Annotated in this window: 54 protein-coding genes, 1 tRNA gene and 3 pseudogenes (2 of these 58 cut by a window edge); 35 read left to right on the top strand and 23 right to left on the bottom strand. The window is 71.7% G+C overall.

The features are described from left to right. From LN042_RS15410 to LN042_RS15390, 5 genes are all read left to right on the top strand, one after another. Positions 1-293: the final stretch of a class II aldolase/adducin family protein gene (locus LN042_RS15410; RefSeq protein WP_230051771.1), read on the top strand. Its footprint begins 523 nt before the window's first position; only the last 293 of its 816 coding nucleotides appear in the window; its start codon lies beyond the left edge, outside the window; the stop codon is at positions 291-293. A gap of 36 nt (positions 294-329) precedes the next feature. After that, a complete protein-coding gene (locus tag LN042_RS15405) occupies positions 330-944 on the top strand; it encodes a TetR/AcrR family transcriptional regulator (RefSeq protein WP_230051770.1) in 615 nt (204 codons plus the stop codon). Continuing rightward, entirely contained in the window at positions 944-1,984 is a 1,041-nt protein-coding gene (locus LN042_RS15400) for a 2-dehydropantoate 2-reductase (RefSeq protein ID WP_230051769.1), read from the top strand. The genes LN042_RS15405 and LN042_RS15400 overlap by 1 nt, the downstream gene beginning before the upstream one ends. A gap of 32 nt (positions 1,985-2,016) precedes the next feature. Beyond that, positions 2,017-2,766, top strand: a complete 750-nt coding sequence (locus tag LN042_RS15395) for a thioesterase II family protein (RefSeq protein WP_230051768.1) — start codon at positions 2,017-2,019, stop codon at positions 2,764-2,766. 366 nt (positions 2,767-3,132) lie between these two features. Continuing rightward, a complete protein-coding gene (locus LN042_RS15390) occupies positions 3,133-5,043 on the top strand; it encodes a putative Ig domain-containing protein (RefSeq protein ID WP_230051767.1) in 1,911 nt (636 codons plus the stop codon). A gap of 243 nt (positions 5,044-5,286) precedes the next feature. Here the strand turns inward: LN042_RS15390 and LN042_RS15385 are convergent, their stop codons facing one another. The 4 genes from LN042_RS15385 to LN042_RS15370 form a co-directional block, all read right to left on the bottom strand. After that, a complete protein-coding gene (locus tag LN042_RS15385) occupies positions 5,287-7,932 on the bottom strand; it encodes a SpoIIE family protein phosphatase (protein WP_230051831.1) in 2,646 nt (881 codons plus the stop codon). A gap of 157 nt (positions 7,933-8,089) precedes the next feature. Continuing rightward, complete coding sequence (locus LN042_RS15380) at positions 8,090-8,800, bottom strand: NADPH-dependent F420 reductase (RefSeq protein ID WP_308191814.1); 711 nt, start codon at positions 8,798-8,800, stop codon at positions 8,090-8,092. A 169-nt stretch (positions 8,801-8,969) separates the two neighbouring features. Beyond that, a complete protein-coding gene (locus tag LN042_RS15375) occupies positions 8,970-9,713 on the bottom strand; it encodes a PIG-L deacetylase family protein (RefSeq protein WP_230051766.1) in 744 nt (247 codons plus the stop codon). Positions 9,714-9,782: 69 nt separating this feature from the next. Beyond that, positions 9,783-12,008, bottom strand: coding sequence for an MMPL family transporter (locus tag LN042_RS15370; protein ID WP_230051765.1), 2,226 nt, complete (start codon positions 12,006-12,008; stop codon positions 9,783-9,785). A gap of 119 nt (positions 12,009-12,127) precedes the next feature. Between LN042_RS15370 and LN042_RS15365 the strand changes: the two genes are divergently transcribed. The 3 genes from LN042_RS15365 to LN042_RS15355 all read left to right on the top strand — a co-directional run bounded on the left by LN042_RS15365 (position 12,128) and on the right by LN042_RS15355 (position 14,341). Further along, entirely contained in the window at positions 12,128-12,736 is a 609-nt protein-coding gene (locus LN042_RS15365; RefSeq protein WP_230051764.1) for a helix-turn-helix domain-containing protein, read from the top strand. A gap of 148 nt (positions 12,737-12,884) precedes the next feature. Next, positions 12,885-13,505 carry a cyclodeaminase/cyclohydrolase family protein gene (locus LN042_RS15360; RefSeq protein WP_230051763.1) on the top strand — a complete coding sequence of 207 codons (621 nt, stop codon included), beginning with the start codon at positions 12,885-12,887 and terminating at the stop codon, positions 13,503-13,505. After that, positions 13,502-14,341: a bifunctional 5,10-methylenetetrahydrofolate dehydrogenase/5,10-methenyltetrahydrofolate cyclohydrolase gene (locus LN042_RS15355; protein WP_230051762.1), complete on the top strand. Its 840-nt coding sequence runs from the start codon at positions 13,502-13,504 to the stop codon at positions 14,339-14,341. The genes LN042_RS15360 and LN042_RS15355 overlap by 4 nt, the downstream gene beginning before the upstream one ends. A gap of 28 nt (positions 14,342-14,369) precedes the next feature. On the opposite strand, the gene LN042_RS15350 is transcribed toward LN042_RS15355, so the two are convergent. Beyond that, a complete protein-coding gene (locus tag LN042_RS15350; RefSeq protein ID WP_230051761.1) occupies positions 14,370-15,110 on the bottom strand; it encodes a thioesterase II family protein in 741 nt (246 codons plus the stop codon). 151 nt (positions 15,111-15,261) lie between these two features. On the opposite strand from LN042_RS15350, the gene LN042_RS15345 reads away from it, so the two are divergent. Next, positions 15,262-15,337: transfer RNA gene (locus tag LN042_RS15345), tRNA-Leu, on the top strand. An 84-nt stretch (positions 15,338-15,421) separates the two neighbouring features. Further along, a complete protein-coding gene (locus LN042_RS15340; RefSeq protein ID WP_372495746.1) occupies positions 15,422-16,195 on the top strand; it encodes a metallophosphoesterase family protein in 774 nt (257 codons plus the stop codon). 69 nt (positions 16,196-16,264) lie between these two features. Here LN042_RS15340 and LN042_RS15335 read toward each other — a convergent pair whose 3' ends face one another. Further along, positions 16,265-17,245 (bottom strand): ParB/RepB/Spo0J family partition protein, encoded by a 981-nt coding sequence (locus tag LN042_RS15335; protein WP_230051760.1) that lies wholly within the window; start codon positions 17,243-17,245, stop codon positions 16,265-16,267. Positions 17,246-17,699: 454 nt separating this feature from the next. Between LN042_RS15335 and LN042_RS15330 the strand changes: the two genes are divergently transcribed. Further along, entirely contained in the window at positions 17,700-18,122 is a 423-nt protein-coding gene (locus LN042_RS15330) for a cold-shock protein (RefSeq protein WP_230051759.1), read from the top strand. An 83-nt stretch (positions 18,123-18,205) separates the two neighbouring features. Here the strand turns inward: LN042_RS15330 and LN042_RS15325 are convergent, their stop codons facing one another. From LN042_RS15325 to LN042_RS15315, 3 genes are all read right to left on the bottom strand, one after another. Then, positions 18,206-19,306, bottom strand: a complete 1,101-nt coding sequence (locus LN042_RS15325; protein WP_230051758.1) for a helix-turn-helix domain-containing protein — start codon at positions 19,304-19,306, stop codon at positions 18,206-18,208. Between the two features lie 316 nt (positions 19,307-19,622). Beyond that, positions 19,623-19,835, bottom strand: a complete 213-nt coding sequence (locus LN042_RS15320) for an MbtH family protein (RefSeq protein ID WP_249801072.1) — start codon at positions 19,833-19,835, stop codon at positions 19,623-19,625. A 309-nt stretch (positions 19,836-20,144) separates the two neighbouring features. Continuing rightward, entirely contained in the window at positions 20,145-21,296 is a 1,152-nt protein-coding gene (locus LN042_RS15315) for a glycosyltransferase family 4 protein (protein WP_230051756.1), read from the bottom strand. A gap of 386 nt (positions 21,297-21,682) precedes the next feature. On the opposite strand from LN042_RS15315, the gene LN042_RS15310 reads away from it, so the two are divergent. Further along, positions 21,683-21,967, top strand: coding sequence for a hypothetical protein (locus tag LN042_RS15310; protein WP_230051755.1), 285 nt, complete (start codon positions 21,683-21,685; stop codon positions 21,965-21,967). Next, the gene (locus LN042_RS15305; protein WP_230051754.1) at positions 21,949-22,362 is read left to right on the top strand and encodes a PIN domain-containing protein; all 414 of its coding nucleotides are present in this window, start codon (positions 21,949-21,951) and stop codon (positions 22,360-22,362) included. The genes LN042_RS15310 and LN042_RS15305 overlap by 19 nt, the downstream gene beginning before the upstream one ends. 731 nt (positions 22,363-23,093) lie before the next feature. Here the strand turns inward: LN042_RS15305 and LN042_RS15300 are convergent. Continuing rightward, a complete protein-coding gene (locus tag LN042_RS15300) occupies positions 23,094-23,597 on the bottom strand; it encodes a hypothetical protein (RefSeq protein WP_230051753.1) in 504 nt (167 codons plus the stop codon). Between the two features lie 73 nt (positions 23,598-23,670). Continuing rightward, entirely contained in the window at positions 23,671-24,987 is a 1,317-nt protein-coding gene (locus tag LN042_RS15295; protein WP_308191813.1) for a helix-turn-helix domain-containing protein, read from the bottom strand. A 219-nt stretch (positions 24,988-25,206) separates the two neighbouring features. On the opposite strand from LN042_RS15295, the pseudogene LN042_RS15290 reads away from it, so the two are divergent. The 5 genes and pseudogenes from LN042_RS15290 to LN042_RS15270 all read left to right on the top strand — a co-directional run bounded on the left by LN042_RS15290 (position 25,207) and on the right by LN042_RS15270 (position 28,387). Beyond that, positions 25,207-25,952: pseudogene (locus LN042_RS15290) on the top strand (hypothetical protein). A gap of 90 nt (positions 25,953-26,042) precedes the next feature. Further along, positions 26,043-26,957, top strand: a complete 915-nt coding sequence (locus LN042_RS15285) for a phosphotransferase family protein (RefSeq protein ID WP_230051752.1) — start codon at positions 26,043-26,045, stop codon at positions 26,955-26,957. Between the two features lie 77 nt (positions 26,958-27,034). Next, a complete protein-coding gene (locus LN042_RS15280) occupies positions 27,035-27,628 on the top strand; it encodes a class I SAM-dependent methyltransferase (RefSeq protein ID WP_230051751.1) in 594 nt (197 codons plus the stop codon). A gap of 19 nt (positions 27,629-27,647) precedes the next feature. Further along, a complete protein-coding gene (locus tag LN042_RS15275; RefSeq protein WP_230051750.1) occupies positions 27,648-28,193 on the top strand; it encodes an HAD domain-containing protein in 546 nt (181 codons plus the stop codon). A gap of 38 nt (positions 28,194-28,231) precedes the next feature. Continuing rightward, entirely contained in the window at positions 28,232-28,387 is a 156-nt protein-coding gene (locus LN042_RS15270; RefSeq protein ID WP_230051749.1) for a hypothetical protein, read from the top strand. Between the two features lie 490 nt (positions 28,388-28,877). Here the strand turns inward: LN042_RS15270 and LN042_RS15265 are convergent, their stop codons facing one another. Both LN042_RS15265 and LN042_RS15260 read right to left on the bottom strand, forming a co-directional pair. Next, on the bottom strand, positions 28,878-29,234 hold the full coding sequence (locus LN042_RS15265; RefSeq protein WP_230051748.1) for a hypothetical protein: 357 nt from the start codon (positions 29,232-29,234) through the stop codon (positions 28,878-28,880). Continuing rightward, the gene (locus tag LN042_RS15260) at positions 29,231-29,698 is read right to left on the bottom strand and encodes a prevent-host-death family protein (protein ID WP_230051747.1); all 468 of its coding nucleotides are present in this window, start codon (positions 29,696-29,698) and stop codon (positions 29,231-29,233) included. Before LN042_RS15260 ends, LN042_RS15265 begins: the two co-directional genes overlap by 4 nt. A gap of 489 nt (positions 29,699-30,187) precedes the next feature. Here LN042_RS15260 and LN042_RS15255 point away from each other — a divergent pair, with 489 nt between their 5' ends. From LN042_RS15255 to LN042_RS15235, 5 genes are all read left to right on the top strand, one after another. Continuing rightward, positions 30,188-30,673, top strand: coding sequence for a hypothetical protein (locus tag LN042_RS15255; RefSeq protein ID WP_230051746.1), 486 nt, complete (start codon positions 30,188-30,190; stop codon positions 30,671-30,673). An 85-nt stretch (positions 30,674-30,758) separates the two neighbouring features. After that, the gene (locus tag LN042_RS15250) at positions 30,759-32,420 is read left to right on the top strand and encodes a magnesium transporter MgtE N-terminal domain-containing protein (protein WP_230051745.1); all 1,662 of its coding nucleotides are present in this window, start codon (positions 30,759-30,761) and stop codon (positions 32,418-32,420) included. A 17-nt stretch (positions 32,421-32,437) separates the two neighbouring features. Then, on the top strand, positions 32,438-34,036 hold the full coding sequence (locus LN042_RS15245; protein ID WP_230051744.1) for an NRAMP family divalent metal transporter: 1,599 nt from the start codon (positions 32,438-32,440) through the stop codon (positions 34,034-34,036). Between the two features lie 102 nt (positions 34,037-34,138). Then, a complete protein-coding gene (locus LN042_RS15240; RefSeq protein ID WP_230051743.1) occupies positions 34,139-34,510 on the top strand; it encodes a hypothetical protein in 372 nt (123 codons plus the stop codon). Positions 34,511-34,612: 102 nt separating this feature from the next. Next, positions 34,613-35,761, top strand: a complete 1,149-nt coding sequence (locus LN042_RS15235) for a UDP-N-acetylglucosamine--N-acetylmuramyl-(pentapeptide) pyrophosphoryl-undecaprenol N-acetylglucosamine transferase (RefSeq protein WP_230051742.1) — start codon at positions 34,613-34,615, stop codon at positions 35,759-35,761. Between the two features lie 38 nt (positions 35,762-35,799). On the opposite strand, the gene LN042_RS15230 is transcribed toward LN042_RS15235, so the two are convergent. Beyond that, entirely contained in the window at positions 35,800-36,252 is a 453-nt protein-coding gene (locus tag LN042_RS15230) for a hypothetical protein (protein ID WP_230051832.1), read from the bottom strand. A 100-nt stretch (positions 36,253-36,352) separates the two neighbouring features. On the opposite strand from LN042_RS15230, the gene LN042_RS37300 reads away from it, so the two are divergent. Further along, a complete protein-coding gene (locus tag LN042_RS37300; RefSeq protein WP_283843748.1) occupies positions 36,353-36,487 on the top strand; it encodes a hypothetical protein in 135 nt (44 codons plus the stop codon). A gap of 20 nt (positions 36,488-36,507) precedes the next feature. After that, complete coding sequence (locus LN042_RS15225; protein ID WP_230051741.1) at positions 36,508-37,107, top strand: phosphoribosylanthranilate isomerase; 600 nt, start codon at positions 36,508-36,510, stop codon at positions 37,105-37,107. 130 nt (positions 37,108-37,237) lie between these two features. Here LN042_RS15225 and LN042_RS15220 read toward each other — a convergent pair whose 3' ends face one another. Together LN042_RS15220 and LN042_RS15215 are read right to left on the bottom strand one after the other, a co-directional pair. Then, on the bottom strand, positions 37,238-37,978 hold the full coding sequence (locus LN042_RS15220) for a polyprenol monophosphomannose synthase (protein WP_230051740.1): 741 nt from the start codon (positions 37,976-37,978) through the stop codon (positions 37,238-37,240). A 140-nt stretch (positions 37,979-38,118) separates the two neighbouring features. Beyond that, the gene (locus LN042_RS15215; protein WP_230051739.1) at positions 38,119-39,417 is read right to left on the bottom strand and encodes an MFS transporter; all 1,299 of its coding nucleotides are present in this window, start codon (positions 39,415-39,417) and stop codon (positions 38,119-38,121) included. Positions 39,418-39,649: 232 nt separating this feature from the next. Between LN042_RS15215 and LN042_RS15210 the strand changes: the two genes are divergently transcribed. After that, positions 39,650-39,874, top strand: coding sequence for a heavy-metal-associated domain-containing protein (locus LN042_RS15210; RefSeq protein ID WP_230051738.1), 225 nt, complete (start codon positions 39,650-39,652; stop codon positions 39,872-39,874). A gap of 118 nt (positions 39,875-39,992) precedes the next feature. Here the strand turns inward: LN042_RS15210 and LN042_RS15205 are convergent, their stop codons facing one another. Continuing rightward, a complete protein-coding gene (locus LN042_RS15205; RefSeq protein ID WP_230051737.1) occupies positions 39,993-40,580 on the bottom strand; it encodes a TIGR03086 family metal-binding protein in 588 nt (195 codons plus the stop codon). A gap of 141 nt (positions 40,581-40,721) precedes the next feature. Here LN042_RS15205 and LN042_RS15200 point away from each other — a divergent pair, with 141 nt between their 5' ends. Next, complete coding sequence (locus LN042_RS15200; protein ID WP_230051736.1) at positions 40,722-41,489, top strand: helix-turn-helix domain-containing protein; 768 nt, start codon at positions 40,722-40,724, stop codon at positions 41,487-41,489. 41 nt (positions 41,490-41,530) lie between these two features. Here LN042_RS15200 and LN042_RS15195 read toward each other — a convergent pair whose 3' ends face one another. Next, positions 41,531-42,967: a glyceraldehyde-3-phosphate dehydrogenase gene (locus LN042_RS15195; RefSeq protein WP_230051735.1), complete on the bottom strand. Its 1,437-nt coding sequence runs from the start codon at positions 42,965-42,967 to the stop codon at positions 41,531-41,533. Between the two features lie 186 nt (positions 42,968-43,153). On the opposite strand from LN042_RS15195, the pseudogene LN042_RS15190 reads away from it, so the two are divergent. From LN042_RS15190 to LN042_RS15180, 3 genes and pseudogenes are all read left to right on the top strand, one after another. Continuing rightward, positions 43,154-43,366 (top strand): annotated as a pseudogene (locus LN042_RS15190) (PhzF family phenazine biosynthesis protein); the annotation flags it as partial. 565 nt (positions 43,367-43,931) lie between these two features. Continuing rightward, positions 43,932-45,575 carry a TROVE domain-containing protein gene (locus tag LN042_RS15185; RefSeq protein WP_230051734.1) on the top strand — a complete coding sequence of 548 codons (1,644 nt, stop codon included), beginning with the start codon at positions 43,932-43,934 and terminating at the stop codon, positions 45,573-45,575. 152 nt (positions 45,576-45,727) lie between these two features. Continuing rightward, entirely contained in the window at positions 45,728-46,024 is a 297-nt protein-coding gene (locus tag LN042_RS15180; protein WP_230051733.1) for a muconolactone Delta-isomerase family protein, read from the top strand. Positions 46,025-46,250: 226 nt separating this feature from the next. Here the strand turns inward: LN042_RS15180 and LN042_RS15175 are convergent, their stop codons facing one another. Further along, a complete protein-coding gene (locus LN042_RS15175) occupies positions 46,251-46,817 on the bottom strand; it encodes a TIGR03086 family metal-binding protein (RefSeq protein WP_230051732.1) in 567 nt (188 codons plus the stop codon). Between the two features lie 104 nt (positions 46,818-46,921). Between LN042_RS15175 and LN042_RS15170 the strand changes: the two are divergent. Then, positions 46,922-47,880: pseudogene (locus LN042_RS15170) on the top strand (helix-turn-helix transcriptional regulator). A 13-nt stretch (positions 47,881-47,893) separates the two neighbouring features. Here the strand turns inward: LN042_RS15170 and LN042_RS15165 are convergent. The 3 genes from LN042_RS15165 to LN042_RS15155 all read right to left on the bottom strand — a co-directional run bounded on the left by LN042_RS15165 (position 47,894) and on the right by LN042_RS15155 (position 51,154). Next, complete coding sequence (locus tag LN042_RS15165; protein ID WP_230051731.1) at positions 47,894-49,120, bottom strand: cytochrome P450; 1,227 nt, start codon at positions 49,118-49,120, stop codon at positions 47,894-47,896. Between the two features lie 181 nt (positions 49,121-49,301). Further along, positions 49,302-49,961, bottom strand: coding sequence for a response regulator (locus tag LN042_RS15160; protein WP_230051730.1), 660 nt, complete (start codon positions 49,959-49,961; stop codon positions 49,302-49,304). Further along, positions 49,958-51,154, bottom strand: a complete 1,197-nt coding sequence (locus tag LN042_RS15155; protein WP_230051729.1) for a sensor histidine kinase — start codon at positions 51,152-51,154, stop codon at positions 49,958-49,960. Before LN042_RS15155 ends, LN042_RS15160 begins: the two co-directional genes overlap by 4 nt. Positions 51,155-51,286: 132 nt before the next feature. Here LN042_RS15155 and LN042_RS15150 point away from each other — a divergent pair, with 132 nt between their 5' ends. Genes LN042_RS15150 through LN042_RS15140 form a run of 3 tightly spaced genes read left to right on the top strand, consistent with a single transcriptional unit; the run spans position 51,287 to position 53,873 of the window. Beyond that, positions 51,287-52,216, top strand: a complete 930-nt coding sequence (locus LN042_RS15150; RefSeq protein WP_230051728.1) for an ABC transporter ATP-binding protein — start codon at positions 51,287-51,289, stop codon at positions 52,214-52,216. Further along, the gene (locus LN042_RS15145; protein ID WP_230051727.1) at positions 52,213-53,043 is read left to right on the top strand and encodes an ABC transporter permease; all 831 of its coding nucleotides are present in this window, start codon (positions 52,213-52,215) and stop codon (positions 53,041-53,043) included. The genes LN042_RS15150 and LN042_RS15145 overlap by 4 nt, the downstream gene beginning before the upstream one ends. Before the next feature lie 2 nt (positions 53,044-53,045). After that, positions 53,046-53,873 (top strand): hypothetical protein, encoded by an 828-nt coding sequence (locus LN042_RS15140; protein ID WP_230051726.1) that lies wholly within the window; start codon positions 53,046-53,048, stop codon positions 53,871-53,873. 76 nt (positions 53,874-53,949) lie between these two features. Here LN042_RS15140 and LN042_RS15135 read toward each other — a convergent pair whose 3' ends face one another. After that, complete coding sequence (locus LN042_RS15135) at positions 53,950-54,702, bottom strand: dienelactone hydrolase family protein (protein WP_230051725.1); 753 nt, start codon at positions 54,700-54,702, stop codon at positions 53,950-53,952. Between the two features lie 562 nt (positions 54,703-55,264). On the opposite strand from LN042_RS15135, the gene LN042_RS15130 reads away from it, so the two are divergent. Further along, positions 55,265-55,266: a 2-nt sliver of a YceI family protein gene (locus tag LN042_RS15130; protein WP_230051724.1), read on the top strand. 562 nt of this gene lie beyond the right edge of the window; just 2 of its 564 coding nucleotides fall inside the window; the start codon is cut by the window's right edge — 2 of its three bases fall inside, at positions 55,265-55,266; its stop codon lies off the right edge, out of view.

Here is a 55,266-nt window from a genome sequence, read left to right as displayed (position 1 = left end):
AGGAGGGCAAGAGGATCGGCGCGGCACTCGGCCCGCACAAGGCGGTGATCCTCGCCAACCACGGCCTGCTGACGGTGGGTTCGACGGTGGCCGAGGCGGTCTGGTGGTTCATCACCATGGAGCGGTCCTGCCAGGCGCAGCTGCTGGCGATGGCCGCCGGCGCGCCGCACCTGATCGACCACGAGACCGCGCTGCAGTCCCGGGAGCAGCTCGGCGGACCGCTGGCCGGCTGGTTCCAGGCCCAGCCGCTGTTCGACCAGATCCTGGCGTCGGACCCGGATCTGGTGAACTGAGCCGGCAGCAGGCCCCCGAAACCGAAGGACCCGAGCATGCCGAAGGGCACCACCAAGCGCCGCCCGCGCACCCGGGCGGCGCTGCTGGACGCCGCGCTGGCCGTCTTCGCCGAGCACGGTTTCCAGGCCGCGACCATCGAGCAGGTCTGCGCCGCCGCCGGCTTCACCCGGGGCGCGTTCTACTCCAACTTCAGCAGCAAGGAAGAGCTGTTCCTCGCGCTGTTCGACCAGCACAGCAAGCACATCCTGGAACGGCTGGACGCGGCGCTGGGTGCGGTGCCGGCCGGGGAGTTGACGCTGCCCCGGCTGGTCGAGCTGATCTCGGTGGTCGAACCGGCCGAGCGGGACTGGTACTTGGTGACCACCGAGTTCACCCTGCACGCGATCCGGGATCCGCAGGCGGCCTGGGTGCTGGCCCGGCACGACGCGAGCCTGCGCGAGGCACTGGCGCAGGGGCTGACGGCCTGCCTGGCGCGGGCCGGGCTGGCGCTGACCGTGCCGGCCGAGGAGGTCGCCCGGCTGCTGATCGCGTTGCGCGAGGGCGGGCTGGCGCAGAGCTACGTGGAGCCCGAGGAGCTGCCACCGGGCGCACTGGAGCGGCGGTTCCTGGCTCCGCTGCTGGCGGCGGTCACCGAGGAGAGGGCGCACTGATGGCACCACGGACGGCACCTCGCAGACCGAAGATCGCCGTCTTCGGCGCCGGGAGCGTGGGCTGCTACCTGGGCGGTCACCTCGCGGCGCACGCCGATGTCACGCTGATCGGCCGGCCGGCCGTGCTGGACGCGCTGGCCGACGGGCTCACCCTGTCCGATGGTGACCGACCGCCCCGGGTGGTGCCGCCCGGGGAGTTCATGGTGGCGACCGGTGCGGCGGCGGCCGCCGGGGCGGACTACGTGTTGGTCACGGTGAAGAGCGCCGCCACCGCGGCGGCCGCCGAGGAGTTGGCGCGGGCACTGGGCGGGCGGCCGACCGTGGTGGTCAGCTTCCAGAACGGCCTGCACAACCCCCAGGTGCTGCGGGCGGCGCTGCCGCGGCACACGGTCCTGGCGGGCATGGTGCCGTACAACGTGCTGCAGACCGCGCCGGGCACCTTCCACCGGGGCACGGCGGGAGCGTTGACGCTGGCGGACGAGCCGGCGGCGGGCGCCCTGGTGACCGTGCTGACGGCATCGGGGCTGGCGGCCCGGACGGCCGCGGACATCGGGGCGGTCCAGCGAGCCAAACTGCTGGTCAACCTCAACAACGCGATCAACGCGCTGTCCGGGCTGCCGCTCCGGGACCAGCTCGGGCAGCGGGCGTTCCGGCGCTGCCTGGCGCTCTGCCAGCTGGAGGGGCTGGCCGCGTTCCGGGCGGCGGGGCTGTCGGTGGCGCGGCTGGGGCCGTTCCCCGCGCCGGTCACGGCCCGGCTGCTCGGGCTGCCGGACCAAGTGTTCCGGCGGTTGGCGGCGGCGAGCCTGCGGGTGGACGCCCAGGCCCGCTCCTCGATGTGGGAGGACCTGCGGCGCGGGCGGCCCACCGAGATCGCCAGTCTGCAGGGCGAGATCGTCGCGCTGGCCGCCGAGCACGGTCTGACGGCTCCGGCCAACGCCCGCCTGCTGGAGCTGGTCCGGGAGGCGGAGCGCGCCGCACCGGGCCGGGCGCGGCCTTGGTCCGGGCCGGGGTTGCTCGCCGAGGTCCGCACGGTACGCTGACCCGGACAAGATCGACGGGGGAGTGGGCAGGCATGGGCAGCGCGACGGCCGAGCAGTGGTTCCGGTGCCTCACGCCGGCGACGGCCACTCCCCGGCTGCGGCTGCTCTGCTTCCCGCACGCGGGCGGCTCGGCCGGTTACTTCCGCCCGTGGGGCAAGGCCGTCCCGGCCGGCGTGGAGGTGCTCGCGGTGCGCTATCCGGGCCGGGAGGACCGGTTCCGGGAGCCGCTGGTCGGCTCGATCACCGGGCTGGCGGACCCGATCGCCGAGGCCTGCGCCACGCTCACCGGTGCCCCGCTGGCCTTCTTCGGCCACAGCATGGGCGCCATGGTGGCTTATGAGACGGCGCGCCGGCTGGCCGGTCACCCGGCGCTGCGGGCGGTGTTCCTCTCCAGCCGCCCGGCCCCCGGTCATGAGACCAAGCGCGGGCTGGCGAACGCCACCGACCGCGAGCTGATCGCCGATCTCACCGAACTCGGCGGCACCGACGCGGAGTTCCACAAGCACCCGGAACTGCTGGAACTGATCCTGCCGATCCTGCGGAACGACTACTCGGTGGTGGACGGCTACCAGCCGGAGCCGGGCGCCGCGCCCCTGGAGCTGCCGGTGGTCGGCTACCTGGGCGACGCCGAGCAGTACGTGGACGAGGCAGGCGTGGCGGCCTGGGCCGAGCGCACCAACGGCCCGTTCGCGCTGCGCTCCTTCACCGGCGGCCACTTCTATCTCGCGGACCACACCGAGGAGTTGCTGAGCGACCTGCTCGGCCGGCTGGAAATCCGGTAGCGGTCGGCTCCGCTACCGGCGATCATCGCGACCGATCGGTCGGTCGGGGCACGAATTTGGCGTTCGCCCCGTTGACCGCGACTTGCCAACTCTGCTTTGCTTCACGGCAGCGAACGGCGCACCAACTGCCTGGCGACTGACGACAGTTGCCGCAGCAGGCAAGTTTGACACTCCCCCACTCGCGCGGTGCGCACCCCCAACCAGCCGCGCCCCTAGGCTCAGTGCCATCCAGCACTCCAGGCCGGACCCGTGCGTCATGCCGGCCGGCTCCCCCAGTGCGCCTCTCGCAGCCCGACCCCACAGAGCCGACCGCCCGTGCCCACCAGGCACGTTGGCGGTGTGCAGGAGAGAGGACTCCCCCCACAGATGGGTACTCCCCAGATCCGCGGTGCCGCCAGAGCGGCCCTGACCGGTGTGGCAGCACTGTCGCTGATCACCGGTGTCGCCATGACCGCTGCCGCGTCTCCGGCCGGCGCCTCGCCGGCCACCGGCCAGTCGGCCGCGAACCCCTACAACCCGTCGTACGAGCACTCGTACCGGCACGGGGTGATCCCGACCATCCAGCAGAACGCCAAGATGAAGTCGTGGGACGCCGGCCACCCGACGCCCAACGTGGCCACGGGCCCCGAGACGCTGTCCTACGGCGGCGGCATCGACGGCGTCGGCGTCAACAGCGGCCACGCCAAGGTCTACCTGGTGTTCTACGGTTCCCAGTGGGGCACTCAGGGCACCGACGGCAACGGCAACGCGACCTTCTCCGGCGACCCGGACAGCGCGGCCTCGGCGGCCCAGCAGATGTTCAAGGGCATCGGCACCAACGGCGAGCTCTGGTCGGCCGACCTGACCCAGTGGTGTGACGGCCCCAACGTCTCGGCCGGCGCGACCAGTTGCCCGTCGAACGCCAACTTCATCCCGTACCAGACCGGCGGTGTGCTGTCCGGCGTCTGGGAGGACACCTCGGCCGCCTCGCCGAGCGCCGCGACCGGCAACCAACTGGGCCAGGAAGCCGTCAAGGCGGCGGCCCACTTCGGCAACACGGCGTCGGGCTCCAACCGCAACGCCTACTACGTGATCCTCTCCCCGCACGGCACCAACCCGGACAACTACCAGAACCAGTACTGCGCCTGGCACGACTACACCGGTGACTCCTCGCTCACCGGCGGCGCGGTCAACTCGCCCTACGGCGACATCGCGTTCAGCAACCAGCCCTACAACATGGACTCGGGTGCGGGCTGCGGCGTCGGTTTCGTCAACTCTCCTGGCACCCTTGACGGCTGGACCATCACCCTGGGCCACGAGTGGCACGAGATGATGTCCGACATGAACCCGGCCGGTGGTTGGACCAACCAGCAGAGCGGCAGCTCCTTCAACGGCCAGGAGAACTCCGACGAGTGCGCCTGGCTCTCCCCCGGCACGGCGGGCGGCGCGGCCAACGTCTCGTTCGGCTCCTTCGGCACCTACCCGGAGCAGGCCAGCTGGTCCAACGACACCAACGCCTGCGCCATCTCGCACCCGATCGTCAACGGTGGTGGCGGCGGCGGCAACACCGTCACGGTGACCAACCCGGGCAGCCAGAGCGGCACCGTGGGCACCGCGGTCAACCTGCAGCTGAGCGCGACCGACTCGGCCTCCGGCCAGACCCTGACCTACTCGGCCACCGGCCTGCCGGCCGGCCTGTCGATCAGCTCCTCCGGTGACATCACGGGCACCCCGACCACCGCGGGCACCTCCTCGGTGACCGTGACCGCCAAGGACAGCACCGGTGCCTCCGGTAGCGCGTCGTTCAGCTGGACCATCTCCGGCTCCGGCGGCGGTGGCGGCTGCACCGCCGGCCAGCTGATCGGCAACCCGGGCTTCGAGACCGGTAGCGCGTCGCCGTGGACCGCCACCGCCGGCGTGATCGACAACTCCAGCGGCGAGCCGGCCCACAGCGGCTCCTGGAAGGCCTGGCTGGACGGCTACGGCACCACCCACACCGACACCCTGTCGCAGACCGTCACCATCCCGGCCAGCTGCAAGAGCGCCAGCTTCAGCTTCTGGCTGCACATCGACACCGCCGAGAGCGGCAGCACCGCCTACGACAAGCTGACGGTCCAGGCCAACTCCACCAACCTGGCCACCTACTCCAACGTCAACGCCAACTCCGGCTACGTGCAGAAGACCTTCAACCTCTCCTCCTTCATCGGTCAGACCGTGACCCTGAAGTTCACCGGCACCGAGGACTCCTCGCTGCAGACCAGCTTCGTGATCGACGACACCGCGCTCAACGCCTCCTGACGCTCGATCGCCCAACCGGAGGGCCGTGGCAGCCGCCACGGCCCTCCGGCCTGTCCGGCGCCGGTCCCCCCGGCCACACTCCGCACCGCGAGTGCTCCCCCGGAGCGCCGCACCCGAGCGCTCCGGTCGCCCTTCCGGCCGCGGGCCGGCCGTGCGCTCACCCGGCCGCCCCGGGCGGCGCGGCGGCTGACCAAGCGCTCACTCAGCTACCCCGGGCGGCGCGCCGGCTGACCAAGCGCTCCCTCAGCTCACCTCCTGCTCGGCCCAGATCACCTTGCCGTTCGCGGTGTAGCGGGTGCCCCAGCGCTCGGCGAACTGGGCGACCAGGAAGAGGCCGCGACCGCCCTCGTCGGACTCGGCCGCGTAGCGCAGGTGCGGGGAGGTGCTGCTGCCGTCGGACACCTCGCAGGTCAGCAGCCGGTCGAAGAGCAGCCGCACGGTGATCGGCTCGACGCCGTAGCGGATCGCGTTGGTGAGCAGCTCGCTGAGGATCAGCTCGGTGGTGAACGCCTGCTCTTCCAGGCCCCAGGTGTCCAGTTGGCGGCTGACCCCGGCCCGCACCTCGCGCACCGCGGCCGGGTCGGAGGGCACCTGCCAGTGCGCCACCCGGTCGGCGGGCAGCACCCGGGTGCGGGCGACCAGCAGGGCGACGTCATCGTTGGGATGGGCGGGCAGCAGTTCGGCCAGCACCGTCTCGCAGGTCTGCTCCGGGTCCGGGCCGGAGCGCTGGAGGGCTTGGCGCAGCAGCTCCAGGCCGGTCTCCAGGTCGCGGCGGCGGTCCTCCAGCAGGCCGTCGGTGTAGAGCACCAGCCGGCTGCCCTCGGCCAGCTCCAGCTGGGCCGCCAGGAACGGCAGCCCGCCGACGCCGAGCGGCGGTCCGGCGGGGACCTCGGGGAACTCGACCGAGCCGTCCGGGTGCACCACCGCGGGCGGCGGGTGACCGGACCGGGCGACGGCGCACTGGCGGGTCACCGGGTCGTAGACGGCGAACAGGCAGCCCGCGCCGGTCACCGCGTCGCTGCCGCCGGGCTCCTGGCGCTGCTGCTGGTCGAGCCGGGAGACCAGCTCGTCCAGGTACGAGAGCAGCTCGTCGGGCGGCAGGTCGAGCATCGCGAAGTTGTACACCGCGGTGCGCAGCCGGCCCATGGTGGCGGCCGCGTGCAGGCCGTGGCCGACCACGTCGCCGACCACCAGCGCGACCCGGGCGCCGGGCAGCGGGATCAGGTCGAACCAGTCGCCGCCCACCCCGGCCTGCGCCGGCAGGTAGCGGGAGGCGACATCCAGGGCGGTCTGCTCGGGTAGGCCCCGGGGCAGCAGGCTGCGCTGCAGGGTCACCGCCATGCCGTGCTCGCGGGTGTAGCGGCGGGCGTTGTCGATGCAGACGGCGGCCCGGGCGCCGAGCTCCTCGGCCAGCGAGAGGTCGTCGGGTTCGTAGCGCGCCGACTCGCCCCCGCGCCAGAACTTGGCCATGCCCAGCTGCACCCCGCGTGCCCGCAGCGGCACCCTAATCACCGAGTGCGCCCCGGTGGCCAGCACGGCGGCGGACCGCCGCAGGTCCTGGGCCTGCCATTCGGGCGAGTTCGGCAGGTCGGTGTCGAGCACCGCGCGGCCGGTGCCCAGACTGCGGCCCTGCGGCGAGGCACGCCGCACGGTGATGGACTCGCCGACCGGGTAGTACGCCTGCGGGTCGTGCGGCGCGGTGCCGTGCAGCGCCACCCGCCGCATCCGCAGGCTGTCCTCGGGGACCGGCTCCTCACCGGACAGCACCGGCTCGGCCAGGTCCACGGTGACCACGTCGGCGAACCGCGGCACCGCCACCTCGGCCAGCTCCTCGGCGGTACGGGTGATGTCCAGGGTGGTGCCGATGGCCACCGAGGCGTCGTAGAGCAGGGTGAGGCGGCGGCCGGCGGCCTCGGCGCGGTCGGACGCGGTGTGCAGTTCCGTCGAGTCGCGCAGCGTGACCACGCTGCCGGGCGGGCCGCCGGCCTGGTCGGTGGTCCGGATGTTGACCACCAGCAGCCGGTCCTGGCTGACCAGCACCTCGTCGTTGACGGCACGCCCCGAGGTGAGCAGGTCGGTGGCGCGGCGGTCCAGCCCGAGGTCGGTGACCGCCCGGCCTTCGGCATCGACGGGCAGGCCGAGCAGCCGGCGGGCCTCGTCGTTGGCGAGCAGCAGGGTGTCGGGGCCGCGCCGGGCCGTGCTGATGATCAGCACGCCCTCGCGGACGGCGTGCAGCACGGCGTCGTGGTGCTCGTACATCCGCGTCATCTCGACCGGGCCGAGGCCGCGGGTCTGACGACGCAGCCGGCGGCTGGCCAGCGCGGTGCCGATGGTGGCCAGGACCAGCGCACCGCCCGCCGCGCCGAGCACCAACGGCAGCTGGTTGTCCACCACATTGGTGACCCTGCTGATGGTGATGCCGGCCGAGACCGCGCCGACCACCGTGCCGTTGTTGGCGTGCACCGGCACGATGGCCTGCTCCAGTCGGCCGATGGTGCCGTTGATCTGCTCGGTCACCACCTGGCCGTGCAGCGCCGGCTCGTAGTTGCCGACGAACTTCTTGCCGATCCGGTTGGGCAGCGGATGGGTGAGGCGGATGCCGTCGGTGTTGATCACCACGACGAAGTCGACGCCGGAGCCGACCCGGGCGGCCTCGGCCTTGGGCTGCAGGATCGCCGTGGGGTCGGGCGACTGGATCGCCGCGGCGGTGCCGGGCGCGTTGGCGAAGGTCTGGGCGACGGCGACCGAGCGGTTGCGCGCTTCGTCAGTGCTGTCGTAACTCGATTGCAGCACCAAGGCGGTCACTGCGGCCACGACCAGCAGCAACACCACCAGCACCTGGAGCGCGAACACCTGCCCGGCCAGGCTGCGCACCCGCGTCCGCTTCATCCGGGCCATGGGCCCATATCTACGCCGAATCGCGCGCCGGGGCCACCGGGACCGCCGGGGCGCGGCGGCGCCGAATCACCGCACCGGCTCGCCCACGAGGCCACCGGGGCCCGGGCCTCCCCCACGGAACGCCCGGACCCCGGGGCCCGTCTCCCGCTCAGGCGCGGAAGTCCGCCGGGCGTTCCGGGCTCGCCTCGGCCAGCGCCTTGGTGACCTCCGCGACGCCGGCCCGCATGCCGTAGGCCGGGGTGCCGGGCTGCTGGCGCCAGGACTCGTCGAGCCCGCCGGCGTCCACGGTGTCGAAGCCCATTTCCTCGATCAGGGCCCGCACCGTCCGCTTGGCCGCCGCGTCGTCACCGGCCACCGGCAGGGCCATCCGCTCCGGGTCGCCGGCCGGGCGCGGCCGCTCCAGCAGGTCCTGCGCATAGGTCTCGTTGAAGGCCTTGACCACCGGGTGGCCGAGCTGCCGCTCGGTCCAGCGGCTCTCGGTCAGGCCGTCGTCCTCGATCCCGGCGATCCGGCCGTCGCGCTGCGGGTAGTAGTTGCCGGTGTCGACGACGACCAGGCCGTCGGCCGCGCCCGCGAAGACGTCCTTGGGCAGCTTCGGCACGGCCTTCAGCGGGACGGTGACCACCACCAGTTCGGCGCCCTTGGCCACCTCGGTGATCGGCACCGGGGTGGCGCCGGTCTCGGCGGCGAGCTCGGTCAGGGTCTGCGGGCCGCGCGAGTTGGCCACCGCCACCTGGTGGCCGAGGGCGGTGAACCGCCGGGTGAGATTGCCGCCGATGTTTCCGGCGCCGATGATGCCGATCTTCATGGTCCGCTCCTCGGGTGCTGCGCGGCGGTTGCGGCCGCTCTGCTCGGTGATCGTCAACCGGCGCGCCCGGAAGGCTATTTCCGCCACGCCGCAGAAACCTCGAAGTCAGATTTTCAGGTCGGAACCTCAGGGGACCGAACGCCACCGTCCGTCACCGGGCAGCCTGTGCGTCAAGGCCGCATCACGGCCGCGTCACGACAGCATCACAGCAGCGTCACGGTCAGAACTTCAGCCGCAGCACCTCGAAGGAGGCCGCGAACCGGGTGCCCAGCCGGGAGCCGCTCTCCCGGCTCATCCCCTCCAGGAACTCCCGGGCATCACCCATCTGGCCGCTCAGCCCGGCCAGGTAGGCGGCGTGCGCCTCCAGCGAGGCGACGCCGGCCTCGAAGTGGTCGGTGGTGTCCACCCCGTGCTCGCCGAGCGGGGAGCCGGCCGCCCAGAGCTGGCGCACGCCGTCCCAGGGCTGGTGGCCCTCCGCCAGCAGCTCGCGGAAGACCCAGCGGTTGCCGGCGTCCCGGATCGCGTCCAGGGTGGCCCGGCCGGCGGCGATGTGGTCGGCCTGGTTGGGCATCACGCCACCGTAGGTGTCACGGAAGTTGGTGGTGATCACGATCTCCGGGCGGTGCCGGCGGATCAGCCGGGCGATGTCCCGGCGCAGCGGTAGCCCGTACTCCAGGACGCCGTCGGGGTGGTGCAGGAACTCCACGGTGTCCACCCCGACCAGGGCGGCCGAGGCGATCTGCTCGGCCTCGCGCAGCGGCCGGCACTCGGCCGGGTCGAGCCCGTCGATGCCGGCCTCGCCGCTGGTCACCATGGCGTAGACGACGCTCTTGCCCTGGGCGGTCCAGCGGGCCACGGCCGCCGCCGCGCCGTACTCCATGTCGTCCGGATGGGCGACCACGGCGAGGGCGCGGTCCCAGTCCTCGTCGAGCGGCTGGAGCGGGGTCGGGGCGGGCTCGGACATGGCGGCACTCCTCGGATCTGATGATCTGTCGATTCCGTCATATCATCCGAACCCGCCCCGCCCCGCGGCTCAGTGGCCGGCGGTCGTGTGCAGCCGGTGCACCGTCGCCCCGGGCTCCCCGGTGCGGCGCCGCAGCCCTTCGCCCTCGATGTCGAGGTCGGGCAGCAGCCGGTCCAGCCGGCGCGGCAGCCACCAGGCGGCGTGCCGGGTGAGGGCGAGCACGGCCGGCACGAAGGTCATCCGGATCACGAAGGCGTCCAGCGCCACCCCGATCGCCAGGGCGAGGGCGATCTGCTTGAGCATCAGGGAGTCCGACCCCAGGAAGGAGGCGAACACCGCGATCATGATCAGCGCGGCGGCCGTGACCACCCTGGCGCTGTGCCGGGCGCCCTCGTGCACCGCGCGCAGTGGCTGCCGGTGGTGCACCTGGGCCTCGCGCATCCGGGAGACCAGGAACACCTCGTAGTCCATGGCCAGCCCGAAGAGCACCGCGAGCAGGATGATCGGCAGGAAGCTGCTCACCGGCCCGGCCTTGTCCACCCCGATCAGGTCGGCGAAGTGGCCCCACTGGAAGACGTCGACCACGGCGCCCAGGGTGGCCGCGATGGAGAGCAGGAACCCGGCGGCGGCCTTCAGCGGCACCACCAGCGAGCGGAAGACCAGCAGCAGCAGGAGCAACGACAGGCCGACCACCACCGAGGCGAAGGGGATCAGCGCCGCGTTGAGCTTGGCCGAGACGTCGATGCCGACGGCGGTGGTGCCGGTGACGCCGATGGTGGCACCGGTCTGCCGGGTGATGGTGGCGGCGTCGCCGCGGATCGTCGAGACCAGGTCCTTGGTCGACTGGTCCGCGGGGCCGCCGGTGGGGACCACCTGGATCAGCGCGGTGCGGGTGGCGGGGTCGGCGACCGGATCGCCGACCGCGCTGACGCCGGGCAGTGCCTTGATCCCGTTGACGATGGTGCGGGTGGCAACGGCCGGGTCGGCGCTGTGCGAAGTGTCGGCCAGCACCAGCAGCGGACCGTTGAAACCGGGGCCGAACTCCTGGCTGATCCGGTCGTAGGCGAGGCGCTGCGAGGAGTGGGCGGGCGCGGTGCCGTTGTCGGGCAGCGCCATCCGAAGGCTGTGCGCGGGCCAGGCGAGGGCTCCGACGGCGGCCAGTACCAGGGCGGTGGTGACCAGCGGACGGCGGGTGACCAGGCGGAACCAGCGCTCCCCCGCGTTGGCCGGGCCGCCGCCGGTGCGGGCCGGGGTCCGTTCGCGGCGCATCGCCCGGCTGCCGGGCCGGGGTATCAGCCGGGCACCCGCGAATCCGAGCAGGGCGGGCAGCAGGGTGATCGCGACCAGCACGGCGATGAGGACCGCCCCGGCGGCGCTCAGGCCCATGACGGTCAGGTAGGGGATGCCGATCACGCTGAGGCCGGCCATGGCGATCACCACGGTGAGGCCGGCGAAGACCACGGCGCTGCCGGCGGTGCCGACGGCCAGCGCTGCCGACTCTTCGGGTGCGGTGCCGTCCGCGAGTTGGGCTCGGTGCCGGCTGACGATGAAGAGGGCGTAGTCGATGCCGACCGCCAGTCCGATCATCAGCGCCAGGCTCTGCGCGGTGGAGGACACCGAGGTGACGCCGGTGAAGGCGAGCACTCCGGCGATCACGGCGACCACCCCGACCAGGGCGCTGAGCAGCGGCAGTCCGGCACTGAGCAGCGAGCCGAAGGTCAGCGCCAGGACGAGCAGGGCCACGGCGACGCCGATCAGGTCGCCGGCTCCCTGCTTGGCCTTGCTCTGGTTGAGCGCGTTGCCGCCGACCTGGACGTCGAGGCCGGACTGCCGGGCGCCGTCCACTGCCGTGCGCAGCCGGTCCACCGAGTCGGACTTCAGCCCGCCGGAGGTGACCTCGTACTGCACCTGGGCGATCGCGGTGCTGCCGTCGGCGGAGACGGTGTGCGCGGCGGCCGGGTCGACCACCTTGGCCACCTGGGGCGCGGACCGGGCAGCGGTGAGCGCGGCGTGGATCGCGGCCTGCTCGGGCGGGTCGGTGACCTGGTGGCCGGCCGGGGCGGTGAAGACCACCTGGGCGCTGGTGCCGGAGAACGCCGGGAAGTCGGTCTTCAACCGGTCCAGCGCCTGCTGCGACTCGGAGCCGGGGATGGTGAAGGTGTCGTCGAGCTTGCCGGGGCCGCCGAAGGCGAGCATGCAGCCGACGGCCGCGGCGATCACCGCCAGCCAGAGGGCCAGGACGCGCCGTCGGTGGCGGTGGGCGAGCCGCCCGAGGCGGTGGAGCAGGGTCGGCATGGCGGAGGGCTCCAGTCTGGAGGCACGGAAAATCTGGCAGTCCTGCCACATTAGCAAAGTGGCAGGACTGCCAACTTTCCGAGCCGCCTCCGCCGGGCCGGGCCTGAGATGATCGACGGGTGGAGACCAGCGAAGAACCCGGACGCCGCGAACAGAACCGCCTGCGCACCCACAACGCCCTGGTGGCGGCCGCCAACCGGCTGTTCCAGGAGCAGGGGTACGAGGCGACCACGGTGCGCGACATCGCGACCGCCGCCGGCGTGGGCGAGCGCACCTTCTTCCGCTACTTCCCGTCCAAGGAGAACCTGGTCCTGCAACAGGTCCGGGACCTCATCCCACTGCTGGCCGCCGAGATCCGGCGACGGCCGACCGCCGAACCGCCACTGGTCGCGCTGCGTGAGGCGCTGCTGGCCCTGGCCGCCCGGCAGGACACCTCCCCCGCCGTGCTGCTGGCCGGGCCCCGGCCGTTCACCCCCGAGCCGATCAGCCGGGGCGACAGGTTCCTGCTGTTCGACCTGGAGGAGACGGTCGCCGCCGCCTTCCTCGAGCGGGCCGGCATCACCGAACCCGGCCTGCGCGAGGAACTGCGCGCCGCCACGCTGAGCCGGGCCGGGGTGGGCGCGTTGCGCACCGTCCGACTCGCCCACGCCCGGCTGTCCGACGCCGAACGGGCCGAGGCGGACCCGAGCGAGATGGTCCGGATCGCCTTCGCCGCCCTCGGTGCCTGACGCCGCGTCAAGACGGTGCGTCAACTCGGAGGTTGCGGACAGGCCATCACCGGACGAACCAGCGGAAACCGGTTTGAGTAGAATCCGCCCCGGGCGCGGTCAGCGACGCCTGTGCCCTCCTCCGTTACCGACTCCCTGAGGGAGACAGATGCGCGACCTGACCATCGGCGAGTTCCTGCAGCAGCTGGGGGCCCGGGTGCCGGCCCCGGGCGGTGGGGCGAGCGCCGCCCTGCATGCGGCGCAGAGCGCCGCCCTGCTGTGCATGGTGGCCCGCTACACCACTGGCGAGCGCTACGCCGACGTGCAGGACGTGATCGCCCGGATCCTCGCCGAGGCCGAGGAGTCGGGCGCCACCGCGCTGCGCCTCGCCGAGGAGGACGCGGCCGCCTTCACCGCGGTCACCGATGCCTACGGGCTGCCCAAGGGCACCCCCGAGGAGAAGGCCGCCCGCTCGGCCGCGATCGCCACCGCCCTGGTCGGCGCCGCCCGGCCGCCGGCCGACACCATCGCCGTGGCCCGCCGCCTGGTCGCGCTCGGCGAGGAGCTGGCGCCGATCGGCAACCGCAACGTGCTCACCGACGTCGCCGCCGCCACCGAGGCGGCCCGCGCCGCGGCCACCACCGCCCGGGTGAACGTGGAGATCAACCTCGGCGGGATCAAGGACGAGGCGGTCCGGGCCGAGCTGCTCGCCGCCATCGCCGATGTCGACCAGATCGCCGCCGCGGCCGAGGCCGTCACCACCGCGGTGCGGAAGGAGATCACCAAGTGACCGCCGAGGTTCTCGCCGGTGGCCCGCTGGCCACCCGGATCCGCACCGACGTGGCCGAGCGCGCCGCCAAGCTGACCGAGCAGGGCCGCACCCCGCGGCTCGCCGTGGTCGTCGCCACCGACGACGAAGCCAGCGCCTGGTACGTGCGCTCGATCGCCAAGGCCGCCGGCAAGGTCGGCATCAGCTGCGACATCGTGGACCTCGGCGCGGACGCGACCACCGAACAGATCACCGCCACCCTGGAGCGGCTGAGCGCCGACGACACGGTGCACGGCCTGATGCTGCAGACCCCGCTGCCCGCCGGCGCCCGCCTGGAGGACCTGGCCGCGGCGATCGACTTCGCCAAGGACGTGGACGGCGCCAGCCCGCTGTCGCTCGGGCGGCTGGCCGCCGGCCTGCCGGCCTTCGCCCCGGCCACCGCCGAGGCCGTGCTCACCATCCTGGAGCACTACCGGGTCGAGCTGCAGGGCAAGCACGTGGCGGTGGTCGGCCGCTCCACCGTGGTCGGCAAGCCCGCCGCGCACCTGCTGCTGGACCGCAACGCCACCGTGACGGTCTGCCACTCGCGCACCGCCGACCTGGCCGCGGTCACCAGCACCGCCGACGTGGTGGTGGCCGCCGTCGGCCGCGCCGGGCTGATCACCCCGGCGCACGTCCGCCCCGGCGCCACCGTCATCGACGTGGGCACCAACCCCACCGAGGACGGCGGCCTGGCCGGCGACGTCGACCCGGCGGTGGCCGGGACGGCCGGCGCGCTGACCCCGGTGCCGGGCGGCGTCGGCCCGGTCACCACCGCGCTGCTGCTGCGCCACACGGTGGAGGCCGCGGAGCGCTGATTCGCGCGCGGATCCCGGCCGGCTGCCGTCAGCCGGCCGGGATCCGGCGGGCGGTGAGCCTCTCGGTCAGCAGGGCGGTCAGCTCGGCCGCCCGCTTGTCGACGAAGAAGTGGTCACCCGGCACCTCCAGGCACTCCACCGCGCCGGTGGAGTAGTCGCGCCAGGGCTCGGCCCGGGCCGCGGTGGCCGTGATGTCCTCGGCCCCGGAGAGCACCAGCAGGTCGGTGCCGACCGGTACCGGAGGACGGTCCGACTGCGCCTGGCAGTAGCTGCCGTACAGTGCGACGTCCTGCCGCAGCACCGGCATCACCAGCTCGCGGATCTCCGGGGCGGCGAGCAGCTCCAGCTCCACTCCACGGTAGAGCTCCGCGAAGGCGGCCAGGAACGCCTCGTCGTCCAGTTCGCTGAACCGCTCGGGCTGCCAAGGCAGTTGGGAGGGAGCCGGACAGGCGGCCAGGATGAGCAGCGCGGGCGGGCGGCTCGCCGCCTCGGCGGCCAGGGCCAACTCGTAGGCGACCAGCGCTCCCAGGCTCACCCCGAACAGCGCAAACGGCCCGTCGGCCTGCTCCAGCACGCCGGGGAGCAGCCCCGCGGCCAGCTCCGGGATGGAGGCGGCCGGGGGTCGCCGCAGCGTCAGCAGGTGCCCCGGGTAGTCGAGTCCGACCCAGCGCGGGCCCTGGGGCGAGCGCGGCCACTTGCTGAAGATCATGCTGCTGCCGCCCGCGTAGGGCAGGCAGAACACCTGGGACGTCGGGTCCGCTGCCGCCATCGGTGGCTCCCCCGGTCTCGAAGTGGGCTCGTCGACCCCATGATCGCAGCCCGTCCACCCGGCGGAGCGTCAGTTGATCACTCTGGCCAGCTTCCCCGGAAGCGGGTATGTTCGTGGTCGAGGCGGCTGACCGGCTGTCGGCCCCGCCCTCGCCTCGGTAGTCCAGCGGGAGAGACACGGTGCTCAAACCACCGACAGCGTGGGTTCGAATCCCACTCGAGGCACCAGCGGTAACGGAGGTGTGAGCCCTGTCCGGCAGCCTGCTCGCCATCAGCGACCTGCACATCGCCCATCCGGACAACCGGGCGATCGTGGAGTCGCTGCACCCTGACGACCCGTCGGACTGGCTGATCATCGCCGGCGACGCGGCCGAGCTGTTCGACGACATCGCCTGGGTCTTCGCCGTGCTGCGCGGGCGGTTCGCCGAGGTGATCTGGTCACCCGGCAACCACGAGCTGTGGACCCACCCGAATGACCGGGTGACGCTGCGCGGCGAGGAGCGCTACCTCAAACTGGTCGAACTGGCCCGCCGGTTGGGCGTGCACACCCCCGAGGACCCGTACCCGGTGTTCCGGGGCGACGGCGGCCCGGTGGTGGTGGCCCCACTCTTCACGCTCTACGACTACTCGTTCATGGCACCCGGCGCCACCACCGTGGAGGAGTCGCTGCGCCTGGCGCACGAGGCCGGGGTGGTCTGCACCGACGAGTTCATGCTGCACCCGGACCCGTACCCGACCCGGGGTGACTGGTGCCGGTCCCGGATCGAGCTGACCGAGCGCCGGCTCGACGCGCTCGACCCGGCGCTGCCGACGGTCCTGGTCAACCACTATCCGCTGGTGCGCGAGCCCACCCGGGTGCTGCACTACCCGGAGTTCGCCCAGTGGTGCGGCACCGAGCTGACCGCCGACTGGCACGTCAAGTACCGCGCCGCCGCGATGATCTACGGCCACCTGCACATCCCCCGGGAGACCTGGTACGACGGGGTGCGCTTCGAGGAGGTCTCGGTGGGGTACCCGCGCGAGTGGCGCAAGCGCGGCCGGCGCGACTGGCTGCGGCAGGTGCTGCCGGCCGCGAAGGCCCGCTGACCCGGGCCCGCTGACCCGGGGTCGCCGGCCCGCGGGCGCCTCGGGCTCGCGGGCCGGACCGACGCTCCGTCAGCCGGCGCCCACCACCCGGTCGGTGGTGCGCACCCGCGCGTCCAGCTCCTGCGCGAACTCGAGCCAGGTCTCCGCGCACTGCCGCGCCAGGTCGACCACCAGCGCTCCGCAGTGCGCCGGCACCACCGCGGTCAGCTCGGACCACTCCCGGCTGGCCAGCGCGTTCTGCTGGAGGAGGCGCAGCAGCTGCCGCCCCTCCTCCTTGTGCCGCAGCGAGGGGTCGCGCACCAGCTTCTCCAGCACCACGCTGGGGTCGGACTGCACCAGCCGCATCCGGCGGGTGGCGTGTGAAGAGGACCGCGGCTGGGCCGGGGCGGCCTCGCTGCCCACGTCGTCCGGGACTTCGTCGCCCGTGGGCGCCGGACCGACCCCCGGCAGCTCACCGGCCGCCAGCCGGCGACGGACATCACTGACCGTCGCCGGGGAGATTCCGGCCAGCCGGGCGACCTCGCGCAGCGAGGCGTCCGGGCGTGCCACCAGGAGCTCCGCCGCCCGGCGCCGGCCCTCCAGGCCGTTGAGCGGACGCATCTTGCCGTCGCGCCCCATCCGTGCCTGGAGCTGCGGCTGCTCCGCCGTCTCCACGAGGCGGCGACGGATCCCCGCCACCGCCTTGGCCCCGAGCCCCGCGGACCGGGCGATCGCCCGGTCCGACAGGTGCGGATGCGAGCCCATGATCCGCTCGGCCGCCGCCCGCCGGTCTGCCAGCGACAGCGGCAGGCCGTGGGCGATGTTTGCCTCCACCGCCGTCAGGAAGGCATCCGCGCTGCTGCCGTCGAAGAACTCCACCTCGATGGCCCGCTGACCCTTGGCCATCGCGGCGACCAAGCGGTGGGTGCCGTCGATCACCCGCATGGTCGCCCGCTCGACGAGGATCGGCGGCAGTGGGCCGTCCGTCTCCGCCAGTCTCGCCACGTGCTCGTCATCCATGCCCGTGGTGCGCGGCGACTCCCCCAGCCAGAGCAGAGAGACCGGAACCATCACAGGCGAACCGGCCTCGGCCACAGTTCGACTCAAAACACCCACCCCCGTTGTTGTGCGGCTCTGAGCAAGATCCGTGCGCGGTGGAACCTGCGCGCACGCTGCGGAGGGCCGGCGGAACACCGCCCGTGTCGCGGAAGGGACCGGATACGTGTCACTCCGAACCACCGCCTGGTTCGGACCCACCCGCCACACCATGCTCCTGCCAACTCTCCTGTCCCAATCGTTGCTTCTGCTAATGGAGTTGTCGAGCCGTCGGTGCGCCGACTTTGCTGAGATTCCGGCCGCGATGCCGCGTTCCGATATTTCGCGTTGATCCCGTCCGCCGCAGGCCTCGGGCGGCATCGCGCGTTCAAATCCACTGCCGCCGAACCGGTCTCCCCTGGCGGGCAGCGGGGATAGGGTGCGGGGCAGGCATCCGGGCAAGGGGCCCGGGAGCAATTTGGGGGTTGGCATGGTTGCCGGTCGTGTGGTGCGGTTCGACGGAGTGCGGGGATATGGCTTCATCGCTCCCGACCATGGTGGCGAGGACGTGTTCCTGCACGTGAACGACGTGGAGATTCCGGAGTCATACCTGCGTTCCGGTCTCGCGGTCGAGTTCGAGGTCGAGAACGGCGACCGAGGCCTCAAGGCGTCCGGTGTCCGGTTGGCCGAGGACGAGGCGGGCAATCCGATCACTCCTCCGCTGCCCGCCGCGCCGGCGCACCGCCCCGAGGCCGCGGACTCGCTCTGCGACGTGCTCGGCCAGGACGAGTACCACCGTGAGGTGACCGAAGCGCTGCTCAGCGCGGCCCCCAGCCTGACGGGCGCGCAGATCCTTCAGATCCGGGCCGGTCTGGCCGGGGTGGCCAGGAAGCACGGCTGGCTGGAGGGCTGACGGGACGCCCGCCGGGAAGTGGTTCAGCGAAGCCGCTGAACCGCTTCCCGGAGTGTGCGGCGGCCCGTCCGCAGGGCGATGCCTCAGCTGCCCTGAGCCCGCGCCTGCCGCCCCCCGTCGTGCGTGTCGAGCGAGCGCATCCGCTCGTCCAGTTCCCGGGCGAACTCCTGCCAGACGGCGGCGTACTGGCGGGCCAGGCTCACCACCAGGGCACCGCAGTGCGCCGGCACCACGGCCGTCAGCTCGGTCCACTCCTGGGACCGCAGTGAGTTCTGGCGCAGTAATCGCAGCAGTTGGCGCCCCTCCTCCTTGTGCCGCAACGAGGGGTCGCGGATCAGCTTCTCCAACAGCTCGGCCGGGTCCGCCCTGACCAGTCGAAGCCGCCGGCCCCGGCCGCCGGTGACGTCGGACCCGGTGACGTCCGACCCGGCGACGTCCGGCTTTTTCGCGGCGGCCGTGGCCCGCCCTGTCGCGAGCGCGCTCTCCCCCTCCCGCAGCCGCTTGCGAACGTCGCTGGCCGTCGCCGGTGACACCCCGGCGATCCGGGCCAGCTCGCGCACCGAGGCCTGCGGGTGCCGCGCGATCAGTTCCGCCACCCTGAGCCGCCCGGCTGCCGCGTCCACCGGTCGCACCCGGCCGTCCCGGCCCATCCGGCCCGCCCGACCGTCCAACTGGGGGACCGCCGCGGTCGAACGCTTGCGGATGCCGGCCACCATCTTGGCGCCGACGCCGGCGATCCGGGCGATCGCCCGGTCGGAGAGGGACGGATGCGTGATGACGATCCGCTCGACCGCCGTCCTGCGGTCCGCCAGCGACAGCGGCAGGCCGTGCGACACATTGGCCTCGACGGCGCGGAGGAAAGCGTCCTCCGGGGGACCGTCGAAGAAGGTGGCTTCGATGGACTCCCTGCTCCTGAGGACCGCGGCCAGCAGCCGGTGGGTCCCGTCGATCACCCGCATGGTCCGGCGCTCGACCAGGATCGGCGGGAAAGGCGTGTCAAGACCGGCCAGTCGCATGACGTGATCGACGTCGTGGCCGGTGGAGCGGAGGGGCTCGCCGGTCAGCAGCGCCGCGATCGGGATCAGCACCGTCTCGGGGCAGCCCTCCGGTCTGTCGTCACCCGGCGCCGTCCCCGCGATCGCACCGGACGCACCAACTCGCGAGGTCCCGTCAAGCCGGTCCACTCGTACTCCCCTTGAATGCGAGATGACATTCCGCTGTTCACTGGGGCCTTGAGTGGGTGCGCCGGAACACCGCGCCCCTGCGGGCAACAACTGTCCCGTGACCCCCGTCAGCCACCCGAACCCATCGTCACCGTTCGGAAGGGAGCTGTCGAGACGTCACCTCCGCATCCGCACAGTGTCAGGTCCGCGAGTCCGGGGTCTTGCGGTCAGGGGCTCCTCCGATGCCCGGGGCAGCGCGCCGGGCATCGGAACGCCGAAGGCCGCTTCCGCGGGTGCGCAAGCAGCCTTCGGGGAGTGCCGACGGGCTTCGGTCCGGTCAGCCCTGAGCCATCGCCGCGATCAGGCTCTTGGGGCGCATGTCGGTCCAGTTCGCCTCGATGTAGTCCAGGCACTCCTGACGGCCGGCCGCACCGAACACCGACGTCCAGCCGGCCGGCACCTCGATGAAGACCGGCCACAGCGAGTGCTGGCCCTCGTCGTTGACCAGGACCCGGTAGTCGGCGTCAGGGTCCTCGAACGGATTCGTCATCACGTCGTCCTCTCCATGGGCATGATGTGGACCGTCCGGCCCCACCTCGACCCACTATGGCAAAGGGCGCTGAGCAGGAGTCAACCGGCCGCCGGACCAGGGCGCTTCCTCGCCCGGCCGCCCTGTCCAACTGCGGCCCGGAGCCAGTTGAACGGGGCGAACGGCACCGCCGGCGGCCGGCCTTGGTCCAGCGGCGCGCGGTGCCGGGGCGAGCGCCGCGGCGGGTGTGCCGAGGAGGCCGGGCTGGGCGCCGGCACCATGAGCCGTGAACGGGTGCGCGGCGGATCCGAGCGTCGCACCCGTGCGGCGTCACTCGCCGCCGGACACCACGGAGAGCGTGCGCCCGGGGGTCAGCAGGTCGGTGAGCCGGCGGGCCGAGGCCTCCCAGGACCAGGACTCCCTCGCCCACTCACGGCCCGCGGCGCCCATCGCCGCGCGGTCCGGGGCGAGCAGTATCCCGGTCAGCGCCGCGGCGATCGCCACCGGGTCGGCGCCGTTGACGACGTGCCCGGTCCGGCCGTCCAGCACGGTGTCCGGGGCGCCGCCGGAGCGGCCGACCACGACCGGCAGGCCGCTGGCCGCGGCCTCCAGGAAGACGATGCCGAGGCCCTCGGCCTCCAGACCGCCCTTGCGGGTCCGGCACGGCATCGCGAAGACGTCGGCGGCGGCGTAGTACGGCGGGGTCTCGGCGTGGGTCTTGCCGCCGACGAAGTGCACCGCGCCCGGGGCGAGGCGGTCGGCCAGCCGGCGCACCTCGGCCTCGTGCGGGCCCTTGCCGACCACCAGCAGCACCGCGTCCGGCACCGAGCGGCGGATCAGCGGCAGCGCCCGGACCAGCATGTCCTGGCCCTTGCGCGGCACTATGCGGGCCACGCAGACGATCACCCGCTTGCCCTCCAGGCCGAGTTCGGCGCGGAGCGCGGCGCCGGCGACGGGATCGGGGTGGAACAGCTCCGAGTCCACACCCGGCACCAGCCGGCTGAGCGCGGGACGCGGGCCGAGGGCGGGCGCTATCCGGTCCCGGGTGTACTGGCCGAGGTAGGTCACCGCGTCGACGTTGTCGCCGATCCGCCGCAGCGCCTGCCGGGCCCCGGGGATCCTGGCCCACCAGATCTCGTGGCCGTGGGTGGTCGCGACCATCCGCCGGATCCCGTTGCGGCGCAGGGTCGGCGCCATCAGTCCGAGCGGGGCGGCGGCGCCGAACCAGACCCGGTCGCAGCCGTGGGTCCGGGCTATCTGGAGCGCCCGGCGGGTCACTCGCGCGGTGGGCAGCAGCATCCGGCTGGAGTCGCGCACCACCGGGAACGGAAGGGTGGCGTCATAGGCGCGGTCGCCGGGCTCGTGCGAGGTGTAGACGACGACGTCGTCGGCGGGCATCCGGGTCACCATGGCGTGCACGAAGGTCTCTATCCCACCCTGCCTGGGCGGAAAGTCATTCGTTATGACAAGGGTGGAGGCCATGGCCAGACGAATCCTTCGGCTGAACTGTCGGAGCGGTTGCGGACCGAACGGCGAGACTAACATTCCGCCCTCCGCGCCCTCGGGGCCCCTGCGGGCCCGCGACAGGCCGGGGCCGGCCGGTGGACCGTCGAGCCGGGGGTGCCGTCGGAGTGGCGCGACCTCCGCCGCCTACTCGGCGTTCGGATCGAGCACCGTTCGGAGCACAGCCGCCGAGCCGCTCCGCTGCAGGCCAAGACCCGGACCGTCCCCGGACAGCCGGACGAACAGTTGGAAAGCGCATCGGGGGGCATCCCCTCACGAGTTCGAATCTCGTACCCTCCGCCTTGATCGAAGGCCCGGACTCGCGATCAAGGACGACATTCCTACTTCTTTGATAATCTAGAGCCATGACTGAGATGCCCTACAGCATCGGCGAAGGGCCGGCCACCAGGGTCAGCCTCTCCTTGCCTGAAGGTACGGCCGAGGCGATCCGCCAACGGGTGGGCAAGCGTGAGTTCTCGGCGTTCATCACTGCAGCCGTCGAGCGCGAGCTGCGGGGGCAGATCCTGGATGAGTACCTTGCCGACTATGAGCGCCGGAAGGGGCCGATCTCGACTGCCGAGCAGGACCGGGCCCGGCAGGTCTTCGACGAGGTGTTCGCCGAGCAGGGCGAATGGCCCGTCGCAAGCTGAGCCATGAAGGCACTCTGGTGCTCGACTCCGAGGGCCTCACGAAGCTGCTCAATGATCACGAGCCGGTCGTCGCGCTGGTCGCGGAGGCCCGGAAACGTGGCATGGAGGTCGTGATCAGCGCCTTGACCATCATCGAAGCCGCGCATAGTCGTACTGATCAGGCTCGTCTTCGGTGGATTCTGTCCGGGCTGAGAATTGTGCCGGTGGGTGATGAGGAGGCTCGAGCGGCTTCCGCGATGCTGATCGCCGCAGGCCTTCACGGCCACAAGTACGCGATCGACGCCGCTGTTGCCGAGATGGCTCTGCGGCAGCAGCGGCCGGTCGTCGTGCTGACGTCGGACCTCGACGATATGGCAAAGCTCTGCGGAGATCGCGTCCGTCTCGTGACCGTCTGACGGCAACCGGTTCACTTCATCAGGGGTCCGAACTGGGCCGAATCCAGTCAACTGCCGAGGAGGCTGAGCTCCCGGAACTTGAATGGGCGGGGTTCGGCCGGTGTGCTACCAGGGCCTCTACCACGCGATCAGCATCTGCATCGCTCGTCTTGAATGGTAGGTCTCGGCGACGGCGGCACCCAAACCACATCTTTACGTGGTATCCAGTCAAATGGCCAACGCGGCGCCTCTGCTGATTCGCAAGTCGCATCGTGACTTCGAAGAAGAGGGCCTGAGCATGCCGTCGCGGTTGGCAATTCCGAGCCTTGGCTTGCCGCTCGCATCCTTGCCGCTCAGAGCCGTGACAAGTGGGGCTCCCCATGGGGACGGTGGCTCGGTGAGGATCGGGACGCCTTGCTGGACGATTCCGAGGCCACGCATCTGCTCGCTTGGCCGTACTTGGCTCACCCGGACTCCCGTTGAGTCATGTCGTGTTCGGACAGGCCAGGGAAGTCGGCTAGTCGGATTCCATCGATGGGCTCCGGCTTCCTCAGGACCGTGCCTGCCACTCGTCGCCGTACAGGGCTCAGCAAATCGTGACGGCTGCGGTGCCTCGACCCTCTGGCCCGTAATTCTGGGCGGGGTGGTCATTGAGGTCCTCTGTGCACGTTAGAGGCAGTGAGGCGGTCACTACCGGTCGCGGCTGGACGACCCGGTTGCTGAATTGCGGCTGTCCAGCAACACGGGATCAATCATTGCGTCAGGCTCTTGCGGCGGGCACGCAGGGAGTAGGTGGTGCGGCCTTGCCCCGTGCGCTTGCCCCAGCCGCCAGATGTGGCGATGTCCCAGCCGCGCTGTGCTCGCATCTGGCTTGCGAAGGTTCTGCGATCTTCGATCGTGCACCCGCAGTCCAGTTCGAGTTGGATGCTGATGTAGCTGGCCATGGGCTTGGCCTCGTAGGGGTCTACTTCCCAGCGGACCACGTGTTCATGGTCGGCGAGCCCGGTGCGGTCCTGGTCGTGGATGAGGCCGTGAGCGCGGGCGTACTCATCGAGGTCATCAATGACGAACAAGTGGCTCGACCACTCGCCTGGCCACACCGCGAACAGCCGGGACTTTCCGGTCCGGGCCCGGTCGTAGGTGCCGGCATCGGTCCCTTGGGAGACCGTGCCGTCCTCGGCTATCTCGATGTAGCACAGAGTTTTCCGGGTGTAGGGAAACTCCTTGCCCAAGGCTCCAGCACTGCGGGGTTCCATCCTGCTCCTTCGAGTCTCGGGCGTGCGGGGGGGCTTGAACCAGCGCGTCGCGAAGAAGTCCCCAGGCTGGGACTCATTCGAGGGCTGCCGCTCGTTCGTCCAGCTCCTCAGCGGCGGGGATGTCGCGGAGGCGGTGTAGGCGGGCGCGCATGTCGTGGACGGCGTCTCGGACCTTGATGGAGCGAATGCCGTCCGCGCAGTCGAGGAAGTCGTTCCAGGAGGCGATGGCGCCATCGACGTTGTCCTGGCGGAGGCAGACGGTGCCGAGGTCGGCGAGGACGATGGCACGGGTGCGGCGGCGGTCGAGGCCGTGGATGTCCAGAGCGTGGTGGAGGTGGTCCAGCGCACTGGTGTAGTCGCCGAGTTGGGCGAGGATCATGCCGGCTTCGTGGGCCCAGCGGCCGGTGCTGTAGTGCGAGGCCCAGGACTCGCCGGGGGCGCCGGTAGCGCGTTCGATCGCGGTCTGGGATGCGGTGAGAGAGGTGGTGGCGGTGCGGCGGTCGCCGTCGAGGGCAGCGGCGTTCGCCAGGGTGGCCTGGTAGTAGGCCAGGGCCCTGGGGTCATCGATGTCCTTGGCCTGGTCGACGCACTCTTCGGATATCCGCACTGCCGTGGCCCGGAAGCCGAGGTCGATCGCCTGGACGGCGAGGCCCCGCAGGGCGGTGGCGGCCAGTTCGGCGTTTCCGGCCTCGGAGGCCAAGCGGAAGGAGTGCGCGTAGTACTGCTGGGCGGCGTCCTGGTTGCCCTCGTCCTGGGCCATCCAACCGGCCAGATGTACGAGCTGGGCGGTGGCGGCGAACAGCTCGCGCCCGATGACCTCGGTCCAGGAGCCGTCCAGCCAGGGGGCGACGTCATCGTGGAGGTAGCGGACGGCGAGGTGTCGGGCGTGTCCGCCACCGAGCTCGGCCGCCGCGTCGCCGAGGGAGCGGGTCATCTGGCGGATCGCGGCGACCTCGCCCCGGCCGACGTGGGGCTTGCCGCCGGACTTGACCCGTACGCGCCGCAGGATGGCGTCCGGGTCGGGCAGGCCAAGGGCCGCGAGCGCGTACGCGCTGGAGGCGGCCACGAATCCGCGGCGATCCACCACGTCCCTCCGGCTCAGCTCGATGACGGATTCCACCGTATCGCCAGTCCCCGTTTCCTCCGGACCAGTTGGTCCAGCGTTGACCGTGTCTGCGAGGTCGAGGTCCAGCACCTCGACCAGGTACGGCAGCCAGTACTTCGGCATTCGGCCACCGCGCTCCCAGCGGGAGACCTGGTCGCGTCCCGGTCCGGTGCCGCCCTTGCCCTCGGCCCGACCGAGTTCACGCCCCACCTTGGGCTGTGACCAGCCCTTCTTCTCCCGCGCGGCCCTGATCAGGTCTGCGACCGACGCAGATTCCCCTGACACGGCGCCCTCCCTCAGGCTGCCCGCAGGCCGACACCTGGCCCACAGTGGCCGACGTCTGGCCGACAACTGGCCTACACCCTGGCACCTTATCCGTCTGCGTGCACGGGGGTTGACTGTGAGTCAGCCGCCCGGGGCGATGACAGGAACCCTCTCCCCGGGCGGCTCACCAAGCTGATAGGCGCCCCGTCCAGGGGTGCCCTACCCGGAACGGAGTCACAGGTGACCACCGTCGACACCGCGACGATCACGGTCGAGCTGCCCGAGGCGTTCGACCCGCGCTGGAACCGCCTGCCCGGCATCACCGTGGACGGCAAGAGGATCACCATCGACCCGGAGAAGTACTTCTTCCGGTTCGAGACCAACTCCTGGCTTATCGTCGACTGGCAGGCCGTCAAGGACGGTCTGCTCGGGGCGGACGAGACCGAGGAGTCCGCCGTCGAGCAGATGGCGCTGGAGTTCATCAAGGCCCACGGCCGCTCCACCCGCGACGCCGGGGAGGTGCTGGCCATCGCCTACCAGGTGTACGCGCACCTCTTCCGCGACGAGCACCTGGCCAGCCTGGGCCTGCCGCGCGTGACCGCCGAGCACCTGCGGATGCTGCGTGAGGCAGCCACCCTCATGGCCCTCAACAAGGTCGAGCTCAACGGGCACATCTCGAACGTCGGCCCGTGCTGGTTCTTCCCCTCCGCCACCGGCGGGTCTTCGACCTCTCCGAGGAGGACGGCCAGATGCTGGACGAGGTCTACCACGGCGGCTGGTTCAACGAGCACCGCCGGATCGAGGGCATCAAGGCCCACACCGCGCTCGGCGGCCGGCTGGTGCACGGTTGCCAGTCCGTGCCCGACCAGTCCGGTGGCGTGGTCGCCCCCTACGGGGCCTCCATGGCCCGCTTCCGCGAGGAACTGTCGGGCATGAAGAAGGAGTGGATCGAGCAGGTCGACTCCTACCGCGTGACCGCGGGCTGAACCTCACGTTGACAACGGTTCGGGGCGGCAAGCGCGCTGTCACCCCGAGCCAGCCCCATTGACCGGCTCGAACGAACGGAACCGCTTCCCGTGGACAGCACCATCGTGACCGCCATCCTCGCCGACATCTGCTCCAGCACCGGACTCACGGCTCCCATCCGGGAACCCTTGCGGGTGTGGGGCATGTCCGGTGTCGAGCGCCTGCGCTTCGACAACGGACGCACCGCGATCTACAAGTACGCCGTCGAGCCCTTCGAGTACGAGGACCGGATCCTGCGCGCGGCCGACCGCGCCGGTATCCCGGTGCCCCAGGTAATCGGCTCCATCGCCCGCGAGGGCACCCTCGGCATGGTCATCGAGGACCTGGGTGAGCCGGCCCGCGAAGCGCAGGACGCCGACGGCGCCGTGGCTGCCGCAGCCCTCCACGCGGCCCCCGGGGTCGCCTGGCTGCCGGTCATGGACGAGGACGCGCTCGCCGCGCTCCCGGAACTCGCCCGCGGCCATCTTCGTCGACTGCGGGGGGACGGCCGCTGGAGCGAGGACACGGCGGACATCACCGCGATGCTGGAAGCGCTGGTCGCCTCGGCCGACAAGCGCGCCACCGGTACCGGCATGGCTCCATTCGGCTGGGTGCACTCCGAGTTCCATCCCACCAGCCTCCACTTCGGAACACAGGGCTGGCGCCTGCTGGACTTCGCCCGCGCGTTCACCGGCCCTGGCCTGCTCGACCTCGCCTCCTGGCACGGCACCACAGGCGAGGCCGACCCGGTTCGCCTGCGAGCCTTCATCGAGATGTACGTGGCCGCAGGCGGTCCGAAGGACGCGCTCGCCGAGCGCGGCGGCCTTCCCGCCGAGCGGTGGGCGCTCGGCTGGCACCGTGTTTGGGCTGTGGAGTGGTTCATGGAGCAGGCCGTCAGGTGGATCAACAATCGGGCCGACGACTCGCTCTACATCAAGACCGTCCGCCGGCACCTGACCACGGCCCTCCAACTGCTCGAAGCATGACGGTGGACGTCTGGGACGCCCACGCAGCCCAGCGTCTTGCCCAGGCTCCGCCGCAGCCTCTGGAGTCGCCCGGTCGGATGGAGTGGACCCAGCGGCCCGGGATCGGTCCGGGTGCCGAGATCCTGGGTCACGGGCTGGCTGGGCGGCGGATCGTTGAACTGGGCTGCGGGCCAGGCCACACCACCGCCCACCTGGTCGGCCTCGGCGCCCGGGCCGTCGGGGTCGACCGCTCGCGGGGCCAGATCCGCCGGGCGAAGGGCCACTACGGCCACCTCGGATGCGAGTTCGTGAACGCGGATGCGATCGCCTACCTGACCCGTGAGCGTGAACCACTGGACGTGATCGTCTCGGTGTTCGGGGCGATCGGCCTGGCCGAGCCGTCCAAAATCCTTTCTGCGTGCTCGCGCCGCCTCGACCGCAAGGGCGTGCTCGCCTTCTCCGTCCCGCACCCGCAACGGACCGGCGTGATCCCGGCCAGCCCCCACACCCTCGATCAAGTCGCTCTACGCGATGGCACTTTGGCTGCGCTGAAGCGCTGGGACATTGACCCGGCCGCTTGGGCGCGGGCCCTCAACCGCGCTGGCCTCCTGGTCACCGGTCTCCACAACCTCTTCGCGCCGGCCGACTCGCGCTGGCCCACCACCCTGCTGATCACCGCACGGAAGCCATGACCCGCCCCGGGAGGCACCGATGCACCAACCTCCGTACCTGCTGCTGGACATCGACGGCGTCCTCATACCGTTCCCCGACGCCGACGGCAGCGCCCCGGCCACCCACATCCGCCACCAGGTCCGCACCAAGGACGGCGGAGAACCGTTCTGGGTCTGGCTCAACCCCGACCACGGCAAGCTGATCCTCGACGCCGTCAGCACCGGCCTCGTGCGGCCGGTGTGGTGCACCAGCTGGCGGTTCGACGCCCGCCGCATCATCGCCCCGCTGCTGGGAGTGCCGGACTTCGAGCACATCGAGCTGCCCAGACTGCCCATCATCACCAGCCACCCCGAAGGCTACTTGTGGAAGCGCAACCACGTGGCCGACTGGCTCGCCACTGCCCCGGTCGTGTGGATCGACGACGACTTCACCCCGCTCGACCACCAGTGGGCGGCCGACCGAACCACGTTCGGCAACCCGACGCTGCTGATCCAGCCGGACCCGCACGTCGGCATCCAGCCCGAGCACATCATGACCGCCCTCGAATGGGCCACCAGCCTTGCCGCGGTGAAGGACGCGGCCTGACCGCCAGAGCCATTTTTGATCCCGGAGCCCGAAACGCAATGACCGAACTGGCCGTGCCGCACCTGGTGATTCCCGGGCTCGCCGAATTCGCTCGAGGCGGCCGTCCCGCCCCCGCCGCGACGGACGACGGCAACGACTGGGTCGACGGATTCTGCTGGCTGTACTGCGGACACCAGTGGACCCGGGTCCTGTGATCGGCCCCGCCAGCGTCGCCGGGTTGCAGGCGCCGATGTACGCCTGCGGGCCCTGTATCCGGGAACTCAAGGAGCGGGTCTGGCGCTCGATCCTCCTCCGCGACGAGCCGGCTCGGCCCGCCCAAAACCCGGGCCGAGGAGGGGACGATCAGCCGTCGGCGAGGCGGCGAGGTGGTCGTCATCTGGCCCCAGCCGGCCGTTCCGTCGCCAGTAAGCCCACCCTGTGCGGCAGATCAATGCCACGCGCCAGCGGCCCCTCGAAGCAGGACGGTCCGGGCCATCGTCTGCCCAGGCGGGCGGAGGCGGCGGATACGAGATTCGAAGTCGTGAGGGGATGCCCTCAACCCGCTTTCCAATTCTTCCGAACAGGGTCCGCCGGGATCGGCATTCGTCCTGATCTGCGGCGAGCGCACCACTGAGTGGAGTCTGAACCAGGCTGAACAGCGTTGAATGAGACCAGAACTGAGACCATGTCGAGCCGGTCCGGAGGTCAGCTGTCGGTGTCCTTCGGGTGGCGGGTGGACGCATAGACCAGCAGCACTGTGTGGCGGGGTTCGTCGATGAGGTACCGCACGCGGCCTCCGGCCGTCACCTCGTACTCCCACTGGGGATAGGCCATGCCGCCGAGCGTCGCGGTGGCAAGTCGGCCGCGCAGCCGGTGCTGCCGGTCGGGGTCGTTGGTGGAGGCCGGGGAACTGCGCAGCGCCTCGAAACAGCGCCGGCTGTTGCCAGGTGCTTCAGCACAAAGCTCCCCCCACCCCTTGGCGGCCTCGTTCGTGGCGAATCGCAGGCGCCACTCGTCGTCGATGGGTGGGGGTGGAACGTCATCACCGCGCTTGGGGCTCACGGGGCGGGCACCTCGCCGTGGTCTTCGTCGGGGAGGGCCCGGGTCAGCTGGGCGGTGAGGTCGGGGTCCGCCAGGATCCTGGCGGTGGCGCGCCATTCGACTATGACGCGGTGGAGGTTGGAGTGGACATCCAGTTCGGCGGCGTCGCGCGTCGCGTTGACGAGGTCCACCACGAACTCGCGTACCTCCTCGGCTGACAGGTGCCTGCTCCACGGGAACACCTCGGGCAGGGCCAGCAGCACGGCTCGCGCGCCTTCATCGCTGCGGATCAGGGCGGTGAAGAGGCGGGCGGTGACGTCAGCGGTCTCCTCCCGCTGCTGATCGTGGCGGGCAGTGGTGAGGTAGAGGTCCTCGCCATCACGCCGCGTGACGTGAACGCGCTGGGCGCGCTCGACGGTGTCCGCGACCCGCTTGGAGTTCTTCGACAGGTCAGAGAACGACAACGACACGGTGAGAGTGGACATAGGGGCACGTTACTTCGGAATATGTTCCGAAGTCAACTCATTGGTGCCGCTGTCGTACGTCCGTTCGAGTAGATGGCGGTTTGTACGTGCAGACTTCGGCGGCGCGGGCCTGAAGGATGCGGGGGGGGAGTCGTTCACGGCGTCGAGCGGAGGCCTGTCATGCGGAGAGCCGTCGTCGATTGGAGCGCTATCGCCCTGTGGGGGGGGGTGATGTTCGTCGGCGCCTTGCTCGGGTGCGTTCAGGTGCTCTTGCGGAGACTGGTCGCTGTCGTGCAGGCCTGGCGCGACCTCCGCCGGCTGCTGCGGCGTCCGGATCGAGGGTCGGTCCGTCGCGGGTGAACGACGAAGGCCCGAACTGCTCAGCGGTCCGGGCCTTCGTGAAGGCGGAGGATACGAGATCCGAACTCGTGAGGGGTTGCCCCCGGCGCGCTTTCCAAGCGGGCGGGTCCCTGGCGGGTGGGCGCACCCTGGAGGGGGAGGTGTCCGCACATGTCCCAGGTACCGCAGCTGCGCCGGCTGCTCCGGCCACGGACCGCCGAGGGCGCTGCCCTGATGACCGTGCTGATCGTGCTGGTGGCCGCCGTGATCGCGATGGCCGCCGCACCGGTCGACGACCGGGCGCTGGTCGGCGGCGTGCTGCTCGGCGCGGCGGCGCTGGTGGCGGCGGCGGTGCTGGTCACCCTTCGGCTGCGCCGGACGGTCGTCGGCGCTCCCCGGCCGCCCGCGCGGCCGCCCGCCGAGGAGCCCGGCGGGCCGTGGTTCACCGGCGACACCCTGGCCGAGTATCCCGCCCAGGAGCTGGCCGCCCTGCTGACCGTCCTCGACGATCCGCCGAGCCCGCACCAGCTGGAGGCGGCCTGGATCTGCGCCACCCGCGGCCATGACGTCGCCTGGCTGGAGCACCACTTCGGGCTGCCGGGGCCGGTGGCCCGGACGCTGGTCGCGGCCGCCCGGCACCGCATCCCGGCCGGGTAGCCGGACTGAGCCGATCGGGGTGATCCCCGGGCGCCCCCGGTCGCGCCCTCCCGGGCCGCCGGACGCCACGGCTAGCTTCGTCCGGGTGGAACGAGTGGTGGTGCTCTCCCAACTGCTGCGCCGCCCACTGACCGGGCGCAACGACGAACCGGTGGGGCGGCTTGCCGATGTGATCGTCCGACTGCGTGGCCGCGACTACCCCGTGGTCACCGGCCTGGTCGCCCGGATCGGCGCCCGCGAGGTGTTCCTGCCGATCGCCCAGGTCGCCGCGTTCGGCGGCCAGCGGATCCGGCTCACCAGCGAGGTGGTCGACCTGCGCCCGTTCGAGCGGCGCGAGGGCGAGGTGCTGCTGCGCCGGGACGTGCTCGGCCACCGGGTGATCGACGTGGCCGACGCCGAACTGGTCCGTGCCCACGATCTGGAGCTGCGCGACCGCCCGGACGGCTGGGTGGTGGACCGCCTGGACACCCATCCGCACCGGCCCCGGCTGTTCGGCTTCTTCGCCGGTGAGTCACCGCCGCAGTGGCGGGACTGGAAGGCCTTCGAGCCGCTGATCGGCCACGCCCAGTCGGCCCGGGTGCGCGGCCCCTTCGGCCGCCTGCGCAAGCTCAAGCCGGCCGACCTCGCCGACCTGCTGGAGGAGGCCAACCGCACCGAGTCCGAGGAGATCCTCTCGACCGTGCACGCCGACCCCGAACTGGAAGCCGACGTCTTCGAGGAGTTGGAGCCCGACTCGCAGACCCGGCTGCTCGCCGAGCGCAGCGACGCCGAGATCGCCGCCGTGCTGGCCCGGATGCGCGCCGACGACGCCGCCGACGCCATCAACGACCTGCCGCAGCAGCGCCGGCAGCCCGTCCTGGACGCTCTGCCGGCCGGGCAGCGCACCAAGGTGCTCACCCTGATGGGCTTCAATCCGTCCAGCGCCGGCGGCCTGATGGCGCTGGACTTCGTCACCGCCGCGCCGGAAGCCACCGCCGCCGAGGTGCTCGCCCGGGTGCGGGGCGCCCGCATCATGCAACCGGAGGCGCTCACCAGCGTCTACGCGGTCGAGGCCGGTGAGGCGGGCGAGCGGCTGTGCGGCACCGCGACCCTGGTGACGCTCGTCCAGGCCGACCCGGCCACCCCGCTGCGGGAGCTGATGGCCACCGCACCGGTCTGCGTGCTCCCCGACACCGACGCCGAGGACGTCGCGCTGCTGATGGCCGACTACAACCTGCTGACCGTGCCCGTGGTGGACGAGCAGGACCGGATCCTGGGCGTGATCACCGTGGACGACCTGCTGGAGACGGTCATCCCGGAGGACTGGCGCCGCCGCGAGCCCGCGCCGCACCCGGCGCACCGGACGGCGGACGAGAACCCGGCGGGCCCGGCGAACCCGGCGAACCCGGCGGGCCCGGTGAACCCGGCCAACCCGGCGGGCCCGTCAGGCCCGGCGCGCGCGGAGCCGGACGCGTGCGGGCCCCCGCGCTCCCGCCCGAGCCCACCCCGCCGCCGCACTAGGCGGCTCCCCCCGCGGCGCCCGAGCCGACGCCCGAGCCGACGCCCGCTGCCGAGCCGAGCCCCCCGCCCAAGCCCGCTCCCGCACCCGCGGCCCCTGCAAAGCCAGGCCCCGCACCCGCACCCGCACCTGCGCCCGAACCCGCGCCGCCTGCCGAGCCAGCCCCCGCGCCCGCTGCCGCGCCCGCACCCGAACCCGAACCCGCTGCCGAGTCCCCCGCGCCCGCGCCCAGGCCCGCCCCAACCCTGAAGTCCGCCCCGTCCGCGGTGCTCGACGAGGCGCACCTCGGCGACATCGAGGGCGCGTTCGGTCGGATCCCGCGCGAGCGCACCGAGGAGCGGCCCGGCCCGCGCACCCGGCTGCTCACCCTGCTGGCGATCGTCGGCCCCGGCATCATCGTCATGGTCGGCGACAACGACGCCGGCGGCATCGCCACCTACTCCCAGGCCGGCCAGGACTACGGCTACTCGCTGCTCTGGGTGCTCTTGCTGCTGATCCCCGTGCTGATCGTCAACCAGGAGATGGTGGTGCGCCTCGGTGCCGTCACGGGCGTCGGGCACGCCCGACTGATCAACGAGCGGTTCGGGCGGTTCTGGGGCTGGTTCAGCGTCGGCGACCTGTTCGTGCTGAACTTCCTCACCCTCGTCACCGAGTTCATCGGGATCTCGCTCGCCTGCTCCTACCTGGGCGCCTCCAAGTACTGGGTGGTCCCGCTGTCCGCCCTGCTGCTGATCGCGATGACCGCCGGCGGCTCGTTCCGCCGCTGGGAGCGGGCCATGTTCGCGCTGATCGCGGTGAGCCTGCTGCTGATCCCGCTCACCCTGATGTCCCGGCCGAACTGGCTCCACGCGGCGCACTCCTTGGTGGTGCCGGGCATCCAGGGCGGGATCAGCAGCGACGCCGTGCTGCTGATCATCGCCATCGTCGGCACCACGGTGGCACCCTGGCAGCTGTTCTTCCAGCAGTCCAACGTGATCGACAAGCGGATCACCCCGCGGTTCATCGGCTATGAGCGGGCCGACACCGTGATCGGCTCGTTCGTGGTGGTGATCGGTGCCGCCGCCCTGGTGCTGATCGCCGACTTCGCGGCCCGTGGCACGCCGTTCGCGGGCCACTTCACGGACGCCGGCGGAGTCGCCCACGCGCTCGCCCGGCACAGCCGTGCGATGGCCGTGATGTTCTCGATCGTGCTGCTGGACGCCAGCATCATCGGCGCCGCCGCCGTCACCCTGGCCACCAGCTACGCCTTCGGCGACGTCTTCAACCTGCGCCACTCGCTGCACCGCGGATTCGGCGAGGCCAAGCAGTTCTACGCCTCCTACAGCCTGATGGTGCTGGCCGCCGCCGGGATCGTGCTGATCCCCGGCGCGCCGCTGGGCGTGATCACCGAGGCCGTGCAGGCGCTCGCCGGGCTGCTGCTGCCTTCCGCAAGCGTCTTCCTGCTGCTGCTCTGCAACGATCCCGAGGTGCTGGGGCCGTGGGTCAACCCGCGCTGGCTGAACGTGCTGGCGGGCGTGATCGTCGGCGTGCTGCTGCTCTCCGGCATCCTGATGACCACCACGGTCTTCCCGTCCGTCGACGTCAGGGCGCTGACCGCCTGCCTCGCGGTCGGGCTGGCCGCCGCCGCGCTGGCCGGACTGCTCGCGGTGCGGCTGTCCCGCCGCCGTTCCGGTGCCGCCGCACGGCCGGTTGCCCGAGCCCTCTCGCCCAGCGAGAAACTCGCCTGGCGCATGCCGCCGTTGGCCCTGCTGAAGCCCGTCGAGTGGTCCCCGGGACTGCGCCTGGCCATGCTGGCACTGCGCGGCTACCTGGTGCTCGGCGTGGTGCTGCTGCTGGTGAAGGCGGTCCGTCTGGGCGGCGGCTGACGGGATCGAAGCGGAGGAACCGGTGGCTCCGGCCAAACCGGTGGCTCCGAGCCGCGTCCGGCCCCTACGGTGTCGGCAACCGACCCGCCAGGAGAGCCCCCGATGACCGAGACCCTGACCCTCTGGCGCCCCACCGGCCCCGAGGAGCTCGCGCTGGTCGAGGCCACCGGCTGGCGCGCCTGGCCGCCTCGGCTCCCCGAGCAGCCGATCTTCTACCCGGTGCTCAACGAGGACTACGCCATCCGGATCGCCCGGGACTGGAACGTCCCGGCCTCCGGCGTCGGCTATGTGACCCGCTTTCACGTCGACGCGGCCTTCGCCGCCCGCTACCCCGTCCAGCAGGCCGGCGGCCGCACCATCCTGGAGCTGTGGGTGCCCGCCGAGGAGCTGGCGGAGTTCAACCGCCACATCGTCGGCCGCATCGAAGTGATCCACGAGTTCCGGCCCGCCGGCCTGACCTGGCGCCGGGCGTAACGGAAGGGGCGCGCGGCCGTCTGGGATACGCTGCCTCGGTTCGACCGAATCGCCGCCTCTCTGGAGACCCGCATCCTCATGGCCCCCTCGCGCACCATTCGCATGGCAGTCACCGGCGGCGGGACCGGCGGTCACACCTATCCCGCGCTGACGGCCATCAACGCGCTGCGTGAGCGCCTGGCCACCGAGGGCAGGGAGCTGGAGGTCACCTGGTACGGCACCCCGCAGGGGCTGGAGGCGCGGATCAGCGCCGACAACGGCATCCCGTTCCGGCCGATCGCCACCGGCAAGGTGCGCCGCTCGCTCAAGCCCGCGGCGGTGGCCCGCACCCTGGTGGACCTGGCCCGGGTGCCGTACGGGATCCTGCAGGCCACCGTCCACCTGGCCCGGCAGCGGCCCGACGTGGTGCTGTCCACCGGTGGCTACGTCGCCGTGCCGGTCGGCCTCGGCGCAGCGCTCACCCGCACCCCGCTGGTGATGCACGAGCAGATCACCTCGCTCGGCCTGGCGAACCGGCTGCTCTCCCGGGTGGCGAAGGCCGTCGCGCTCAGCCACGAGTCCTCGCTCGACGCGCTGCCCGCCCGGGCGCGCGGCCGGGCCCAGGTCACCGGCAACCCGGTTCGGCCCGCGCTGCTGCGCGGCGACGGCACCAGGGCCCGGGCCGCCTACGGGCTCGACCCCGAGCTGCCGCTGGTGTACGTCACGGGTGGCGCGCAGGGCAGCGCCCAGGTCAACGGCCTGGTGCTGGAGGTGCTCCCGTCGCTGCTCGGCAACTGCCAGGTGCTGCACCAGTGCGGCCCGGACCACCACGCCAAGATGACCGCCCACGCGGCCGGCCTCGATCCCCAACTCGCCCACCGCTACCGGCCGGTGCCCTACATCGACGGCGAACTCGCGGATGTGTTCGCGGCGGCCGACGTGGTGGTCTCCCGGGCCGGCGCCGGCACCCTGGCCGAGCTGACTGCGATCGGCAAGCCCGCCGTGCTGATCCCGCTGGAGCCCACGGCGGCGGACGAGCAGCGCCGCAATGCCGAGTACCTGGCGGAGCACGGCGCGGCGTTCGCGATCACCCGGCCCGACGTCACCGCCGAACGGCTCGCGGAGTGCGTCTGGCAGCTGATCACCGACCCGGGCCGGCGCGCCGACATGGCCGCCCGCTCCCGCTCCCTCGGCCACCCGGACGCCGCCCGGGCCCTGGCCGACCTGATCTACGCCAAGGCCCGCCGCGGCGGTGCCCACCGGGCGGCTTGAGCCGGGCGGGCTCCAGGCCCGCGCATGTTCAGAATTCCTCAGCCTGGAGATAACGGGACCATCACTTCTTGAAGGTTCGTCAATCGGACCTGACAGGCTGTCCCCTCGCAAACCGTTCCACACCTTGCGCAGGGGATCGCCATGCCCAAAACACTGTCCGTACCGCCCGGTTGGGGCCAGAACCAGCCTCCGGGCGCGCCGAGGGCGACGAAGCGGAAGGTCTGGGCAGGCACGGGCATCGCGACGGTGGTGCTGCTGGTGGCGGCCGGCGCGACGCACCACGATGGCGGCGCCTCGACCAGGACGACGGCGGCCACGGCGCCCATGCCCCGCGCGAGTGCGCCGGCTGCGCCCTCGGCGCCCGCTCCTTCGACGCCCGTGCCCTCGACGCCCGCGCCCTCGACGTCTGCGCCCGTGGCCGCCGCGGCACCGGCTGCTCCCGGCCACTCGGCCGCGCCGACGCACAGCGCCGCACCGATCCAGCAACCCACCGCCGCTCCCCCGGCCGTCTCGCCGGCCCGGCAGCCGGACTCCGGGCAAGCCCCCGCAGCCACCACCGAGGCCCCCGCACCCCCGCCCGCCGGGATCATCATGTCCCCGACCGGGCACTACTACCGGGCGGGCGAGTTCTGCCCTGACGCCGACGTCGGCAGGTCCACCGTCGACGACCACGGCACCACCATCCGCTGCGGCCCGGTGAGCGGCCGCAACCACTGGCACTACTGAGTGCCAGTACCCTGGTCGGCATGTACGTGAAGGTGTGCGGTGTCCGGACCCCGGGCGATGTGGCGGCGGCGGTCGAGGCGGGTGCGGACGCGATCGGCTTCGTGCTGACCGAGAGCGTGCGGCGACTGGAGCCGGCGGTGGCACGGGAGCTGGCGAGCGCGGTGCCCGGGCACATCCTCACCGTGGGCGTGGCCGCCGGGGTGCCGGCGGCGGAGGCCGGCCGGCTGGCACTGGCCGCCGGCGTGCGGGCCCTGCAGCTGCACGGGCCCTACCCGCGTGCCGCCTTCGACGAGCTGGCCGGCCTGCCGCTGCGCCTGGTGCGGGCCACCTCATTGGACGAGACCAGCGAACTGACCGCCGGCGCCTACGGCGAGGAGCTCCTGCTGCTCGACTCGCCAGTGGCCGGCTCCGGCGCCCAGTGGGACCTGGGTCGCCTGAACCAGGCCAAGCCCCAGGGCCACTGGCTGCTCGCCGGCGGCCTCGACCCCGACAACGTCGCCGCCGCCATCACCGCTGCCCGCCCCTGGGGCGTGGACGTCTCCAGCGGCGTCGAATCCACCCGCGGCACCAAGGACCACACCCGCATCCGCGCCTTCGTGGCAGCCGCTCGGGCCGCCTGAAGCCAAACCCACGACTGACGGCCCGTCACGCCACTACATCCAGCTACTGACGGGCCACCGAGTTTTCAAGCCTTTGCTTGACTGACGGCCAGTCAGCATGATTCGACAGCCCGCCAGTTGGCGGCTGCGATCACTTGCCGCTGCGGCCGAAGAGCAGCTTCCACGGGGCGAGGGCCGATTCGATCTGCACCGACATGCTCATCTTGGAGACGCCCTCGGCCCGCTCCTCGAAGCGGATCGGCACCTCGACGATGCGCAGGCCGCGGCGGACCACGCGGTAGTTCATCTCGACCTGGAACGAGTAGCCGTTGCTGTGGATCGACGGCAGGTCGATCGCGCGCAGGGTCTCCGCCCGCCAGGCCTTGAAGCCGGCGGTGGCGTCCTTCACCTTGAGGCGCAGCAGCGTGTTGACGTAGAAGTTGGCCCAGGCCGAGAGGGCCTTGCGGTGCCACGGCCACTCGGAGGCGGTGGAACCGCCGGGCACGTAGCGCGAGCCGAGCACCACCGCGGCGTCGGAGCGGGTGGCGAGGGTGTCGACCATGACGGGGACCACCGAGGCGGGGTGCGACAGGTCGGCGTCCATCTGCACCACGATGTCGGCGCCGTTCTCCAGCGCCTTGGTCATGCCGGCGATGTAGGCGCGACCCAGGCCGTCCTTCTCCGTGCGGTGCAGCACGCTGACGTTCCCCGGGCGCTCGGCGGCCAGGCCGTCCGCGATCGCGCCGGTGCCGTCGGGCGAGTTGTCGTCCACCACGAGCAGGTGCAGGTTGTCGAGTTTCAGGTCCTCGAGCAACCGGGCAAGGATCGGCAGGTTCTCCCGTTCGTTGTACGTGGGGACGACGACAACGACCTTGGGGGAATCCTCTACCATGTGAAGCCCTCGTGATCTCTCAATGGGGTAACACGAGGACAGCGCCCACGCGGTACCACGCAACGTCAAGCTTGCGGTGGCCGCGAGTCTAGTTGACGCCGACGAAGCACTGCATCTCAGCCACCGGTAGGCCGCCCCGCTCAGCGGCCGGCGGGTTGTGCGGGTTCTGCCGGGCCGTCGGTGGCGGGCTCCGGTTCGGGGGCCGGGCCCTCCCGCAGCTCCTGGCGCAGCGGTGACGTCCACAGCGCGGCCGGACAGAGCACGAGCAGCACCGCACAGCAGATGATGGTCGGCTGGAGGCCCAGCAGGGTGCCCAGCCCGCCGCCGAGCAGGGCGGCGATCGGCCTGATCCCCAGCTGGAGCCACATGGTCGTCGCGTTGACGCGGCCCAGCAGGCGGGGCTCGCAGGTGGTGACCCGGTAGGTGCGCTGGGCGATGTTGTAGACGACCGCCGCGACCAGGCCCACCATCAGGCCGGCGGCGGCCAGGAACTGGCCGCCCAGTCCCTTGGGCGCCAGGCCGGCCGCCAGCCAGGCCGGGACCACCGGGGATTGGCTGAAAAGCAGGACCCGGGGCAGCCCGTACCGCTTGATCAGCGGCTGGGCCACGATGGTCGCGGTCACGCTGCCCAGGGCGCTGGCACCCATCACCATGCCCAGCGTCCGCGCCGACCAGTGCAGCTCACGGATGGCATACGGCGTCCAGATCGCCAGGATGGCGGTGAACATCAGGTTGCCGATGGCGTTGGAGGCGGTTATGCCGCCGAGGACGCGGTTGCCGCCGATCACCCGCAGCCCTTCGAGGAGTTCCCGGCGCAGCCCGCGCTCGGCCGGCGGTGCAGGCTCCGGGGCCGGCTCCCGGTGCTTGACCAGCAGCAGGCTCAGCGCGCTCGCCAGGTAGGAGAACGCGTCGAGCGTGATGGTCCGGGCCGCGCCGATCAGTCCGACCACGAAGCCCGACAGGTTCGGCCCGGCCACCCCCGCGACCGCGTTGGCGCTACTGATCATGCTGTTGGCGGCCACCAGCTGGTCGCGCTCCAGCAGGGTGGCCGGAAAGCTCAGGTAGGCGCTGTCGAAGAACACCGTGCAGCAGCCGACGGCCAGTGCCACCGCGTAGAGCTGCCAGAGGGTCAACACCCCGGCGAGCTCGGCGACCGGCACCGAGCCGAGCAGGGCGGCGCGCAGCAGGTCGGCGTAGAGCATCACCGAGCGGCGGCGGCAGCGGTCGACGACGACGCCCGCCGGTAGGGACACCAGCAGGAACGGCAGCGTGCTGAAGGCGGTCAGCAGACTGACCTGGAAGGTCGAGGCCTTCAGGCCGATCGCCGTCAAAGGCAGTGCCAGCACGGTTACTTGTGAACCGATCAGGCTGACCGTCTGGCCGGCCCAGATCAGCCGGAAGTCCCGGTGCCGCCATGGTGAACCCTCGTCAACAGACATTCTGGGATTATCCCCGACATGTCAACTGGCTGTCAGCCGATCCCGGTTCAAGACTTTGTCATGTCCGGTTTCGACCGATCCGCCGGTACCTCGCCGCGATCCACTCTTTGGTGTCACCGAGGCGGCGTGTCCCGTGATCCGGTGTTCGCGCTGCGCTGTCGTTGTCTCCGGCGGCCGTGCCACGACCGTGTTCCGGCCACCGAAGACCCGCACTCTCACCGGAGGTCCAGCGATGTCCAACGCCCCCGTCACCACCGTGCTCACCGTCGACGGCATGAGCTGCGGCCACTGCGAGCGGACCGTCAGCGCCGGTCTGCTGGCCCTCCCCGGCGTCACCGACGTGGCCGCGGACGCCCGGGCCGGCCGGGTGACCGTCGTGTCCACGGCAGCCCTCGACGGGGCCGTGCTCAGCACCGCGGTCACCCAGGCGGGTTTCACCTTGCTGCGGCAGGCCTGAGCACTCCGCCCACAGCCGGCAGCCCTCCCCCGCAGCCCCCGCCCGCGGAGCGCGGCCCCCGCTCCCGGAGCGCGGTCCCGCCTCTCCCGGGGCCGCCGCACTCAGCCGGCCGCCGCGCTCAGCCGGCCGCCCGCCAGCCGGGGGCGCGACCCGAAAGTGCCAGCGCCCGCTCGAACGCCGGGGCGCCGTCCGCCACCACCACCGCGTCGGCGAAGCCCTGGTACTGGCGGTAGGTCTCGGCGTTCTCGCGGACCACGGCCAGGAGCACCTCGGCGCTCTCCTCGGAGCACTGGTACTCCTGTCCGGTGGCGCGCGCCACGTCCCAGCCGTGCAGGGCCAGTTCGGCCAGCAGCAGGCCCAGCACGGCAGGAGCGGGCATCGCCATGCCGCCGAGGTCGATGTCGCCCTCCCAGGCCGCCGGTTGGGCCCAGGCGGCCACTCCGCGCTCCAGTTGGGCGGCGTAGGCGTCGGCCCAGGCGGGGTCGGCGGTGAAGTCCCGCTCGACCAGCTCCGCCGGGAGCTCCTTGCGCAGGGCGCGGTGCTCCAGGCCGTGCGAGGTGTAGCGGACCCAGTGGTTGATCAGTGCCCGGGTGTCGAATTCCGTGCAGGGGGTCGGGGCGGTGAGCTGGTCGGCGGTGATGCCCTTGGCGACCCGGGCGCTCTCGCCGGCGTGCTCCGCCAGGCATCGGTACAGGGTGTCGTTCATGATCGCGACCGTACGGTGCCCGGCAGCCGCCGGTCTTGAAGAAACGCGACAGCTAGGCTGTGCGGGGTGAGCGACTCTGGGCTGAGGGGGCACTCCGGGACGCGGGCTCCTGAAGCGGGGCCCGCCGGGATGGGCCGGGGCGTGCTGCACCAGGCCGCGGCGCCCGGCGGGTTGACCGTGGAGCGCCGGGCGCCGAGCGAGGACCTCGGCCGCCAGGTGGAGTTCTACTGGATCGTCAGCTGGCGGCTCGACGGAGAACCCCCGCACGAGCAGCAGGTGTTGGCGCACCCCAATGTCCACCTGGTCTTCGAGGCTCCCGCCGGCCGCCTCTACGGGGTGCAGCGCGGCCTTTTCGTGCGGCGACTGACCGGCTCCGGGCAGGTCCTCGGAGTGAAGTTCCGCCCGGGTGCGGCCCGCCCGTTGCTCGGTTTCCCGGTCGCCGACCTCGCCGACCGCGCGGTGCCCTTGGCCGAGCTGTTCGGGCCGGCCGCCGCCGGGGTGACGTCAAGGGTGCTGGCCGCCGGCGACGTTCCGGCGATGGCCGAACAGGCCGAGCGGTTCCTGCGCGACCTCCTGCCCGAACCGGACCCGGTGGCCGAGCAGGTGGCCGCGATCGTCGGCCGGATCACCGACTCGCCCGCGTTGTTCCGGGTGGACCAACTGGCCGCCGAACTCGGGCTGTCGGTGCGCAGCGTACAGCGGCTGTTCGCGGAGTACGTCGGCGCGGCACCGAAGTGGGTGCTGCGCCGGGCCCGGCTGCACGAGGCGGCGACCCGCGCGGAGCAGGGCACCGGTGTCGACTGGGCCGCCCTGGCAGCCGAGTTGGGGTACGCCGACCAGGCGCACCTGACCCGCGACTTCACGGCCGCGGTCGGCGTCTCGCCGGCCGCGTACGCGAAGGGGCGGTGACCGGCTCGGTGCCGGTCACCGCCCCTTTCGGCCGCTGGGCGTCAGACCGCCGGAGCCGGGTAGGTCGGGTACTCGACGCCGGAGACGTACTGGACGACCCGGATGACCTGGCAGGAGTAGCCGAACTCGTTGTCGTACCACAGGTAGAGGATGGCGTTGTCGCCGTCCACCTTGGTGGCACCGGCATCGACGATCGAGGCGTGCCGCGAGCCGATGAAGTCGCTGGAGACGGCGTCGGGCGAGTCGATGAAGTCGATCTGGCGACGCAGCGGCGAGGTCAGCGACACCTCGCGCAGGTAGTCGAGGACGTCCTCGCGGTCGGTCTCGGTCTTCAGCTGCAGGTTGAGGATCGCGATCGAGACGTCCGGCACCGGCACCCGGATCGAGCTACCGGAGATCTTCGCCTTGAGGTCCGGCAGCGCCTTGGCGACGGCCGAGGCGGCACCGGTCTCGGTGATCACCATGTTCAGCGGTGCCGAACGGCCGCGGCGGTCCGCCTTGTGGTAGTTGTCCAGCAGGTTCTGGTCGTTGGTGAACGAGTGGACGGTCTCCACGTGGCCGCGGAGCACGCCGTACTTGTCCTCCATCGCCTTCAGCGGCGGGACGATGGCGTTGGTGGTGCAGGACGCGCAGGACAGGATCTGCTCGTCCGGCTTGATCGTGTCGTGGTTGACGCCGTGCACGATGTTGGGCACGTCGCCCTTGCCCGGGGCGGTGAGCACGACCTTGGCGATGCCGGGCTGCAGGTGCTTCGACAGGCCCTCGCGGTCCCGCCACTTGCCGGTGTTGTCGATCAGGATCGCGTCGTTGATCCCGTACTCGGTGTAGTCGACCTTGGTCGGGTCGTCCGAGTAGATGACCTTGATCGCGTTGCCGTTGGCGATGATGGTGCTGTTCGCCTCGTCAACGGTGATGGAGCCCGCGAACTGCCCGTGGATGGAGTCCCGGCGCAGCAGCGAGGCTCGCTTCACCAGGTCGTCGCCCCCGCTGTTGCGGACGACGATGGCGCGCAGCCGCAGGCCGCCGGCCTTCTCGACCAGCAGGCGGGCCACCAGGCGGCCGATCCGACCGAAGCCGTAGAGCACGACATCGCGCGGCTCCTGGCGCTCCAGCTTGTTGGCGCCCGTGGCGCCGGCGACGGCCTCGGCGGTGAACGCGGCCACCGAGAGGCCGCGGCTGTCGGCCTTGTAGGTGGCGGCCAGCATGCCGAGGTCGATCTGGGACGGACCCAGGTCGAGCGTGGTGAGGGCCTGGAGGAACGGCATGGTCTCGGTGATCGAGAGCTCTTCGCCGGCGATCTGGCGGGCGAACCGGTGGGTCTTCAGGATGCTGACCACCGACTTGTTCACCAGGGAGCGGCTGTGCAGCAGCACAGTGACGTCCCGCTCCCGGTGCAGTCGGCCGATGATCGGAATCATCGCCTCCGCGATCTCCTCGCGGTTCTTCCAGTCCGTGAACACGTCGTCGTTGACAGTCACAAGTCCATCTCTCGATTGAGCTAGAGGGTGGCCACATCGTATCCGGAGGGCTGTTCGATCCCCGCAATCGGGCCTGGTGAGCAGCGTCACTGCGTTCCGGAGAGGAGGGCCGGATCCCCGCCGAACAGGCCAGTCGGTGGTGATTGGCTGTGGCGGCCGTGGCACGTGCGCCCTACGGTCGGGGGCATGCGCATCCGGATCGTCGACGCCTTCACCGACCGCCCGTTCGGCGGGAACCCCGCCGGGGTCCTGCTCCTCGACGGCTCCGAGGACCGGTTCCCGCCCGACGCCTGGCTCCAGCAGGTCGCCGCCGAGGTGAACCTGTCCGAGACCGCCTTCGCCCGTCCCCTGCCGCCCGGTGGGGACGCCGACTGGGCGCTCCGCTGGTTCACCCCGACCGCGTCCGGCTCACGGGCGACCGCACGCTGCTGACCGGGCGGGCCGTCACCGTCATCGACGGCGAGTTGCTCACCCGGCCCTGAGGCCGCCCCGCCCGCCGTGCCCAACGGGCGCCCCGCATAATTCCGAACATCCGTCGGAGGGTCGCGCTAGAGTCGACGCGTCCAGGTGCGAAGGCAGGGGTTACTTCCCTTCTGGAGGACGGTGTTTCGGGTTCGAATCCCGAGCGTCGGGCGCGAGTCCGGCGGTAGCTCAACGGTAGAGCACGTTGTGTCACCTCAGCCGATCTGATCTCTGGACCAAGGCTTCACACAACTTCACAGCGTCTCAGCTGCATTGCACCTCCCGGTGCGCAGGGCTCGGCTACTTCTCTGAAAAAAGTCCGCCGATCCCGCTCTTGATCTCGGGAGGCCGCAGCAGCGGGGCGCCCGGTGCGCAGGCGACGGTTACTTCTCTGACGAAGCACCTTCATGGTGCCGGGTTCAACTCCCGAACGACCGCCGCCGCCTTGACCTCGGGCGCCCCGCTGCTCAGCCTTCCCTTCCACAGCGAGGGGATTCTCTCCATGTCACGCTTCAACACCCGTACCGCGCGCCCGAGCGCGACCTCACCGGTCGCGACCACCGGCCGGACCACCGTCAACCACCAGGGCGGCACCGGCCACCTGCGCGACGCCAAGTCCGAACTCTTCCTGCTGGCCGTCAGCAACATGGTGGGCACCGACACCTTCTACGAGAGCGCCGGCCACCGCGACGACCGCTACACCGCGCTCATCCGCCAGCTCGCCGTCGAAGACCCGCGGTGGACCGCCGAGTTGCTCAACTGGCTGCGCGGCGAGGGCAATCTGCGCACCGCCGCCATCGTCGGCGCCGCCGAGTTCGTCAAGGCCCGCCTCGACGCCGGGGACAAGGGCACCGGGACCGGTGAGCCCGGTGCGCCCAGCAATCGCGCGGTCATCGCCTCCGTGCTCCAGCGCGCTGACGAGCCGGGCGAGTTGCTCGCCTACTGGACCTCCACCCACGGCCGCGCCGTCCCCAAGCCGGTGAAGCGCGGCATCGCCGACGCCGTCCAGCGGCTGTACCACGGCAAGTCCCTGCTCAAGTACGACACCGACAGCAAGGGTTACCGCTTCGGTGACGTCCTCAACCTGGTGCACGCCACGCCGGACGTGGAAAAGCCTTGGCAGGGCGAGCTGTTCCGCTACGCGCTCGATCGGCGCCACAACCCGGACACCGCCGTCGTGCCGCCGTCCGACCGCACCCTGACGGCCAACCAGCTGCTGCGTGAACTCCCGCTCCAGGAACGGCGGGAGCTGCTGAACCGCCCGGACGCCGCCGAGCGGCTGACGGCCGGCGCCTTCACCTGGGAGATGCTGGCCGGCTGGCTGCAGAGCCCGATGGACCGCCAGGCCTGGGAGGCGATCATCCCGTCGATGGGGTACATGGCGCTGCTGCGCAACCTGCGGAACTTCGACCAGGCCGGGGTCGGCGACGAGGTGGCCGAGCGGGTCGCGGCCAAGCTGGCCGACCCGGAGCAGGTGGCCCGCTCGCGGCAGTTGCCGATGCGGTTCTACTCCGCCTTCAACGCGGCCCCGTCGCTGCGCTGGTCCTGGGCGCTGGAGAAGGCGTTGACGGCTTCGCTGGCCAACATCCCGCGGCTGGACGGCCGGACGCTGGTCCTGGTGGACACCAGCGGCTCGATGGAGTCCGGGTTCTCCAAGGACGGCACCCTGATGCGCTGGGACGCGGCCGCACTGTTCGGGATCGCCCTCGGCCACCGGTGCGAGCAGGCCGATGTGGTGTCGTTCTCCGCCGCCGGCACCTGGTCCGGGCGCAGCTACGACCTGGTGAAGCCGTTCCCGTTGACCGCCGGCGGCTCGGTCCTCGCCGAGGTGCGGCGCTGGAAGGACGGCGGCTGGTTCATCGGCGGTGGCACCGACACGGCGGCGGCGCTCCAGGCGACGTTCCGGGGCCACGACCGGGTGGTGATCATGACCGACGAGCAGGCGGCGGCCGGAACCGTCGACCAGGCCGTCCCGGCGTCTGTCCCGATGTACACCTGGAACCTGGCCGGCTACCGAACGGGCCACGCTCCATCGGGCGTTCACAACCGGCACACCTTCGGCGGGCTCACCGACGCGGCATTCCGCATGGTGCCGCTGCTGGAGGGCGGAGTGGACGGCGCCTGGCCGTGGGAGCAGCGCGGATAGGACGGTGAGTTGCCATTGTCCGCGAGCCGAAATCGCAGTGCCCGCCTGCGCCGATCCGACTGTGCCATCGATGCGTTGACGAACTGAAGGCGGCCGTTACGATCGGCCGGGTAAGACGTCATCCAAGCTGGCACGGCTTCACGGAGGACTTCATGGATTTCCTGGTCCGCATCGACGGCTCCCGCGTCTACGAACTACCGGTCGAGGAGCGGAACGCCATTGTCGAGAAGGAGCACACGCACGCGCATGAGCTCCACGCGGCCGGCGTGCTGAAGTACATCTGGCGGCAGCCCGGGCAGCGCGCCAATGTCGGCATCTGGTCGGCCGCTGACGCGGACGCGCTGGAGAACGTGCTCGCCGGCCTGCCGATCCGCCCGTACGCGGACATCGAGGTGTCCGCGCTGGCCACCCACCCGCTGACCCTGGAGTTCGCGGCCGATCAGGGCTGAGCTCCGGCGTCGGCCATCGACCGCGCTCGGTCCCGCACCCCGGTGCCGGACCGAGCGCGGTGCTCTCTCCTCGCCTTTCTCCTCGCCCGTCAGGAGGGTTGGACCTCGAGGACAGTCGGTGCTGCCCCCGAGGGAGCGACGACCCGTTCGCCGAATGGCGGCGTTGGCGGCGGTCGGGTGAAGTGACCGCTGCCGCGGGGGCGCCTGCCCCCGCGGCCGGTGTCGGTCAGGCCGTCCGGCCCAGCCAACCCGCCAGGCGGGCGTACGCGTTGGCGTCGGCCGGCACGTCCTGCAGCGGACCGAAGGGCAGGCCTTCGCGGCTGCGGTCGGCCGGGAGTGCCTTCTGGGCCACGTCCAGCGAGATGAGCGCCAGCTCCTCGTCCAGCGCGGTGTCCAGGCCGATGGTCTGCGCGATGTCCCAGGTGTGGGTGACGGCCTCCATCACATAGCCGCCCAGCGCCATCCGGCCGGGCATCTCGCCCCACGGGACCTCCACGACCCGGTCCAGCTTGGCGTCGTCCGCCCAGGCGGCGAGGGCCCGGGCGCGGGCCCGGCCGAGGGCGCCCGACAAGTCGGTGTCGTCGACCCGGTCGACGGCCGGGGCGATGTCCAGGGCGCGGCCGCCCTCGCCGATGTACGCGATCCGGTGGATGCCGCCGATGACGTGACCGAGCAGCTCGCGCAGGTCGAACTCGGTGCAGGGGGTGGGACGGTCGAGGTCGGCGGGAGTGACCTTGGCGAAGACCGTCTCCAGCTGGTCGAAGGTGCGGATGTGGAGGGGGCGCGGGTCCATCGGGAAACTCCTGTTGTGCGCTGGGGGTGTTCTTCCTTGCGTTCGTCGCGATGGACACTCTTCCGGTCATACCTGACAACCAGCGTCAGGTTTAATGGGATCTTGTGAAGGCCGACCGACTGCTGTCGATCCTGCTGCTGCTCCAGACCCGCGGCCAGGTGCCCGCCACCGAGCTCGCCGAGCGCCTGGAGGTCTCCGTCCGCACCATCTACCGGGACGTCGAGGCGCTGTCCGCGGCCGGCGTTCCGGTCTGGGCCGAACGCGGCCGCCACGGCGGCATCAACCTGCTGCCCGGCTACCGCACCGACGTCACCGGGCTGACCAGCGACGAGGCTCGCGCGCTGTTCGTCCTCTCCACCCAGGGGTCGCACCGGGAACTGGGCCTCGGGGAAGCCATCGACTCGGCGCTGCGCAAGGTGATGGCCGCCCTCCCGGCCCCGCACCGCCCGGCGGCCGAGCGGACCAGCGAGCGGATCCTGATCGACCCGGCACGCTGGATGCAGCGCCCGGGCGACTCGGCGGCCGCCCTGGGCGAGTTGCAGCGGGCCGTCTTCGCCGATCGCCGGCTCGCCCTGACGTACCGTCATGGCGGCGCCGCCGAGCCGAGCGAGTACACCGTCGACCCGTACGGGCTGGTGAGCAAGGCCGGCGTCTGGTACCTGGTGGCCGACCTGGACGCCGCGCCCCGCCTGTTCCGCGTGGACCGGGTGCTGGCGGCCGCCGTCTGCGACGCTCCGGTGCGCCACCGCCCCGGACTCGCCCTCGCGGACGTGTGGACCGTCCTGCGCGACCAGGTCGAGCGCATCCCCGAGGGTGTGCGCGTCCGGGTGCGCGTCCGCCGCACCCGTCTCGACCTGCTGCTGCGCCTCCACGCCCCCGGATAGCCGTGCCACCCGCACCCGGTGACGGCGAGTGGGCCGAACTCACCTTCGCCTTCGCCGCCTTGGGAGCTGCCCGCACCCTCCTCCCGTTCGGCGCGGACCTGGAAGTCCTCTCCCCGCCCGAGGCGCGGGCCGAACTCGCCCGGGCCGCGCGGGAGATCACCGTGCTGTACGCCCCCTGAAACCCGGGGGCGCCTACCGGGCCGTCGCCGTCCAGGTGACCGGCAGCTCGTGGACTCCGTAGATGTTCATGTCGGTCCTCAGCTTGACCTCGTCGGCCGGAACGGCGAGTTGGAGGGTCGGGAAGCGGCGCAGCAGTCCGCCGAAGCCGACACGCATCTCGATGCGGGCCAGTTGCTGGCCGAGGCACTGGTGGACGCCGTGGCCGAAGGAGAGGTGGCCGCGGGCTTCGCGGCGGACGTCCAGGGTGTCGGGGTTCTCGAAGCGCAGCGGGTCGTGGTTGGCGGCCAGCATCGAGACGACGACGGTCGATCCCTCGGCGATCGTCTCGCCGCCGAGTTCGAGGTCCTCCGTTGCGTACCGGTAGAGGATGTCGACCACGGACAGGTAGCGCATCAGCTCCTCGACGGCACCGGGCAGCAGCTCCGGTTCGGCACGCAGGACGGCCAGTTGGTCGGGGTGCTCCAGGAGCGCGAAGGTGCCCAGCGCCAGCATGTTGGCGGTGGTCTCGTGGCCCGCGAGCAGCAGCAGGAAGGCCATGCCGACCAGCTCCGGGACGCTGAGGTCCTCGTCGCGGGCAAGGTCGGAGAGGATGTCCTCGCCGGGGTCGGCGCGCTTGCTCATGACCAGTTCGGCCAGGTACCCGGTCATGGCCTCGTAGGCGGCCATCTTCTCGTCGAGCTGCTGGTCCTTGACCATGAACGTGGCGGTGTTGGTCTGGAAGTTCTCCCGGTCCTCGTAGGGCACGCCGAGCAGTTCGCAGATCACCAGCGAGGGCACCGGGAGCGCGAACTCCTTGACCAGGTCGACCGGCGGGGCCAGGCGCGCCAGCTCGTCCAGTTGCCGCTCGACGATGTCGCTGATGTGCTGTTCGAGCTGCTTCATACGCTTGACGGTGAAGGCGCCGGTGAGCTTGCGCCGCAGCCGGGTGTGGTCCGGCGGGTCCATGGCGATGAACAACCCCGGTGTCTGCGGGGCCGGTTCGGTGAGGACCGGCATGCCGGGCACCTCGTAGGGGATGTGGAGGACGCCGATGTCCTGCCGGGAGCTGAACCGGGTGTCGGCCATGAGCCGGCGGACCGCGTCGTAGCCGGTGACGAGCCAGCCCCGGTGGCCGTCGGGGAAGAGCAGGGGGCTGACCGGGCGGGCCCCGCGCAGCCGGGTGAGCAGGCTCGGCGGGTTGAAGGGGCCCGCATCGCGCTCGCTGGGGAGGCCGTGCGGGATGGTGGCCGGGTTGCTCATCGGATGTCCTTCCGTGGCGGTTGGTGCGTCCACGGTCGCCGATCGACCTGACATCCGGCTGTCACGCCGCTGACACCGGCCGTGCAGCGGGCCCGCGGCGACCCACCCCGACGGCCGGGCCCGCGCCGGGCCCACCCCGACGGCGGGGCCCGCGCCGGCTGACGCCGTGCCGGTGCTCGGCTCAGCCGCTGGGCGAGACCATGCCCGCGTCATAGGCGGTAATGACCAGCTGAACTCGGTCACGCGCCCCCAACTTGCTGAGCAGGCGGGCCACATGGCCCTTGGTGGTGGCCACGCTGATGAACAGTTCGGCGGCGATCTCGGTGTTGGACAGACCGCGTCCGATCAGGGTCAGGACTTCACGCTCGCGCTCGGTGATCCCGTCGAGCTCGCGCCGGGGTGGCGGGGTGGCCGCGCCCCGCGCGGCGAAGTCCTGGATCAGGCGCCGGGTGACCCCCGGTGCGATCAGCGCGTCGCCGGCGGCGACCACCCGGATCGCGGCGAGGATGTCGTCCAGCACCATGTCCTTGACCAGGAACCCGCTGGCCCCGCCGCGCAGCGCGGCGTAGACGTTCTCGTCGTCGTCGAACGTGGTGAGCATGATGACCCGGGTCGACAGGCCCTCGGACCTGATCCAGCGGGTTGCCTCGATGCCGTCCATGACCGGCATCCGGATGTCCATCACCACGACGTCGGGCTGCAGTTCGCGGGCCAGTCGGAGTGCTTCGGCGCCGGTGACGGCCTCCCCCACGACCTCGATGTCCGGGGCGTCGCCGATCACCGCGCACAGACCGGCGCGGACCAGCGGCTGGTCGTCGGCCAGCACGATACGGATCGTCATACCGGCAGCCTAGCCGCGACCCGGTAGCCGCCTTCCGGTCGTGGCCCGGCGGTGAACTGACCGTGCAGCAGGCCGACTCGCTCGCGCATGCCGACCAGCCCGTAGCCACTGCCCGCACTCGTCGGCGCACCGCCGCGGCCGTCGTCGGTGACCTCGATGGACAACTCTTCCTCCCGGTAGTCGACGAGAACCCGGCAACGGGCGACCCCCGCGTGCCGCACCACGTTGGTCACCGACTCCTGAATGATCCGGTAGGCGGACAGGTCGATCTCGGGGGGCAGCCCGCGGCGCGTCCCACCCCACCGCACCTCCACCTCGACTCCGGCGCCGGCCGCGGTCGCGGCCAGCCGCTCGACGTCCGCCAAACCCGGTGCGGGAGCGGACTCGGCGTGGTCCGAGTCGGCCTCCCGCAGCGCGACGAGCATCCGCCGCAGCCCCGCCAGGGTCTCCCGGCCAGTGCTCTCGATGGCGCCCAACGCCGCGCGCGCGACGGCCGGTTGGGTGTCGAAGACGCGACTCCCGGCGCCGGCCTGGATCGCGATCACGCCGATGCTGTGGGCGACCATGTCGTGCAGCTCGCGCGCGATCCGCAGTCGCTCGTCCTGGACCGCCTGGTGGGCGGCCTGCGTGCGCAGCGCCTCGGCGTGAGTCTGCCGCAGCCGGATCCAGCTCCCCAGGATCCAGGCGGCCGCGGTGACCACGAGGTGGAGCGAGGACGGGCCGGTGAGCGAGCGCACCGCCGCTCCGGAGGACTGGACGCGCACCGAGTCGGCGATCCCGACGGCCACGGTGGCGGCCAGGGCGTAACCGGCGGTCCGGCGCGACCGGTTGACAGCGATGTAGAAGACCAGCACGACTGCCGCGAGGAACAGCGGCCAGAGCTTCTGCCCGCAGACCCTGAGGACGAGCACCTCGGCCAGCACCACCCCGAGCACCTGCGGCGCACGCCGGCTGGCCCAGCCGATCGGCAGCGCCATCACCACGGCCAGCACCAGCACCCGCAGCGGCCCTGGACGGAGCGGGTCCAGCAGCGGTCCTACCGGGTGAAGGGGCTGGGGCATGGTGACGTAGAGCAGCAGGGCGAAGGGAGGCACCGCGCACCAGTTGAGGGCCGCCAGTGCGTCCGGCGACAGTCTTCTCAGCAGCGTCTGGAGTCGTCTCGGCAGGGCGAGCAGCCCCGAAGGTCGTTGCACGGCTCAGATGCTAACCGCCGGTCCGTTCAGTCGGACCCTCCCCTGGTATTGCGCCACGGGCCGGCACGGGGCCGTCGGCATGCGGACCACGGGCTGATGCGTCGCCCTCGTGCCTGAGAAAGCATCGGTGACGTGATCGAAATCAACGAACTGACGAAGCGGTACGGCAGCGTCGTCGCCGTGGACCGACTGACGTTCTCCGCGAGCCCCGGGCAGGTGACCGGATTCCTGGGACCGAACGGGGCCGGCAAGACCACCACGATGCGTATGCTGCTCGGCCTGAACACGCCCACCAGTGGCACCGCGACCATCGACGGCCGCCGGTTCCGCGACTTCGGCACCGGCCTGCGCCACGTCGGTGCCCTGCTGGACGCCAACGACGTGCACAAGGGGCGCACCGCCAACGCGCACCTGGCCGCCCTCGCCCGCAGCAACGGTCTGCCGCGGCGCCGGGTCCAGGAGGTGCTGGAGACGGTCGGGCTGGCCGACGCGGGCAAGCGGCGGATCGGCGGCTACTCGCTCGGCATGCGCCAGCGCCTGGGGATCGCCACCGCGCTGCTCGGCGATCCGCCGGTGCTGCTCTTCGACGAGCCGGTCAACGGCCTCGACCCGGAGGGCATCCGCTGGGCCCGCGAGCTGTTCCGCCGGCTCGCCGCCGAGGGCCGCACGGTCTTCGTCTCCAGCCACCTGATGAGCGAGATGGAGCACACCGCCGACCACCTGGTGGTCGTCGGCGGTGGCAGATTGATCGCCGACGAGCCGCTGGCCGTCTTCGCCGCCCGGGCCACCACCAGCCAGGTCGTGGTCCGCACTCCGGATCCGCAGGCGCTGGCGCTGGTGCTGCGCGAGGCGGGCGGCTCGGCGCAGCCCACCGGCGGGGAATCCGTCACGGTGACCGGCCTGACCGCGGCGCAGGTGAACGAACTGGCCTTCACCCACCGCGTCATGGTCCACGAGGTCACCGCGCACGGCGGCACGCTGGAGGACGCGTTCATGGAGCTGACCGCCAACTCGCTCCAGTACCGGGCCGGTTCGGTTGCGGTCGGAGGTGCTGGCCGGTGACCGCCGTCGTGAACTCCCCGATCTCCCGAGCCCGTTGGCGCGATCTGCTCGGCGCCGAGTGGATCAAGCTCTGGTCACTGCGGTCGACCGCGATCGTGCTCGGCTGCCTGATCGTCGGCTACGTGTACCTGGCGTACAAGGCCGCGATCACCACCTATGACGCCTGGCCGACCATGGCCGCCTGGATGAAGGCCGTCGAGGACCCGGCGCACGACGCCTTCGACTTCCCCGCCTTCATGCTCTTCGAGGCCGCCATGGGCACGATCGGCGCCATGACCATCTCCGGCGAGCACGCCTCCGGGCTGATCCGCACCACCCTGATCGCCGTGCCGGACCGCAACCGGGTGATGCTCGCCAAGGTCGCGGTGGTCACGGGGGTGCTGGCCGCCGTCGGCCTGGTCCTCTCCACCGCCGTCTGGGCCGCTACCTTCACCGTGTTCTCAGGCCGGATCAACGGCTACTCGTTCAGCACCCCGGGAGTGGGGCGCAGCATCCTGGCCACCACGCTGATGGCCCCGGTCTGCGGCTTGATCGGCATGGCGCTGGCCGCGCTGATCCGCAACACCGCGGGCACGGTCTTCACGGTGCTGGCCTTCTTCCTGGTCGGTCCGGTGGCCTTCAAGGGTCGGGTGCCGCTGCTGAGCGCCGACCTGGCCGCCGACATCAGCAACAGGCTGCCGGCCTACTCGTGGGCCCGCTTGTGCCTCATGGCCCACGGACACATCGTGGGGCGCATCGCCTCGGTGCCGACGGCCTGGAGCGCGCTGATCGGCTGGGCCGTCGTCTCGGTCGCCCTCGTGGTGCTGCTGCGCCGCCGGGACGTGTGACCATGACCAGCTCGATCCAGTCGCCGTCCGTCGCCGAACACCGCGGCCGGTTCCGGGACTTGTGCGCCTCCGAGGGCATCAAGCTGTTCGCGCAGCGATCGACCTACGTGCTGCTGGGACTGACCGTGCTGATCGCCGTCGGCGGCGCCTGGTTCAGCAGTGCCGGAGTGCACCTCGTCAGCGCCTCGGCGTTGGCCGACTTCGACCGGATCAACGGCTCCTTCAAGGAGGGCACCTTCGCCTTCCTCGCGCTGGCGGCCGGCGCGATCGGCGCCATCTCGACGATGAGCGAGTTCTCCAGCGGGCTGATCCGGACGACCTTCATCGCCGTCCCGGACCGCCGCCGGATCGTGCTCGCCAAGGCGGCCGTCATCGCGTCCGTCACAAGCCTCGCCGGTCTGGCCGCCGCGACCGCCTCGTTCGTCACCGCGCAGTCGGTCCTGGGGCCCAAGCAGCTCGGCACCTCGTTCGGCAACCCCCACGTGCTGCAAGCCTTCGCGGCTTCCGTGTCGCTGATACCGGTGAGCGCGATCACCGGCATGTTCGTCGGCGCGCTCATCCGGAACCCCGCGGCCACCTTGTTCACGGTCTTCGTGGGCCAGAGCCTGCTGGCTGACGCCGTTCCCCGCACCAGCGGCAACGAGCTGCTCGCCGCGATCAGCGACACGTGGCCGCGCAACGCGTGGTACGGCCTGGTCAGCCGGCACACCGTGTGGGACAACGACGGACCCTTCCCGCCCGGAGCGCTGCAGTGTTGGGCCGCACTGCTGGCCTGGCCGCTGCTCGCGCTGCTGCTCACACTGCTCGTGGTGCGCCGCCGCGACGTCTGACGGCGCGCACCCCGGCCTTGGCGATCACTGCGGCATCCCCCGGGCGAACAGCCCGGCCCGGCAGGTCCCCAGAGCCTCAGCCGCCGGCCAGGGTGCGCTGGAGAAGGGGCAGCAGGCGCTCCCAATGGCGCTGCAGAGCCGATGGGTTGAAGGCATCGGTGTCGGACATGGTGTAGCCGTGGATGGTGCCGGGATAGACCTCGGTGGTGTAGTCGACGCCCGCGGTGTCCATGGCCTTGGTGAGCTCACCGAGGGCCCCGGGCGACATGTCGCCGCCTTCGGAGAGGCCGAGGTGGACTTCGGCGGTGAGCTTGGGGATCAGGTGGTGCGGACTGTCGGGTGCCTTGGTGACCAGGAAGCCCGGGTGGAATCCGGCGACGGCGGCCACCCGGTCGGGGTGGGCCGTTGCGGTGCGCAACGCCAGGGCGGCGCCGATGCAGTAGCCGACCACGGCGACCGGACCGGCACCGACCTCGCGCTGGGCGGCGAGGAACCCGAGGTAGGCGTCCGCGTCGCGGAGGATCCGTTCGGTGCTGTGCGCCTCCAGCAAGGGCATCAACTCGGCGAACACCGCCGGCCGGACGTCTTCTCCGATGTGCGCGGGAAGGTCGACCACCGGTGCCGGGCCGTGCCGGTAGTAGGGGTTGGGGACGAGCACGTAGTACCCGTGTTCGGCCAGCTCGCGGGCCCGCTGCTCCAACTCGGGCCGCACGCCGAAGGCGTCCGGGTACAGCAGCACTCCCGGGTGCCGCTCGCCGTGGTCGGGGAAGGCGGCGAAAGCGTCGGCCCGGCCGTCGGCGGTGGGGATCAGCAGCGTCTTGGTGGGCATGAAGTCTCCTGTCGTGGTTGACCAGTTGAACCTGTGATCAACGACGACGGAGGCGGAGCCCGCGCGGCAGCGCCGGTACCTCGATCGTGAACCGGGCCCTCAGCGGCCCGCGCGGCGCTCAGAAGAGCACCGGGTCACCAATCCGTGTGTGGCGCGAGGCCGTCCCGGTAGTCATCGCCGAAAACCATAGCCCAGCGGGCGGGGTCGGCGCCAGGGCCCGCGTGCCACACAGCCGTTGACGCGACCCGCGCCCTGCTCGCCGGGAAGTCCAGGCAGCGTCGGGGATCGTCGGACCGTGCCGGCGGTCGTCAGCGTCAGGCTCCCGGTTCCCCCGCGTTCCAGTCCCAGTTGGTGATGGTGGTGCGCATCAGCCGGGCGGCGGTTGACAGATGGGTGTCGGCGCCCACGGAGAGGGTACGGCACCTGGTTGATCACGCACGACCAGGTCTCGGTGCCGCTCGACGTCGCGACCGGCACCGGAGCAGTCGACCTCGAACCCTGACAAACCCCGGTCCCACCACCTCCGCCGCGTCGCGGCGACACCACAACCATGGAGGACGTCAT

Source organism: Kitasatospora humi (genome assembly GCF_020907985.1).
GTDB classification, from domain to species: domain Bacteria; phylum Actinomycetota; class Actinomycetes; order Streptomycetales; family Streptomycetaceae; genus Kitasatospora; species Kitasatospora humi.
The sequence above is the reverse complement of the archived record's forward strand: the minus strand, read 5'-3'. Positions and strand labels throughout refer to the sequence as shown.

What these genes read in the sequence shown, in the direction of transcription:
- LN042_RS15405 (WP_230051770.1), top strand. Translation starts at nt 330, where the DNA reads ATGCCGAAGGGCACCACCAAGCGCCGCCCGCGCACCCGGGCGGCGCTG.
- LN042_RS15400 (WP_230051769.1), top strand. Translation starts at nt 944, where the DNA reads ATGGCACCACGGACGGCACCTCGCAGACCGAAGATCGCCGTCTTCGGC.
- LN042_RS15395 (WP_230051768.1), top strand. Translation starts at nt 2,017, where the DNA reads ATGGGCAGCGCGACGGCCGAGCAGTGGTTCCGGTGCCTCACGCCGGCG.
- LN042_RS15390 (WP_230051767.1), top strand. Translation starts at nt 3,133, where the DNA reads ATGGGTACTCCCCAGATCCGCGGTGCCGCCAGAGCGGCCCTGACCGGT.
- LN042_RS15385 (WP_230051831.1), bottom strand. Translation starts at nt 7,932, where the DNA reads ATGAAGCGGACGCGGGTGCGCAGCCTGGCCGGGCAGGTGTTCGCGCTC.
- LN042_RS15375 (WP_230051766.1), bottom strand. Translation starts at nt 9,713, where the DNA reads ATGTCCGAGCCCGCCCCGACCCCGCTCCAGCCGCTCGACGAGGACTGG.
- LN042_RS15370 (WP_230051765.1), bottom strand. Translation starts at nt 12,008, where the DNA reads ATGCCGACCCTGCTCCACCGCCTCGGGCGGCTCGCCCACCGCCACCGA.
- LN042_RS15360 (WP_230051763.1), top strand. Translation starts at nt 12,885, where the DNA reads ATGCGCGACCTGACCATCGGCGAGTTCCTGCAGCAGCTGGGGGCCCGG.
- LN042_RS15350 (WP_230051761.1), bottom strand. Translation starts at nt 15,110, where the DNA reads ATGGCGGCAGCGGACCCGACGTCCCAGGTGTTCTGCCTGCCCTACGCG.
- LN042_RS15335 (WP_230051760.1), bottom strand. Translation starts at nt 17,245, where the DNA reads ATGGTTCCGGTCTCTCTGCTCTGGCTGGGGGAGTCGCCGCGCACCACG.
- LN042_RS15330 (WP_230051759.1), top strand. Translation starts at nt 17,700, where the DNA reads ATGGTTGCCGGTCGTGTGGTGCGGTTCGACGGAGTGCGGGGATATGGC.
- LN042_RS15320 (WP_249801072.1), bottom strand. Translation starts at nt 19,835, where the DNA reads ATGACGAATCCGTTCGAGGACCCTGACGCCGACTACCGGGTCCTGGTC.
- LN042_RS15315 (WP_230051756.1), bottom strand. Translation starts at nt 21,296, where the DNA reads ATGGCCTCCACCCTTGTCATAACGAATGACTTTCCGCCCAGGCAGGGT.
- LN042_RS15310 (WP_230051755.1), top strand. Translation starts at nt 21,683, where the DNA reads ATGACTGAGATGCCCTACAGCATCGGCGAAGGGCCGGCCACCAGGGTC.
- LN042_RS15305 (WP_230051754.1), top strand. Translation starts at nt 21,949, where the DNA reads ATGGCCCGTCGCAAGCTGAGCCATGAAGGCACTCTGGTGCTCGACTCC.
- LN042_RS15300 (WP_230051753.1), bottom strand. Translation starts at nt 23,597, where the DNA reads ATGGAACCCCGCAGTGCTGGAGCCTTGGGCAAGGAGTTTCCCTACACC.
- LN042_RS15280 (WP_230051751.1), top strand. Translation starts at nt 27,035, where the DNA reads ATGGAGTGGACCCAGCGGCCCGGGATCGGTCCGGGTGCCGAGATCCTG.
- LN042_RS15275 (WP_230051750.1), top strand. Translation starts at nt 27,648, where the DNA reads ATGCACCAACCTCCGTACCTGCTGCTGGACATCGACGGCGTCCTCATA.
- LN042_RS15270 (WP_230051749.1), top strand. Translation starts at nt 28,232, where the DNA reads ATGACCGAACTGGCCGTGCCGCACCTGGTGATTCCCGGGCTCGCCGAA.
- LN042_RS15260 (WP_230051747.1), bottom strand. Translation starts at nt 29,698, where the DNA reads ATGTCCACTCTCACCGTGTCGTTGTCGTTCTCTGACCTGTCGAAGAAC.
- LN042_RS15255 (WP_230051746.1), top strand. Translation starts at nt 30,188, where the DNA reads ATGTCCCAGGTACCGCAGCTGCGCCGGCTGCTCCGGCCACGGACCGCC.
- LN042_RS15240 (WP_230051743.1), top strand. Translation starts at nt 34,139, where the DNA reads ATGACCGAGACCCTGACCCTCTGGCGCCCCACCGGCCCCGAGGAGCTC.
- LN042_RS15235 (WP_230051742.1), top strand. Translation starts at nt 34,613, where the DNA reads ATGGCAGTCACCGGCGGCGGGACCGGCGGTCACACCTATCCCGCGCTG.
- LN042_RS37300 (WP_283843748.1), top strand. Translation starts at nt 36,353, where the DNA reads ATGTCCCCGACCGGGCACTACTACCGGGCGGGCGAGTTCTGCCCTGAC.
- LN042_RS15225 (WP_230051741.1), top strand. Translation starts at nt 36,508, where the DNA reads ATGTACGTGAAGGTGTGCGGTGTCCGGACCCCGGGCGATGTGGCGGCG.
- LN042_RS15220 (WP_230051740.1), bottom strand. Translation starts at nt 37,978, where the DNA reads ATGGTAGAGGATTCCCCCAAGGTCGTTGTCGTCGTCCCCACGTACAAC.
- LN042_RS15215 (WP_230051739.1), bottom strand. Translation starts at nt 39,417, where the DNA reads ATGTCTGTTGACGAGGGTTCACCATGGCGGCACCGGGACTTCCGGCTG.
- LN042_RS15210 (WP_230051738.1), top strand. Translation starts at nt 39,650, where the DNA reads ATGTCCAACGCCCCCGTCACCACCGTGCTCACCGTCGACGGCATGAGC.
- LN042_RS15205 (WP_230051737.1), bottom strand. Translation starts at nt 40,580, where the DNA reads ATGAACGACACCCTGTACCGATGCCTGGCGGAGCACGCCGGCGAGAGC.
- LN042_RS15185 (WP_230051734.1), top strand. Translation starts at nt 43,932, where the DNA reads ATGTCACGCTTCAACACCCGTACCGCGCGCCCGAGCGCGACCTCACCG.
- LN042_RS15180 (WP_230051733.1), top strand. Translation starts at nt 45,728, where the DNA reads ATGGATTTCCTGGTCCGCATCGACGGCTCCCGCGTCTACGAACTACCG.
- LN042_RS15175 (WP_230051732.1), bottom strand. Translation starts at nt 46,817, where the DNA reads ATGGACCCGCGCCCCCTCCACATCCGCACCTTCGACCAGCTGGAGACG.
- LN042_RS15165 (WP_230051731.1), bottom strand. Translation starts at nt 49,120, where the DNA reads ATGAGCAACCCGGCCACCATCCCGCACGGCCTCCCCAGCGAGCGCGAT.
- LN042_RS15160 (WP_230051730.1), bottom strand. Translation starts at nt 49,961, where the DNA reads ATGACGATCCGTATCGTGCTGGCCGACGACCAGCCGCTGGTCCGCGCC.
- LN042_RS15140 (WP_230051726.1), top strand. Translation starts at nt 53,046, where the DNA reads ATGACCAGCTCGATCCAGTCGCCGTCCGTCGCCGAACACCGCGGCCGG.
- LN042_RS15135 (WP_230051725.1), bottom strand. Translation starts at nt 54,702, where the DNA reads ATGCCCACCAAGACGCTGCTGATCCCCACCGCCGACGGCCGGGCCGAC.